Raw genomic sequence first — 49,692 nt, 5'->3', positions numbered from 1 at the left:
CCGAGGACCAGGCGGTGGGCGACGTGCCGCATCCCCATCCAGTCCTGCCCGCCCTTGAAGTCGGCGACGTAGTGCTTGACGTAGGCGTCCAGCAGGCCGGCCGCGGTGAGGAGCCGCTGGGTGAAGGTCTTGCCTCGCCTCGGCAGGCCGCCGAAGAACATGCTCTGCCAGACGACGGGCACCGAGACGCGGTTGCCGCGGGCGTCCTGCCCGAACGGGACGGCGTCCCAGATGGAGAACGCCTCCATGCCTTCGAGGGGCGAGGGGACGGGCGGGGCGAGGTAGGGGTCGTCGTCGGCGACCCACATGGAGACGCGTCCTGCGTGACCGCCGCCGTGGGCGCGGACGCGGGCCATGATGACCTGGATCTCGTCGACGCCGAGCTCGGCCGCGATGGCGGTGCGCTTTGCGAGGACGTCGGCCGCCGTCTTGCCGCCGCCTCGGGGCAGGTCGAAGACGACGGCCCAGCCGTTGCCCTCACGGAGCGGCCCCATGATGCAGGTGACCTTGGGCCCGTCCTCGTCGCCCTTGCCCTGCTTGAGCAGGCCGACGGCGCGCAGGGCGTCGTTGAGCTGCTGGCCGGACATGTCGATGCGCAGCGGCGCGCAGGCGTGGTCGAGGACCTTGGCCTCATCACCCCAGCCGAGGGTAGACAGGGTGGTGCACAGGCCGCAGGTCACGAGGGCTTTGAGGCCGAACGGGACGAGGTCGACCTTGTATGTGGCTGTGAGGGCCGTGAGGGCGAAGGCGGCGCTGCCCCAGCGCCAGCGGCGGGCTTCGGTGCGGGCGCGGTGCGCCATCTGGTAGCGGATGGCGAGGGCTTCGTCGTCGGGCTTGGCCTTCGACTGGGCGCGGAGGGCCTTGACGGTGCGGGTGTGGTCCTGGGCGGTGAGGACGGGCCAGAGGCGGCGTCCTGCTCGCCAGGCGCCGCGGCTGCTGTAGCCGACGATGCGGACCGCGTACTTGGGTGTGCGGATGGCGTGATAGCCGGCGTGCCAGCCCATGAGCTTGAACAGCGCACCGGAGTTGGCGCGGACGCTGGCCCAGTTGCGGGCCCACGCGGGGAGGATCGGGACGTCGGGGACGGTGAGCCAGTCGGCGAGGGGGTTGTCGTCGCGGTCGACCGCTTCGACGATCCCTTCGGCGTCGGCGAGGACGGCGGCCTCGGGGTCCGTCTTGGTGAGCGAGACGGCGTCCTCGGGTGCGTCCCCGAAGGTGTCCCAGGCGATGGGGGCGGTGTCCTGTGGTGTGGTGATGAGTTCCGTCATGATGGGGCTTCCTGTCCGGTGTGATGGGGCCCGGGACGGCCGGCTGCTTGGCGGTGGACAGCCGTCCCGGGGCGGGGCTACTTGCGGTACTTGGCTTCGCGGGCCTCGCGCTTGCGGGCGCCTTCGATGACCCGCTCGACCTTCTTCTGCAGGTCGCCCTGATAGACGTCGCCGGTGGGGCTGTTGCTCGCGGCGAGGCCGCGCTTGGCCATCCGTGCGACCAGCCAGGCGACCTTCGTTTTCTCGCCGGCGGTGAGCCGGGGCTCGTCGGCGTAGGGCATCAGCTGTCCTTCTTCTCTGCCGCCTCAGTGATGGCGGCGGCGATGGCGAGGCGGGACCACACCTCAGCGGCGCGTACAGCGGCTTCAGTCGGGACTCCGCCGACGTTCCACTGCGTGAGCAGCTGCTCGGCCTTCTTGCGGTACTCGGCTGCGGTCATGACGGGCTCCTGTCTAGGGCTGGGGCTGTCCCGGCCCCACCGCACCGACAGAGTGACGGCCGGTCACTCTGTCGGACGGAGGGACTGTCAGCGGCCTTTCTGGTAGTCGCGCCACATGGAGCGCAGGATGATCAGGCAGGCGGTCAGCGCCACCGCGGAGATGGCCACGGCGACGGCGGATACGGCCACGGAGATCATCAGGACGGATCCGCCCACGCCGATGCTGATCCACTTCCCGGCGCCGCCCGACTGCTGCTGCACGGGCGCCTGGTGGTGGCACACCGGCTGCTCGGCCTGCTTCGCAGCCGCCATGGCGGCGAGCAGCATCACGTACTGGTCGGACTGGCGCGCAGCCTCCACCGCCTCGGCGGCAGCCTTCTCGATGGCGTCGCTCATCGGGTCACCGCCTCGAGGAGGGCGGCCGGCTGGAACAGGTTGTGTCCTCGTGCGTCCTTGCTGTGGACGGGAAGGCGTCCGTTGGCGACCCAGCTACGGACGGTGGAGGGGTCGACGCCGCACTTCTCGGCGACGTCGCGGGACGTGAGCAGGGCGGGCCAGCTGGTGTCGTTGTCTTCGGTGTCCTGCGGCGGGACGGGCGGCAGCTCCGGCGTCCCGACCGCGTCCTGCTGCTCCGTGCGCTCGAGGATGACCGGCTCCTCGACGGGCCTTGGCGGGACGGCGACGACGGCGGGTACGGCTCGCGGTACGAGGTGCTCGTGCACCTGCCGCATGAGCGCCCCGAACGCGATCAGCGCGGCGCTCGGAGGTACGGCCGCAACGATGTACTCCATCAGCTGCGCGTCCGCTCCGACGCCCGCCACGTTGAGGGCGATCGAGCCGATCGAGCCGACCGCGGTCAGCAGGTAGGCGAACCAGTCGACGCGGCGGAGCAGCGCAGCCCGCAGGATGAGCAGCTCGCCCGCGATGATGAACATGTCGACCGTGCCGGGCCAGGCCCAAGCCCTTGCGCCCGTCAGCCCGTTCGCCGCGGCGACGTCGTGGAGGTGCTCGAAGGACAGCCAGAACGCCGTGCCGGTCAGGGCTACGGTCACCGCTGCGGCGCCGGCCGCGAGGCTGGCCAGTGAGCCGAGGCGCTTCACTTCCGCTCCCCGGCGTCGAGGGCGTCGAGGAGGTCGCGCAGTACGAGCTCGAGGCCGACGGCGGCGCGGAGCATGGCGTCGTCGTCGTGGATGTTCGCGCCCTCGTGCTTCGCCAGGGCCTTGCGGGCGAGCCTGCGGGCCATGTCCACCGGCGGCGTCCAGTGGTCGGCGTCGCTGGCCGGGTCGTGCAGAGGGGCGTATGCCGGCTCACGGGCCGGGGGCGCGGGGATGTTGCTCATCGCGACCCACCCGCCTTCGCGGAGTGGATGCCCGCGTGGCCCTGCTGACGCTGACAGACACCGCCCCGCTGGCTGACGTGGCCGCACGGCTCGATTGCGGAGCGTCGGCGAGCCCGCTGCTCGGCCTTGCGGATGCGGAGGCATGCGCGGCAGAACCGCTTGTTGGGAGCGCTCGGCGGGGAGTAGATGTTCTCCGGCGTGAACTCGTGTCCGCGCAGGCAGTGCGTCAGCTGTGCGGCCACTCCGCCGATCGTGAGGCCGGAGCGGAGCTGGTTCTCCTGTGCGGTTACCGGCTCCAGGTGGTGCGGGTTGATGCAGTGCCGCACCCGGCAGAGGTGATCAAGCTGGAGCCCGTCCGGGATGGGGCCGACCAGGACTTCATAGGCCACGCGGTGCGCGAGGAGCATGCGCCCGGAGTCGTAGATGTGCCCGTATCCGTCGCGATTGGTGTAGGCGGTCCAGATCAGGCAGCCACCGAAGCCAGCAACGGCCTTGTCGAGCAGGCGGTTGCGCAGGGTCGAGGAGTTCGCGCCACAGTGCGCGCAGGCGGGCGAGGAGTTCGCCAAGTTGATCGTGACGCGAGGGCGCACGATAGTGTTCAGCTGGGCCATGGGAGGTCAGTTCTCCTGTGGTCAAGGCCCTCGTTCGGTGTTCCACCACCGGGCGGGGGCCGTTCTGTTTTTGGTTGTAGGGCCTACTCTGACACAAGATCAGATGTTCTGTAAGCCTTTATCCCGGAATCAGCGCCTTCAACTTGCGGGCGTCCGCCGGGCGTTGGCACCGAGACGGCGCGCGTCCTCGATCAGCTCCATCGCCTCGGCGAGATGCCGGGTGCAGATCTTGAGCTTGGCGTCGGGGTTCACAGCCTCAGCCGTGCACTGGACGCCGCGTCCCGACTGGACGCGGCACGTGATGTAGCGGGACGCCATCAGGACGCCTCCTCAAGGTCGTGGCCAATGAGCGTCTTGAGGGCGAGCCACGTGTCCTGCGGCCAGTCCGTTCCGCACCAGCGGCACGTGATCGACGCCTCGCCGAGGCGGTGCCGCAGGACGGCCCCGCAGATGACGCCGTCCTCGAATGCGGCCGGGCAGTTGCCGATCCGCTCGGCACGGTCGCGCGGATCCTGCGGGTCGACGATCGACAGGGCGGCGCCCTCCATCTCCCGCACCTCGCGGGCGAGATCACCGGCCGCCGGATAGCTGGACGCGATCCACTCAAGATTCAGGGACAGGCTGCGGGCAGCGGCGAGGACGCGGCGCTCGACGCTGCCCTCGACGGCGGGCTCGCCCCAGCCGCGGACGGCCTGGACGTCGGACCGCCAGCCTTCGAGGACGAGGGCGATGCCGCCGTACCGGAGGTCGAGGACTGCCTCGTTCACCGGCAGTGGCGGGTCTGTCTGCCGACTGGTGACACGCTCGCCTGCCGCGCGGCCGCCGGGTGCGAGGAAGGCGCCGAGTGCCCTGTAGAGGGCGGGCATGCGATCGAGCCGCTGGGCCAGGGCGAGCAGATCTCCATTGCAGAGGTACCCGTCCTGCAGGTCCCGCTCACACAGGCCGCACTGGTTCACGCGGGCTCCCGCACGGTGAGGGCGTCGCGCCAGTCGCTGGTCGCCAGGGACTTGCGGGCCTGGTTGAGGGCGGCCTGGTCGGTGCGCCGGTCGCGCTTGGCGTCGCGGGCCTGGCCGATCAGGTGCACGGCGAGCATGAACAGCGCGCCGAGGTTGAAGCCGATGCACAGCAGCTGGATGTCGTGGTTGCTCATGGCGAACTCCTTGATCAAAACGGGGGGTTGTCCGAGGCGGGCGTCTGAGCGGCGGGTCCGGGCTGGGCGCCGGCCCACGGGTCGCTGGCGGCCGGGGCGTTGGACTGCTGCCCGCCGCCGGGCGCGTTCTTGGTGACCTTCGCCGAGGCGCGGAGCAGGGACGGGCCGACTTCCTCGACGTCGATCTCGTAGACCGTCCGCTTCACCTGCTCGCGGTCCTCATACGACCGCTGCTTCAGCCGGCCCTGGACAATCACGCGCATGCCGCGGGACAGGGTCTCGGCCGCGTTCTCGGCTGCCTGGCGCCACACGGAGCAGGTGAGGAACAGGCCTTCGCCGTCCTTCCACTCGTTCGTCGTCTTGTCGAAGACGCGCGGCGTGGAGGCGATACGGAACTTCGCGACCGCCGCGCCGCTCGGGGTGAACCTCAGCTCAACTTCGTCGACCAGATTTCCCACGATGGTGATGCTCGTTTCTCCAGCCATCAGGCTGCGCTCCTCTGCTTGTTGCGGCGGTAGGCGGACAGGCGGTGCGGCTGCCGGTCGCGCTCGCGAGCGCATGCCCGGCAGATCCGGCTGCCCTTGGGTGACACGTAGGTGTTCTCTGCCGAGTAGCCGTGGCCGCTCGGGCAGTGGGTCTTGATGCGGTTGAAGGTCGAGATGCCGAAGCCCCGCCGGGTGTTCTCCGCCAACGTGACCGGCTCCAGGTGGGCGGGGTTCACGCAGGCGCGGTTGCGGCACAGGTGGTCAATCACCAAGCCTGCGGGTATCGGACCGACGCCCGTCTCGTAGGCGTATCGGTGCGCGAGGACCATCCGCTCCTTGGTGGGGTGGAAGCCGCCGTACCCCTGCGCCGTCTTGCCGGCGGTCCACTCCCAGCAGGGCCCGACGGCCGTACTCTGCGCGGGCATTGCCCCGTCCTTGTTGACCTTGGCCCAGAACCTCGCGGTCTCTCCGGACACGTGGTGCTCCTTCTCGATGACTGAGCTCCTTGAAGGAGTTCAGTTGCGGGATGCTGGTCGGGTGGCCGGGCCCGATATCCGCGGGCCCGGCCGGTTGCGTGCGGGTCAGGCGTGGTCCTCGTACATCGCGCCGCTGAGGATGTCCTCCGCCATGGACGCGATGACGTCCCGGCGGGTGAGGGATCCCTCCGCGGTGGACGCGGGGTAGCCGGAGGGAAGGTCGCGTTCGACGGCGTCGACGATGTCGCCGACCTTGAAGGTGATGCCGGTGTGCGCTGCGAGACCGGCGACCTGTTCCACTGCCGTATGGGTGCGGGCGATCAGGTCTGCGGCGAGAGCCTCAAGATCCATGGGTCAGTTCTCCTCGGTGGTGTCGGACCCGTCATCAGTAGTGACGGGGTTGTCCTGGGGTTCCAGGAGTTCGGGGTTGACTGCGCCGCCCACCGACGTCCACAGGATCTGCGCCTGTGCGCTGGTGAAGTCGCGGCGGCGGGCTTGGGCTTCGAGCTGGGCGTAGGTGAGGCCGAGTCGGGCGAGGGAGGTACGCACGGCCGCGTGCAGCTCGGCCTCGGTCACCTCGAGCACCACGTCGTCGACGTCGCCCGACTGAGGTTCTTCGGGGACCTCTGTGTGGGCCTCCTCGGTGCGGCGGGCCGCGAGGTTGCGGAGCTTCTGTGCGTGGCGGAGGGCGAGGCCGCGCTTGCGTGCCGCGGCGAGGGCCAGGCGCCGGCGCTTGTTCGCCTCGACGCGGGCACGGGCGGCCTCGATCTTGGCCGCGACTATGTCGTCGACGTTCACGGCAACTCCGTCGGCGGGTGCAGGCGGACGAAGTTCGACGCGGTCGTGGGGTCGTCGGTCAATCCGTCGATGTCCGCGATGGTCGGCGTGAGCGAGCCGTCGGCGTGGACGAGCCAGGCCAGGACGGGCGTGGCTTCGGTGTCTCCGTTGTCGGTGCGGTGCTCTGCGGACCAGCCGCCGCCGGGTGCCGTGCCGATGACGGGGGCGTCGGCCGGTGCGAGGCCGGCGAAGTTGCTGTAGCTGCTGGCTTCCCTCAGCCGGCCGGTCTTCTCGTCGGGCACGAGGGCGCAGCCGTCGTCGTCCCAGGCGATCACGGGCTTGGTGCTGAAGTGTGGGCGCCCGTTGTTCTCGTGGCGGAAGCGGGCCTCGTAGGGGTCATGCGACGCGGCGATCATTCGGTCTCCTCTGTCGTCCCTCCGGCCTCTCGTTTCTCACTTCCCACCCCCTAAGAGAGGGGGGGTGGGTGAGAAAGTGGGCCGGGAAGTGGGAAGGGTTTGGGAATCTGAGAATCAGCAGGTCAGAGGTTTAGGGGCAGTGAGAATGCCGTGAGCGGGTGAGAATCAAGGGTGTTCTCGGAGGGGTGATTCTCACGGCGAGAATGAGAAAGATCGTTCACGCTGCGTCCCCCTCCGATTCGCGGACGGTGACGCCCGGCAATGCCCACCGCGGTTGCTTCTCGGTCCCCACCTGGCGGAGCAGGCCGAGGCGTTCGAGCTTCCCGATGGAGCGGTAGCCGCTGGACGTGGGCACCTCGGACGCGGCGATGATCTGCGACCGGGACGCGTGGCTGTTGGCGAAGGCCTCGCGCATGACGGTGAGGATCGCCTCGTCGTTCTTGGTCAGCTTGTCGTCGTCGCCGAGCTGGCCGAGGCGGTTGTCGAGGACGACGGACTCGAGGACGGGGCGCATCTTCAGGAAGACGGTCTCGAAGTCCTCGACGTCCTTCTGCTTGTCGCAGTGGACTTCGACGTAGTCGTCGTTCTTGATGACCTTCACGATCGAGGTGGCGGCGCCGTCGAAGGCTGAAGCGCCGCGCATGTTCTCGCCGTTGCGGCCGGAGTGGTGGATCATCAGGACGCAGGAGCCGGTGGCCTCGCGCAGCTGGTCGGCCGCCGCGACGACGTTGCCCATCTCGCCGTTGTCGTTCTCGTTGGAGCCGACGGTGCATCGGGCTTGTGTGTCGATGACGATCAGCGTGGGCTGCATCTCCTCGGCGAGGAGGGTGAGGGCGGCGATGTCGGTGCCGTGCAGCAGCTGTACGGCGATGGGCAGGAACGTCACGCCGGACATTGCGACGCCCGTGTTCCGCTCCCACGCCCGAACTCGGCGCCGGATGCCTGACGTTCCTTCGGCCACGAGGTACAGGACCGTTCCGCGGCTGACCTCGCGCAGCGCCCAGGGCAGGCCGTTGGCGACGCAGCCGGCCCAGTCGATGCCGACGAACGACTTACCCGAGCCGGGCTTGCCGTAGATCCAGGCGAGGGAGTCGCGGAAGAGGATGCCGTCGATCAGCGGCACGGGGTCGGGCAGGCCGTCGAGGCCGTCGGTGTCGACTAGGGCGGCCTTCAGCTTGGCGAGCCGCACCTGGGTCGGGTTCTCGCTCGGCTCGCCTGCGGTGTCGTCCGGCGGGGGTTCCTCCTCTTCGCCCCAGAACCGGGCCGCTGCCTCGTCGAAGTCGGTCGTGGTCACGCCGCCCTCCATGTCTTGTCGGAGGGGCGGCTGGCCGCGCTCTGGATGGTGGCGATGATCTCGCCGTCGCCGAGACCGACGGCGGATCCGGCTGCAGCGAGCGCGGTCTCGGCCTCGTACAGGTCGATGAATCCCTGGTCGGCGGTCTCCTGCGCTCGGCATGCAGCGAAGTAAAGGCTGGCGTTGCGGTTCCCTTCGGACGCGTCCATGACGTGCTGGACGAGCGTCTGGACGGTCCAGTGCTTGCCGGGCCTGCGGATCCCCGAGAGGGACTGCTGCGTGCGCGGTCGGCCCGGGACCCGCGGCCGCTCCTTGCGGGGCAGCAGCGTGGCGGGCCAGGCGACCTCCGGCTTGTAGAACCGGCCATCGCCGTACCACTTGTACCGGTTGCCCGAGGCGTGCAGCGACGGGGCGAGCACGATGTAGTTGTTGTGCTTGAACTCCACCCCGGGGAAGGGCTCTCCGGGGAGGTCGAAGCCTGGCGAGAGGTACAGGATGTGGAGGCCGTCGCCCCCCGTGATCTGCATGCAGGTGCCGGGCAGGAGACCGACGCGCTCCTCGATCCTGCGGAGCGAGACGTCGCCGCCGTGGCGGGGGTCGATGTCGAGGACGGCCCAGCCGTTGAGCTTGCACGGCGCGCCGATGTTGGCGTCCGGCTCTTCGGTCCACCACTTGCGGATGAGGCCCGTGTCGGTGGTGGCTGCCCAGAAGCCGTGACAGGTGGGTACGCCGCACCGGCAGTCTTCGGGCCGGTGCTTGATGTAGATGCTGCTCTTCATGTCGCAGCGCGGGCAGTTGGCGTAAGGCGCCTTGTCGCGGCGGACGCGGAAGACCTTGACGCCGAGGGCGGCGTAGGCCAGTGCGGCGTCCAGGGGGACCGCGGGAATCTTGATGCCGACGTTCACGAACGGGGCTCTCTTCTGCGAGCAGGGTCAGGGTGTTCGTGTGGTGGGCGGGCTCACCCCCAGTGACGCCCGCCTCACCGCTATGTCGTACTTCGCAGGTTGTTCACGACCTCGTCGGCGGCCGCGATGATGTCGTTGCACCAGCGGCGGGCGGCGCTTCGGACGCACGCCTCACTGGGCTGCTCGCGGAGGTCGGCGCGGACGGAACCGATGGCCATCTCGAAGCGGGCCTGAACGCGGGTGAGTTCGAGGTGCAGCACACCTTGGACGTCACTGGCCTCTGCGGCTTCGAGGTCGACCGGTTCGGTGACGGGCCACTCGCCCGTGCGGGCGGTCACAGGGTGTCCCCGAGCCGGTAGGTGTGGATGGGCTTGCCGCCGTGCGCGATCCAGGCGAGCTCCATCTGGTCGGTGCGCTCGGGCATGTCGAGCCAGGTGCGTGCCCAGTTGCCGGTGGGCATGAGCGCCGGCGGCGGGTAGCCCCAGGCGCGGGCGAGGGTGTCGATGGGTGTCATGACGGCGTTCCACTTGCCGCGGGTCTCGGTGCACACCCACAGGTCGTCGCCCTCGTCCATCTCTGCGGCGAGCTGCCGGTACCCCTCGAGGTGTCCGGCGTTGGTGACGAGACCGCTCAGGGACTCGACTACGAGATAGGCGTCGACCCAGTGGCGGCCGTCGGCGCCGGTGTAGAACGCCTTGGCGCGGACGTCGCCGAGGAGGTACGTCGGCCCGTCGAGCCCTAGCCATGTCAGGTTGTTCGTGGCGGTGAACTCGGCGCGCTCGGCCTCGTTGAAGGCGCGCATCGCGTTCTCGAGGTGCTTTGTGTGGTCGCTCATGCTCCCCGCCCCTCGAGCCCCAGGCAGCGGAGCAGGTGGTAGGTGGCGACGAGGCGGTCGACCGGTTCCTGCCCGAGCGGCAGGACGAGGACGTCGTCGCTGCCTTCGATCCGCAGCACGTGCCCCATGTGGTAGCCGGGCGGGACCGCAGAGAGGGTGCTGTCGTCGATCTCCTGGACGTTCAACTGGTGCTTGGCGACGAGGGTCTGGAAAGCGGAGCGCGCTTCGTCCGCGCTGATGGTGGTCGCCATGGGTCAGCCCTCCGTCGTAGTCATGCCGAGGGCGACGTGCAGGGCGCGGAGTGCGGCGGCCGGGTCGGGCGCGGCCTTGACCGCCTCGCCCATGTAGAAGACCGCGGTGCTCATGACGCGGTCGGCGTACTCGGCGTCGGAGGTGCGGCCGTGGCCGGTGCCCCAGAAGTCGGCGTGTGCCTTGTCGAGGGTGAGGTGTCGCGCGTCGGTCAGGCGGCTGGTCGCGTTCCCGCCGTTGCTTCCGTCGATGGCCTCGCCGAGGTCGTAGGCCTTGAGCAGGTCGGACGCGTGGAAAGCGCCGATCCAGTTGGGGCTGTCGCTCTGGGCGATCGGGGTCGACGGCGCCGTTGACGTCGTGGGAGGATTCATTTGGAACGTTCCTTTCCGGGCGCCGTGGGGGTGTGCAAGACCCCCCGGCGCCTTTTGCTGGTTCGCGCTAGTTGGAGCGGGCGTTTCGTCAGGCGGCGTCGGACGTGCAAGGTCCGGCGCCGTCGCTGTTTTCCGGGCTAATGCCGAGGGCGCGCAGCAGATCCGCGCGCATGACCCGATAGGTCCGGCCGACCCTCACCACGCGGCACGGATATTCACCCTGCTTCGCGAGCTCGAACCCCTTGGTTCGGCCGAGCAGCAGGGCCCGGTTCGCGTCATCGAGCCCGAAGGCGACGGGAAGGGCCAGCAGCTCGCGAAGCTGCATGCCCCTGGTGGGCGGTTCGACTGAGGCGTGTGCCATCGAGATCCATCTTTCGTGCGTGGGTGTGCCGATCTGTTCCGACGAGTTCCGATCTGTTCCGATCGGGGGTCAGTCTGTTCCGATCTGGAGAACGCCAGCACGTAACAGGTTGATGTGACGACAGTACACCCCGCCCCGGGGGTGTCAAGCGATTCTGTTCTTGGTATGTTCAGTCCATGCCGGACTATGACGAAGAAGGCCGCAGCGAGCTCTCCCGCGCGGTAGACGAGACGGACCTAGACATCAGGGCCTCGGCCGAGCTCGACGAAGAGACCGGCGGACATCGGCATCCGCTCGGGTACGTCGACAGCGAGTCCCTCGCGAGTCACAACCTCAAAATCATCAGGAGGCAGCTGGGCGTATCGCAGCAACAGATCGCCGACCGCCTGCCCGACGTGTTCGGCGGGATGGTCCGGCTGGCGCAGACGCAGATTGCGAAGATCGAGCGCGGCGAGAGGCCCTGGCGCGTCAACGAGATGTTCGCCATTGCTGAAGCACTCGGTGTTGAATGGCACGAATTCTTCCGAGGGGGCCCGAAAGGCGACGACGAAAACGACGACCACCTCGTAATGCTTGGTGCTCGCATCAAGTACAAGCAGGCCCAACGGAAGGTGGAACTGGCCAAAGAGGCATGGATCGAGGCGTCAAGGGAGGAGCTGAAGGCGGGCGTGGAGATGGCCCGCACGGCTGCCGACCTGGGCATCGAGGACCCGGTCGTTCTCCGCTTCCTCGAGTTCCGCAGCGCGACGGCCCTATGGACCGATCACGAGGAAGAGCGCATCCAGCAGCATTGGTCTGACGAGTCCTTCAACCTGGACGCGCGCATGGAGGAAATCCAGGAGAATGGACGTAAGGCCTGGGAGCGGCTACTCGAGGAGGCCAAGGAAAAGGCTGAGGCTGCGGCCGAGCAGAACGGGGAAGAGTAACTGAACACGCAAGCCAGAGGGGGGCTTCATGCCCGCATCTCGCCGCGCTGGCGGCATCAGTAAGCGCTGCGAATGTCGCGGTACGGACGGCAGGCGACTGGCCGGGCAGTGCCCGCAGTTGGCGAAGCGGTCTCATGGCGCCCACGAGTTGCACCAGGAGCTGCCGCCAGACGCCGAAGGCGGGCGCCGGCGCTTCCGCCGCACCGGCTACACCTCGGTCAAGGAAGCGACGGCCGACCTCGACCGCATCCGCGCCATCCTCGACCTGGCCGCCGATGACGAGGATGCGCAAAGCCGCGTCGGCGACCTCCTGCAGAACGTCATGCGGGACCGCAAGCCCATCCCCGAGGCGGCCGAGGTATCCCGGCGGCTCGGCGTCGGCGTCCCGCTCGACGGGGCGATGACGGTGGGCGAGTGGCTCGACACCTGGCTCGCCTCGAAGAAGACCAGGAAGAAGACGACCACCGGCTATGAGTCCCACATCCGCGTCCACCTGCGTCCGAGCGTCGGCCACTACCGGCTCGACCGATTCAACGTCGGCCAGGCGCAAGAGTTCTTCGACAACATCGACGACGCCAACGAGGTCATCGCGGCCGAGAACGCGGCCAGACGGGAGCAGGAGGCGCGCTGTACGCGCGGCAGGCCCGGCGTGCCGAAGGTGTCCGAGCGTGCCCAGCTCGAGGCGGAGCGGGCCAAGCTGGCTGAGATGAAGCCGTACCGGCGCGTCACGGGTGCGGCCACGAAGCAGCGGATCCGGTCGACGCTGCGGGCCGCACTGAACGGCGCGATCCGGCGGCAGCTCATCACGTTCAATCCCGCCTCGCACGTGGAACTCGCCTCCGGCCGCCGGCCCAAGGCTGTGCTCTGGTCCGAGCAGCACGTGGCCCGCTGGCAGGAGACGGGAGAGAAGCCGTCCGGCGTGATGGTGTGGACGCCCGCCCAGCTCGTTGCGTTCCTCGACGCGGCCGACTCGGATCGCCTCTATGCGTTCTTCCACCTGATCGCGTTCCGGGGCCTGCGCCGCGGCGAGGGTGTCGGGCAGGACTGGGTGAACGTCGACCTCGACGGGCAGTCCCTGACTGTGGCGAAGGAGATCGTCGTCGACGGCTGGACGCCGGTGGAGACCGAGCCGAAGACGGATGGCAGCGCGGGCACGATCGGCCTGGACATGGCCACGGTGCAGGCCCTGCGCGAGCACCGTGCGCGACAGCTGGCGGAGCGGGATGCCTGGAATGAGCGGGCGGCGCAGGAGAGAGCTGAGGGCAAGCGCACGGCTGACTGGGTGGACACGGGCAAGGTGTTCACGACGGAGACCGGTGAGTGGCTGCACCCCGATGTCGTGAGCAAGGCGTTCCGCCGGCTGTACGAGGCGGCCGGGCTGCCGCCCATCAATCTGCGCGACTTGAGGCACTGCGCGGCCACGCTCATCCACGCGGGCGGCGGGGACCTGCATGCGATCAAGGAGACGCTGCGGCATTCGACGATCAAGCTGGCGTCGGACACCTATACCTCGCTGCTGGCCGAGGTGGACCTCGAGATTGCGGAGAAGGCGGCGGCCGTGGTGCCGCGCGCCAGAAAGTCAGACGACGCATCAGTGCCCGTGGTGCCGTAAGCGGTAGACTGAAGTGGAACGCACGAGGCTCCGTCACCGCAGGTGGCGGGGCCTTTCTGCTCGGCCACTGCTCGGCCGAATGCTCCGGAACTATCCGGCACGGAACGACACGGGACGGCATGATGACAGTCTCGGGAGTGGCGAACTACCGGCTCTGACCAGGGAGTTCCGGTAGCGCGCGGCACGGGCCGTCATTGGCCGGAACCGAACGGTCCGGGTACTCCACCGACTTTTAATCCGTTGGTTGTGGGTTCGAGTCCCACACGGCCTACCGCTAAGCCCCAGGTCAGAGCACATCTGATCTGGGGCTGACTGCGTTTCAGGGGCGGTTCGGGGTCGAATGCTCCAGCAATGCTCAATCGAAGTGCTAACGATCAAGGCATGAAAGAGCCCCGGCCTGTCCGCGACGGGGGCGCGGGCGGACCGGGGCTCAGGCCCTGCCCGCACCCGCGGAACGGGTACAGGGCGCAGGCAGGGGGCTAGCGGTTGCGCTGCCATACGGGCTCAAGGGCCCGTAGTGCATCGCGTCGTTCCCTGACCCGGCTGAAGAACTTGTCCGGGTCGCTCTCGAACGCGGCGACCAGCTTGACGTGCAACTGGTGCGCATCCTCCGAGATCTCGTATCCGCAGGCGCCGCACCGGTACCAGTCAGAACCGACCGAGGCGAGGCGGGCAGGACACCGCGGACACTTCACGATTCCCCTATCCGGGCTGGCTGGTGCCGCACGCGTAGCAGATCCACCAGCCGTCTTGCGTCCTGGTCATCCCGCCTCCGCATTTGGAACACTGCATGATGCCTCCTGTTTTCGGATGGGTGGTAACCCGTCCCGGCCGGGATTCCTGGCGAGGTGCTCCGGTCGGGACGGGGGCTCAATGGGCGGCCGTAGCCGCGTAGTCGTAGCGCGGGAAGCCGAAGCTGTCCGCGGGGTGCTGGTCGAGCGGCAGGAGCCGATGCGTCTTCCGGCAGCCCGGGCAGGCGTACAGGGTCCGGCCTGGTCCGGAGTTCGCGTGGGCGATGCCCACGGCGATCGGCTTGTACGTCCCGTAGCCGCACCAGTCACACGCCTGCATCACTGCTCTGCCCTCCGGTCGATCTCGGCCCACACGGTGTCGCCGTCGCTGGTGCGGTTGTAGCCGTACCGGTCAGCAGCGCCAAGGGTGGTGAGGATGGTGCCGCGGATGGTGTTGCTCATCGCGGCGGGGAGGTCGGCCTCGATGCGGATGTGGTCCGCGGTCTCCTCGATGCGCGGCTCGCTCTCGGTGGCAGCGGCGAGCATGCCCGCGAGGGCGACGTCATGTGGAGGCACGGCGGACATAGCTCTCCCCTGGTGATCAGCCTGTCACTTTTCGTGAGGCTGAGTATTCAGCTTCGACCTGATGGGTTAACTTTGTCAACGTCGACGTACAACGCTCGGAGCTGCGCATATGCCACGCGAAACGCCCTTCCTGCAGGTGGCCGACGCACTGCGTGACCGCATCAAGGCGGGCGAGTGGAGCGTGGGTGACAAGCTGCCCAGCCGCGCGAAGTTCGCCGAGGAGTACGGCGTCGGGCAGAGCGTCGCCCAGCGCGCCATGGAGCGGCTCATCATCGAGGGACTCCTCGAAGGCCGGGCAGGATCTGGCACCTACGTCCGCCGGCCGCGCGAGCGACTGCGCATGGTCCGCTCCCGCCACCGTGAACGCCGCGGCGGCTCGCCCTTCCGCGCGGACATGAAGGAGCAGGGCCGCGCCGGTACATGGGAGTCCCGCACCGAGGCGCGCACCCCAGCCCCGGACCACATCGCCGAGCGGCTCGCCATCGAGCCCGGTGACCCGTGCGTCCACACCCGATACGAGTTCCTCGCCGACGGCATGCCGGTCCAGCTGTCCGAGTCGTGGGAGCCGATGGCCATCACGGGCGAGACTCCGATCGTTCTGCCTGAGATGGGCCCGCACGCAGGCGCCGGCGTCGTCGAGCGGATGCGCTCCATCGGCGTCCGCATCGAGACGGCCGTCGAGGTGCCGCGCCCGTCGAGGGCGACGCAGGAGCAGGCGAACTTGCTCGGCATCTCGGTGGGTGACCTGATCACGGAGATTGAGCGCACGTACTACGACACCGACGGGCGGCCGGTCGAGACAGCGGACATCACCGTCGCTGACGTGCGGTGGGAGATCGCCTACGAGATCGGCATCGAGCACCCCGACGACTGACCCCGGACGCACGAATGCGCCCCCTCCCGAAGGAGGGGGCGCATTGCGTTACGGGTACTGGCGGCGTTGCGGATCGAGGGCTCCGGAGGAGAGCAGGCCGGGCTTCTCACTCGGCGGTGGCGCCCCTTCCTTGCGGCACACCAGGGCGTCCGGGTCGTCGGCCGGCGCCTGCCAGGAGTAGCCGTCGGGGCAGGCCTGCCCGTCGCGGCCATCCTTACCGTCGGCGACAGGCGCCCCCTGCTCGCCCTGCGGACCAGCCGGGCCAGTCTCACCGTGCGGGCCCTGCGGACCGACAACCGACTGGCCGTCGGCGCCCGGACTGCCGGGGGCTCCGGTCTGGCTGATGGCGTTCGTGCCGTCGTCTCCCGGCAGGCCGGACGGACCAATGGGCCCGGTCGGACCGACCGGACCGGGCTCGCCCTGGTCGCCCTTCTCGCCGCGGCTGCCCGGCTTCCCCTCTCGCTGACATTTCTCGAAATTGCAGCATCGGCATCAGGGTTGGACAAGGGCGCGAACCGGACGCACGAATGCGCCCCCGAAGTTGAGAGGGGGCAAGGTGAGGGCGCACATCCTGTTTGTCGCGATCCGGTAACTGTGCCCTGCATGCCCCACATTCGCCGCTACCGTCGCGGCTTCAACCATCACCTTGGGGGCCATCATGCGTACCCGGCGCATCGCCGCACTCGTCACCGCCGCCGCCTGCCTGTCGCTCACCGCATGCAAGGACACGACCGCGTCAACGCCCACCGCAACGAAGACGGTGGCCCAGGCCCCGGCAGCGGGCAGCGCTGACGACTCCTCGGCCGACGCGCCGGCCGAGGAGACCATCGCCGTACCGGACTTCGTAGGCATGGGCCTGCAGGAAGCGCAGGACGCGGCGCAGGCAAAGGGGTTCTTCCTGCTCAAGTCCCACGACAACACGGGCGCCGGGCGGATGCAGGTCTTGGACCGCAACTGGAAGGTGTGCGACCAGAACTACCCGGCAGGCAAGACCATCCCGGCCGGCACAGAGCTGGACTTCGGCTCGGTCAAGCTGAGCGAGACCTGCCCGTAGCCGGGGACGAGAAGAGGCCCCCACTGCCGAAGCGGTGGGGGGCCTTCCCGCGTCACGGGTATTGGCGGCGCTTCGGGTCGAGGGCTCCCGAGGACAGCAGGTTGTGGTCGGATCGGTCGCCCTGCGTCAGGCCCTACTTGCCGGGTTTCACCACGCCGACCCACTTCAACGTCTTGCGGGGGTTCTCCCGCTCGATCACGACCGGCTGCGTTGGCGGCGCTCCCGCCTCCAGGGCCGCTTTGACGAAGGCCTCGAGCTCGCCGAGCGTTACGTCGCCATTGGATTTTTCGGACGTGAAGGATATCCAGAGTGGTGGCATGAACTCATGGTCCCGGTCGGTGAGTTGCGTGTCACCGGTGCCTCTGTCAGTGGCTGTGCTGCGGGTACCACCGCCCGCAGCCGGAGCAGCGCGCGAGGTCCGCGCCTTCCCAGGAGCGGACCTCGTGCGCTTTGCGGTACGCGACCGGTACGCGGCCTGACCATCGGCACCCCCCGCACGTGCCGCCGGACGAGCCGTCACCCGGTCATTTCGTCCGGCCGCACCACGCACAGCGCCCAGATGATGAACGCGTACAGCGCGATCGCGATGATCGACCAGAAGGGGTAGTACGGCAGGGACAGGAAGTTGGTGATGATGAGCAGTGCCGCGATGGCGATGCCGATGATCCGCGCCCAGAGCGGGGCCTTGAACAGGGCGACGCCCACGAGGATGGCCACGATTCCGAGGATCAGATGGAGCCAGCCCCACCCGGTCAGATCGAACCTGAAGACATAGCGCGGTGTTGAGACGAAGATGTCGTCGTTGGCGATGGCCATGATGCCTCGGAAGACGTCGAGGACACCGCCGATGATCAGCATTACTGCGGCGAACACCACGAGCCCGCCGGCAGCCGCCAGGGATGCCTCGGAGCGATCGTGGGTCGACCGTGGATGAGTTGTCTGCGACATGGTGTTTCCTCTACTCCCTGTTGTTCTCCGTTCCCGCACCTGCCGGTGCGGCGGCTTCGGATTTCGGCGGGTCGGCCGTTTCGCGTCCGACCCGGTTCTTCACCACCTCCGCTGCCGGCAGGCGGACCTGCCGGGAACCCCACGACACCGAGAGCGGTGCGCGGGTTCAGTGCAGGAGCTTTTCCTTGGCCCGCTCGAACTCCGCCTCGGAAATGTCGCCCTTGGCCTTGAGCTCGGACAGTTTGGCCAGCTGGTCCACCCCGGCGCCGGCACCGCCGGCTGTTTCACGGATGTAGGAGTCCATGGCAGATCGCTGCGCCTGTGCATGTTCGAGTTCGCGCTTGCCCATGTCCTTGCCGCGGGCGATCACGTACACCAGGACACCCAGGAAGGGGATGATGAGGACGAAGATCAGCCATCCCGTCTTCGCCCATCCACTCATCTCGTGGTCACGGAAGATGTCGATGATGATCCGGAAGAGCAGCATCAGCCACATGACCCAGAGGAAGATCCACATCACGGTCCAGAAGGCGCCCAGCACGGGATAGTCGTACGCCAGGACCAGATCTCCATCCATAGCTCTCCTCCTGCCACTCACAGTCGGACTCCAGGTCCGCTCCCCTCCAGCCTCCTCGTTTCCCGGCGCGAGCCCTCACCCGTCACGGGTGAATCGTGTGTGATCGGCCGCCACCCGGTCGCTCACCGGTCGCCATCCGGGTCCCATCCGGGTCCCATCCGGGTCCCATCCGGGTCCCATCCGGGTCAGGCAGTCTCAGCGGTGATCCGTCCAGTGCGCGCGGCGTCGGTGAGGGCCTGGTGGTCGCGCTCGTTCTGGTCGGCGTAGAGCTCGGCGAACTCCGCGAGCGCCCGGTCGAAGCTGTCGCTGCTGCCGAGGTAGGCGGCGATGGCGATCCGGTCGCCGGAGCGGGCGTGGGCGCGGGCCAGTGTGGTGCCGCACAGGCTGCCGAAGTATTCGAGCTGGTCCGGGGGCATGAGGTGCGGTACTGCGATGCCCTTCCAGTCGCGCAGCTGGCGGACGTAGAAGTCGCGCTGAAGGCCGTCGATGCCCCCCGTCACCCGCTCCCAGCCGAGGAAGATGTCACCGGCCGCCTGCATGAGTCGCTGCCCGGATACGACGCGCTGCCCCTGGTTCTCGTACTCGCCGGCACCGGCATACGGGGCGAGTACGGACTGGTCGGCTTCCTTGGCCTGCAGCAGCAGCGGGTCCTCGTCGTCCGTGCCGAGCAGGAGGAGCACCCAGCAGCGGGTGCCCACGCTGCCGACACCGACCACTTTGCGGGCGATGTCGACCAGCCGGAACTGTTCCAGCAGATGACGCCGGTCGGACGGGAGGCTGCGGCTGTATCCCTTGATGAGCAGACGGATCTGCTGCTCGAGCTCATGGCGCGCGACGTGGGGGAGCAGGTCGCTCAGCGGGACGATCAAGGGCGGGTCGGCCGCGATCCGCCGTTCGCCGTCGACGACCTTCGTGAGTTTCTTGTACGCCTGCTCGGTGTCGCGGGTGCGTGCGGTGGACAGCGCGTGGGACACCCTGTCGCGGGCGCCCTTGCCCAGCCGCTCCGGCAGGAGGTCACGGAGCTGGTCGGCGTCGGCCTGGGTGTACCAGACATCGAGGTTGGTCATCCCGGCGAAGCCGCGCATCGCGTCCCGGTACGCCCCGACGGCGCCCCGTACGACGGCTCTGCGCTGTTTCCGCGAGAAGCCGTTCTCGCGACCGGCGATCACAAGGCTCGCCGCAAGCCGTTTGACGTCCCACTCCCACGGGCCGGGCAGGGTTTCGTCGAAGTCGTTGATGTCGAAGACCAGATGCCGTTCGGCGGAGGCGAGCAGCCGGAAGTTCAGCAGATGGGCGTCTCCGCAGAGCTGCGCGACGATCCCGGTGTGGGGCGCGGCGCCCAGGTCGGAGGCCATGATCGCGGCCGCGCCGCGGTAGAACCGGAAGGGTGATTCCAGCATCCGGCCGTACCGGATGGGTACGAGCTCCGGCACGCGAGCGGCGGACTGGCGTTCGACGATCTCGACAGGGTCGGTCCGGTTCGCCGGCGGTTCGAACAGGGCATGGCCGGCGCGTGGCAGCCGGTCGCGGGCTGCCTTGCCGCGGGCAGCCCGCTCGTGCGGGGTCAGGTGTACGTCCGGGGTCGTCGCTCTCATCGCGAGGCCTCCTTGCCTCTTCGGACGGGGTCAGTCCGGCAGCCGACGCATCTCGACCACGTGCAGGCCCAAGTCCTGGAAGCGCATGAGGAGCCCGTACAGATGCGCCTCGTCGGTGACGGGGCCGAAGAGGAGTGTCTGCTGTGGGGCGGGCACTTCCGCCAATTCGGGGAAGGCCTCTGCAACCGGCGTGGACAGGAGGCCGGTGACGCGGAACTCGTAACGCATGGCCCGCACTTCCCAATGATCCTGGATGCTCCTGGGGAATCGTCTCCCTGCATGGTGTCCGACGTGCGGCCGGTGCGGCATCACCCGGTTGAGGTGAGCCCGCAAGCTGAGCAGGCACGCCGAGTGCACGCCGCCGTCAGAGCAGGTGGAGCTCCCTCGCACGGCGGACCGCGTCGCTGCGCCGGGAAACGGAAAGCTTGCGGTAGATGCTCCTCAGATGTGTCTTCACCGTATTGACGGACACATACAGCTCCGCGGCGATCTCCTCGGTCGACATCATCTCCGCGGCAAGCCGCAGCACGTCGCATTCGCGGTCGCTGAGCGACTCGACGACAATCGCCTGCGCCGCCCCGCCGTCCAGGGCCGCCCCGCCGTCCAGGGGCGGCGTGGCGTTCAGGATCGCCGTGCCGTCCAGGGCCGGTGTCCCGTCGGCGGATGCCGTGCGCTCGATGCGCCAAGGGTGGCCACTGGTGAGTTCGGGCCGCTGCTCGAGCAGGTGGCGCAGCCAGGGGGCGGCTCCCGGGAGGTCGGCGGGCATGGCGGCGAAGAGCCGCTCCAGCCGGTGGTTGTCCGGGCCGGTGAGCCCGCCGCCGAGGGCCAGGTGCTCGACGATCAGAGCGGCGGCGCACTCCCAGTCCTCTGCCGCGGCCGCGTGTTCCATGGCTTCGGAGACCAGCCCGGCGTCGGCGAACCAGCGGGCCGCGAGGCGATGCAGCTGCGGTTCGAGGCCGGGCTGGTGGCTGCGCAGATGTGCGTGGAGAACCTCCGTGAACAGCGGATGGAAGCGGCACCAGGGCGTGTCACCGATCGGTTCGACGAAGGTGTTGGCGCGGGTGAGCCCGGCCAGGATCCCCTCGGCGTCCTCCCGTCCGGTCAGCAGGTTCGCCAGCTGTGGGTGCACCCGGTTCAGGATGCTCGTACGCACCAGCAGGTCCTGGGTGGCGGCGGGCTGGGCCTCGACGACCTCGGCAAGCAGATAGTCGGCGACGGCACTCTGCGAAAGGGCGAACGACCGGGCGAAGCCGGTCGGATCGTCGCTCCGCTGCATGGCCAGGGCGCACAGCCGCAGTCCGGCGGCCCAGCCCTCGCTGCGCCGGGTGAGGGCGTCGACGGTCTCCGCCGACGAAACCAGGCCGTGCCGCCGCAGCAGCGTCGCGGTCTCGTGCCGGGTGAACGCCAGGTCGGCCCCGCGGATCTCGCAGATGCTGTCCTCCGCGCGGTAGCGGTGCAGAGGGAGCAGCGGGTCGACCCGGCTGATCAGCACCAGGCGCAGCTGCGGTCCCGCGTGATTCAGGATGAAGTCCAGGCCCGAAGCCACCTCGCGGTCGGGCACCTGGTCGAGGCCGTCGAGTACGAGAACCACCGGCTGATCCAGCCGTGCCAGCGCGGAAGCCAGCCGGACCAGCAGGGAACGGTCGACGTAGTCGGCGCGCGTGGGGGAGCCGACAGTGTCGGGCAGCGTCACGTGGTGGTGACGGAAGGCTTCGAGGACGTACGTCCAGAACACGCCGGGCGCGCCGTCGTCGTCCTCGAGGGTGAGCCACACGACCGCCGGGTGCGGTGGCGTCGAACCCACCGCCCACGAGGCGGCGAGCATGGTCTTACCGGCGCCGGCCGGGCCCGTGATCAGGGTCAGCGGTCCCGCCGTTCCGTCGGTGAGGCGGTCCAGCAGGCGCTTGCGGCGTACGAACGTCCCTGGAACGGACGGTACGGAGAACTTCGCGGCCAGCAGTGGGTCACCGGTCGGAGCCAGTTGCAGCTGCGACGCCGTGGTGCCGATTCCGGACATGTGGACTGACGGTGTCCGGGCGGTACGGGGGGCTCCGCCGCCGTCCAGCGCTGCGGAGGTTGTGCTCCGGGGCATGCGACCACCATCTGGCTGTCGGCTGCCTTGTCCTGCCAACCGTACGTATCGTGCGAACCGTGGGTAACGTGCCGACGGCACGTGGACCGACAGGTCAATCTTCACCGCGCGTGTTCATGATCGCCAGGCAGGCGGCGCCGGGTGCCGATGAGCGGCAGCGCGTCGGGCGGTCGGCCGGCGGTGGGTTTCGCGCACTGGTGCTTCCGACTGAAGCGGGTGAGTGGGCATCACCCGAAACGGGTGAAAAAGCCGCTTCCGGTGGTCCGGCGCTCACCCGTGGAAGGCGATGCTCCGGCCCGCGCCGCATCACCCGCCGTGGGTGCCGGTGTCCTTCGGCGCTTGCGTCCGGCGGCCCGTCGCGGCCAGCAGAGAGGTCACGGCGAGCGCCGCGAGGAGGATCAGGACCAGGAGCAGTACGGTCAGCGCCGTGGGGTGGTTCCACAGGGCGAAGATCAGGGCCAGTACGAGAAGCAGGCCGACGTTGATCCAGCGGCGGTGGCTCTCCGTCCAGGTGCCCACCTCGCCGGTGTGCACTCCGTGCGAATGACCCCAGCCCGCCACGGAGTCGGCGGTGCGGTCGGCCCTGTCCCGCGCCGCGCGGGGCAGTCTGCCGGGTCCGATCAGGTACGCGCCGACAGCGATGATCACGCCAAGCACGATCACGGTGCGGAGCGTGACGCGCAGGAAGTGCAGAAGCGTGTCGTAGACCGCTCCGGCGGCGGCGTGGGACAGCACCTGGGGCGGCAGGTGGCTGAGGTAGTAGCTACGGCCGACGACCAGGGCGATGACAACGATCAGGCAGGCCAGGGCGGCGCCGAGGGCGGTCTTGGCCAGGGCGCGCCTGCGGTGATGGGCGAGCAGCACTCCGGCCGCACCGAGGAGCACGGTGATGATCGGCATCCAGTTGCCGATCACATCGAGCGCATGCGCGGCGTTCTGGTACTTGGCGAGCTCGTCGGACTTGAAGAGGACCAGTTGCTTGTTGACGTTGGGAATCTTCGAGGCCGGTTTCAGCCCCGCGTCGACGAGGTCCTTCTTGATGGTCTCCACGGCAGTGCCGACATTGAGGGTGACGGTTCCTTCTTCGACGCCGACCGCTCCGCGCCCCTTGCCGGTGAGCGCGTGGTCGACGGCGTTGTGGCCGATCCGGTTGGCGGTGGTCCACACCTTCTTGAACCGGTCGCTCTCGACGAAGCGGCGGGCAACCTTCTCGACCGCTTCGTTGACGGCGGAAGACACCTGCGGAGCGAAACTCTTGACTGCTTCCGCGGCGAGGGGCGGCAGTCCCTGCGACTGAAGCCAGTCAGCCACATTGGTGGTGAATTGCTTGGCGTCGAAGCGGACGTCCACCGCCTGGACGGCGCGATTCACCGCGGCGTCCTGGACCGCCGGATTGCTCGCCAGGGGAGCGACTGTGGCGACGTACCGGTCGGTGTCGAGCACGATGTCGTGCACCCAGACCGTCACTACGGACAGCGGGACGAGAATGCACGTGAGGACGATGAGGACTGCCGATGACACCTTCCTCGCGATCCGCGCTGCCGCCGAACCACCCGCCGCCGAACCACCCGCCGGCGAACCACCCGCCGCCGAACCGCCCGTCGGCGACCCCTGCGGCCGACCGCCCGCCGGCGAGCCCTCCGGCGCAGGTTCCGGTGACGGTTCCTGCCGCGGTTCCGACGAGTCTGTCATCCGTGCTCCTGCGTCAGTTCGGTAGCCGCCGAGGGCTGCTGCCTCCTGATCCATTTCCGCTCATGGCGACGGAGAGGGCACGTCCGGCCGGGCCGAATGGACGAAAACGCGGGATGACACAGGCCGGTCCTGCGGGACGACTCCCCCAGGCCGGGCCGCCCGCACACCCCGGACGACGTTCCGGGCGAGTGGTCCTGACGAGTAGTTCCGGAAAATTTCTCCGCGAGGTGTCGAGAATCCGTCACCGGCCGCGACGTCCCCTGTGAGAGTTGCCCGCAAGGGGCGGCAACGCATCCGAGGGAGCGAAACCATGAAGTATCTGGTGATGGTCCAGGGCTCGCAGGCCGACTACGAGGCCATGCGCGGCCAGGCGTCCGCGCACAGCCCGGCCTGGAGCGAGAAGGATCTGCAGGCGATGTTCGCCTTCATGGGCGAGGTCAACAACGACCTCTCCGAGTCCGGTGAGCTCGTCGACGGGAACGGCCTGGCCGAGCCCGCGCAGACCCGCTACGTCAGTGCCGGCAAGGACGGGAAGCCCGTGATCACGGACGGTCCGTACGGAGAGACCAAGGAGCTGCTCGCCGGGTACTGGGTACTCGACTGCGAGAGCCTGGAGCGGGTCACCGAGATCGCCGCGCGCGTCGCGACGTGCCCGGCGCCCGAGGGGGCTCCTCCCTATCCGGTGGTCATCCGGCCGATCCAGGACGGCGGAGGCTGTGTGTGAGAGGTACGACCGGCATCGAGGACCTGCTGCGCCTGCACGCGCCGCAGGTCCTCGGCGCGCTGGTGCGCCGGTACGGGCACTTCGATCTGGCCGAGGACTCCGTACAGGAGGCGCTGCTCGCGGCCGCGCAGCAGTGGCCCGATGCGGGCCGGCCCGACAATCCGCGCGGTTGGCTGATCAAGGTCGCGTCCCGTCGGCTCACGGAAGCGCTGCGCAGTGACGAGGCCCGGCGCAGACGTGAGGAGACGGTCGCGGCGCTGACGCCTCGAGACGCCTTCACGGCGCCCGCGCCCGGAGAGAGCCGCGCACCGTCCGAGGACGACACCCTCACCCTGCTCTTCCTGTGCTGTCACCCCGAGCTGACCCCGGCCGCGCAGGTCGCGCTCACCCTGCGTGCCGTCGGGGGGCTGACCACGGCCGAGATCGCCCGTGCGCATCTTGTGCCGGAGGCGACCATGGCGCAGCGCATCAGCCGGGCCAAGCAGAAGGTCAAGGGAGTGCCGTTCCGGCAGCCGGGGCGCGAGGACCGCGATCAGCGGCTCGCGGTCGTGCTGCAGGTGCTCTACCTGATCTTCAACGAGGGCTATACGGCGACCTCCGGCAGCGATCTGCACCGCGCCGATCTCGCCGCCGAAGCGATCCGGCTGACCCGGGCCGTACGCCGGCTCCTGCCGCAGGAGGGGGCGGTGACCGGGCTGCTGGCGCTGATGCTGCTCACCGACGCGCGCAGCGCGGCCCGCACCGGACCGCACGGCGAACTGGTTCCGCTCGACGAGCAGGACCGCAGCCGTTGGGACGGGAAGGCGATCGCCGAGGGCAGCGCGCTGGTGGAGGAGGCCCTGTCCGAGGGGCCGGCCGGGGCCTACCAGCTGCAGGCGGCGATCGCGGCGCTGCACGACGAGGCGGCTCGTGCCGAGGACACCGACTGGCCGCAGATCCTCGCTCTGTACGACATCCTCGTACGCCGCGCCTCTGAGCCGATGGCCGAGCTCGGCCGTGCCGTGGCCGTCGCCATGGTGCACGGCCCCGAGGCCGGGCTCGCCGAAGTCGCCGAGCTGGAGGACCGGTTGGCGGGGCACCATCGGCTCGACGCCGTACGGGCACACCTGCTGGAGAAGGCCGGGGATGCCGAAGGCGCCCGAGCCGCCTACCGGTTGGCGGCACAGCGCACGCTCAGCGTCCCGGAGACGCGCTACCTGCAGATGCGGGCCGCGCGGTTGCTGCCCCCTGCGTAGCCGGACCCGACGACTGGAGCCAACTCCCAGGTCAGAGGCGGATTTTCGCCTTCCGGACGCTGTTGCGAAGCGGTGACAGTACGGGGATTGCCCGGCCGATCTTGAGCGGTGAAGATAACCACATCGCCGCAAGCCGGGACCGCACAGGGCCGGACGGAAGGCGAACTCTCATCCAGCGCGCTCTGCGAGCTCGCCGCTCATTTCTCTTGTCTCGCTCATCTCGCTCATCTTGCTTCACCGTCTGCAGCGGCGCTGTGCCGCGCCGCTCCTACGTACGGCCGACTGTCGCCCATCCACCGGCAGTCCGGCCCCTAGTCGATTCCTTGGGGGGAGTCCACCATGTCCGCTCGCTTTGCCTCCGCCGCCGCACTCACCGTCGCCGCCGCCGTCGGCACCACCCTTGTCCCGCTCAGCGCCCACGCCGCCCCGGTGGCCTCGAGCAAGCCCCTCACCATCGAGCTGGGCACCCCGGCGCCGTCCGGGCCGCTGACCCGCGGCGGGGCGAGCGAGACCTTCACGTTCACCGTGAAGAACTCCGCGGACAAGGCGGTGGACTTCCAGCCGTGGATGATCGGCGACACGGACGGCGCGAGCCCCATCGCGGCCTCGCACCTCGTCTTCGACGTGCAGCCGGTGAACGCCCCGGCCACGGACGAGTTCGTCGGGCAGCAGGACGCGGGCGCGCAGGGCATGTTCTACCCGGCCGAGAAGGGCAGGAACGCCCCGTTCTCGGTGCCTGCCAAGGGTGAGCTGAGCTGGAAGGTCTCCGTCGGCCTCGGCAAGAACTACCCCTCCAACAACGGCAACCTGAAGCTCCTGGCCGACGACCTGGCCGAGCACACCCAGCGCCAGAACGACGACACCCTGGTCTTCGAGGCAAGCCCGAAGATCAGCACCGGGCCCGCCTCCATGACGCTCGAGACCGACGAGAACGCTCCCATCAAGCCCGGCACGACGGGCAACGTCGACATCGTCCACCAGCTCAAGGGCGGGGTGACCTTCGACTCCGACCTGAGGACCACCCTGGAGGTCGTCGAGGAGCCCGGCTCCACGGGGAAGATCCCTGAGCTGGTGATCGATGAGCTCGGCGAGGACGGCAGGTACACCAGGGTCAAGAAGTTCGCGGGCGAGGAGAAGTGGCAGCTGGCGGACATCCGCAAGAGCTACGTGATGCACCGCACCCGCCTTCGGGTGAGCGTCATCGACTTCAAGGGCATCCAGAAGCCGGTCAAGCTCACGCTGCAGGCGACGACGTCGCTGACCGAGGGCAACGTCCATCCGTTCCTGGGGGCCCAGGGCAGGATCACGGTCGCCCCCGAGCGCGGCACCGCCCCGAGCGGCAAGCCGACCGCGACCCCCTCCTCGACCGCGTCCGCCTCGCCCTCCCCGACCGCGTCCGCGACGCCGTCCGGCACCCCGTCCGCCTCCGCCACGACCTCGGCGGCGGCCGTCGCGAACGATCCCGTCACCACCACCGGCGCCCTCGCCAGCACCGGATCGTCCAGCTCCACCTGGTACGCGGCGATCACCGCCGCGGTACTGATCGCGGCCGGCGGCGCGCTCACCGCACTCCGCCTGCGCCGCCGCTGAAACAGCGCGCATTGCCGCTGCGCAGCACCCTCAGCAGTTCCTCGTCCGTCGCGGGACGGCCGCCGGCGAGGGTGCTGCGCAGCGTGCGCCACAGCCGTACGGAGAGCCTTCGGAGAGGCTTCGGAGCAGACCGCCTCATAAAATGGATTTGATCTTGCTCCGGATGGCGTAAGGTTGTGTTCACCGACGCGGGGTGGAGCAGCTCGGTAGCTCGCTGGGCTCATAACCCAGAGGTCGCAGGTTCAAATCCTGTCCCCGCTACTGAAGCCAGTGGCCCGGCACTCGATCAGAGTGCCGGGCCACTGTCGTACCCGGCCCCAACCGTCCCCACCCGGCCCAACCGTCGGCGTCGCCCAGTTGGCCGACGGAGAGTCGCAGCCCGGCGCGGCTCCGGCCAACCTGGGATGAGCGCGGTACTTTCCGCAGCCGTGGCTGGACTGGTCAGGAGATCACTGGTGGGGCAGCGAGAGCAGGACGGCGGCGCCAGCGCTCACCGTCTTGTCCTCGCGCTGCCCTCGCTGATGATCATTGCCGGCGTGGTCTTCGATCTCCTCACCCCGTCCGAGTACACCGCATCTCCGCTCTTCGCCGCCGCTCCGCTGATCGCCGCGCCGTTCTTCTCCTTTCCCGCCACGTTGCTGACCGGGATAGCCGCCGTCGTCAGTGTGCTGGGTCTGCACGTCTACAACGGGACCCTGACCCTGACCCCGGCGAACACCGAGCTTTTCACCGTGGTCACCGTCGCCGGCCTGGCGCTCTTCATCAACCGGGTGGTACGGCTCAGCGGCAGGCGCCTGGCCTCCGCCCGGGACATCGCCGAGACCGCGCAGCGCGCCGTGCTGCCCACGCCCGCCGACCGGATCGGCGGGCTGCAGATCGCCGCGCGGTACGAGGCGGCGCAGGCGGACGCGTTCATCGGCGGCGACCTCTTCGCCGTGCAGGACACCCCGCACGGTGTGCGGCTGGTCGTGGGCGACGTCCGGGGCAAAGGTATGGGGGCGGTCGAGGCCGTGGCCGTGGTCATTGGGGCGTTCCGGGAGGCCGCCGAGCAGGAGAGATCGATCGAGGGCGTCGCCGGGCGCCTGGAGCGGGCGCTCACGCGCGAGGGGACGAGGCGGGGCACCCTGGACGTGTTCGAGGGGTTCACCACCGCCGTACTCGCCGAGATTCCGCGCGGCGAGGGCGTGGTGCGGGTGGTGAACCGTGGCCATCCGGAGCCGCTGGTGCTGCACGCCGACGGCGATCTGGACAGGCTGGAGCCGACCGAGCACGCGCTGCCGCTGGGCATGGGTGATCTGGGGGTCTTGCCGGACCTGGCGGACGAGTATCCGCTCCCGGCCGGGGCCACGCTGCTCCTCTACACCGACGGGGTGACCGAGGCGCGCGACGCGGACGGTACCTTCTACAACCCCGTCGAGCGGCTCGGCGGCCGGCTCTTCGCCGGCCCCGAGGAGCTGCTGGACGCGATCGTCGACGATGTACGCCTGCATACGGGCGGCGGTCCCAACGACGACATGGCGCTGCTGGCGGTCAGCCGCCCGCTCGACGGGCAGCCGGAGCGCCGCAGGACCGTAGACGTGATCGAAGGGGAGCAGGAAGACACGGGCCAGTACCGTGTGTAGTCGTAGGACACCCCTCCGCATAACACTTGACGCACCGTCAGAAGTGCGGTGCGGTCCGGGCACCGATCAAGTCGCCCGACTCCGGCCGCTTGTGTCCCGGTAAGTCCAGGCCAATGTCTTCAATGAATAGTCGGAACAGCTTGGATCCGGCCCTGGCGTCTATTAACGTTCGATAACGCAGCGCGGTTGTCCCAGCCGTCGCAAGAGACGGCACCGTGCGCACGCGCCGAATCCCGCAAGGGAACCGGGGAACCACCAATTGGGGTGAATCGGGCACCTTTTGCCGCATTGTTCGCGGTCGAAGCGCTCGTAGGAGACCTTCCTGCTCCGAACCCGTCAGCTAACCCGGTAGGCGAGAAGGAAGGAAAGGAGTACGCCTCCGTGGCGTCCAACAGCCCTGCCCCCGCACCCGAAACCCCCTTTCAATCCGACTTCTTCGGCGACGACGTAGCGGAGCGGGCATGGGAGGAATGGAACCCCACAGAGGACTCCGTTCGTCCGGTGCGCGGCCGGCACCGTGTCATGAAGCAGCGCGGCGGACTCGCCCGCAGCTCCACGGTGCTCGGCGTCGGTGTGATCGCAGCGGTCGGCGCGGGCGGCATGGCCAGCGCGCAGGACAAGCCGCCGGTCTCCATATCGCTGCCGGACCTTCCGGACTCGATCAAGGACAAGCTGCCCGACGCCGCGTCACTGCCGGGTGTGGGCGCCTTCATGTCCGACGGCGCCGACGCGCAGTCGGGGAACGCGAACGCCTCGCCGCTCACGGCGATGACTCTCGCCGCTGACGACGGCACCGAGGACGCGGAGACGGGTGCGGCCGGCGCCGGTGAGGCCCTGCGCGCCCGCATCCTTCAGCAGGCCGATCAGCAGCGGGCCGAGGCGGACGCCGGGGCCAAGTCGGCCGCGGAGAAGCTCGCCGCCGAGAAGGCAGCTGCGGAGGCGAAGCAGCAGCAGACGGCGGCGGAGGCGAAGGCCGAGGCCGCGAAGCAGAAGGCCGAGGCGGCCGCGGAGGCCAAGGCGGAGGCGGAGCGGCTCGCCAAGCTGGCCGCGAACTTCGCGCTGCCCACCTCCGCGTACACGATCACCTCCACCTTCGGCGAGGCCGGCTCCATGTGGTCCTCGGGCTACCACACCGGCCTGGACTTCGCCGCCCCGACGGGCACGCCGGTCAAGGCCGTGCACGGCGGCACCGTCAAGTCGGCGGGCTGGTCGGGCTCGTACGGCTACCGCACGGTCCTGGAGCTCGAGGACGGTACGGAGGTCTGGTACTGCCACCAGTCGTCGATGTCGGTCAGCGTGGGCCAGAAGGTGACGACGGGCGAGACGATCGGCCGCGTGGGCGCGACCGGCAATGTCACAGGCCCGCATCTGCACCTTGAGGTGCACACCCCGGGCGGTTCGGGCATCGACCCGATGGCCTGGCTCCAGGGCAAGGGCCTCACTGTCTGATCGAGCGCCGCAGTGCCCGGCAGTCCTGGCGTGAGCACCTCACGGCAGTCCTGGCGTAAACGGAATAGCGCGGCCCGGTCTGGCTGTTGATCAAGGTATGACTTCCCTCCGTACCCTTGGCTCCTCAGACCTGGCCGTCTTTCCGCTCTGCCTCGGCGGCAATGTCTTCGGCTGGACCGCCGACGAGACGCAGTCCTTCGCCGTGCTCGACGCGTACGTGGCCGCCGGCGGCAACTTCATCGACACCGCCGACGTCTACTCCGCATGGGGGCCGGGCAACGAGGGCGGCGAGTCCGAGACCGTCATCGGCAACTGGCTTGCCGCGCGTGGCAACCGTTCCGAGATCGTCGTCGCCACCAAGGTCGGCGCCCACCCCAAGTACAGGGGCCTCTCCGCTGCCAATATCGCGGCCGCGGCCGAGGAGTCGCTGCGCCGGCTGCGCACCGACTACATCGACCTGTACTACACGCACTTCGACGACCCGGCCGTCCCCGTCGAGGAGATCATCACCGCCCTCGACCAGCTGGTGAAGGACGGCAAGGTCCGCGCCATCGCCACCTCCAACCTCAGCGTCGAGCGGCTCCAGGCGTCCCTGGACTTCTCGGAGCGCGAAGGCCTGGCCCGCTACTCCGTGCTGCAGCCGCACTACAACCTCGTCTCGCGCGAGACGTACGAGGGCGAGCGCCAGGAGACGGCCGCCCGCGCCGGTCTCGCCGCCGTCCCGTACTACTCGCTCGCCTCCGGCTTCCTCACCGGCAAGTACCGGCCGGGTGCGACGGTGCGGAGCCCACGGGCCGAGGGCGCGGCCGGGCATCTGAAGACCGAACGGGGCGTGGCCGTGCTCGCCGCGCTGGACAAGGTCGCCGAGGCGCGCGGTGCCGAGATCGCGACTGTCGCGCTCGCCTGGCTGGCCGCGCAGCCGACCGTCGCCGCGCCGATCGCCTCGGCCCGTACGGTCGAGCAGCTGCCCGCCCTGCTGGCGGTCGCCGACCTGGAGCTGACGGCCGAGGAGCTGGCCGAGCTGACGGCGGCGTCCGCCTGAGAGTGCCCTACGAGCGGTACGGGTTGTAGCCGCCGTAGTCGCGGTACGGCGGTGGCACCCACACCCGGCCCGTCGCCCGTGCCGCGTAGGTCAGCGCGGGCGCGGCCACCTCCTTGCGCTGCCACAGGTGGTGCAACAGCTCCTGCTCGCGCTCCACGAAGTCCGGGCCCGCCGCGTCGCGGTGGGCCCGGTGGCGCAGAAAGGCCAGGGAGGTCGCGAACGTCTCGTACTCCGATACGGCGTGCGCCGCGGCCGGTCCGTACGTCCGCCGCGCGAAGTCGCGCGCCATCGTGCGTGCCCGCATCGAGGAGAGCGCGCGCGGTTCGTCCCCCGCGAGCCAGCCGGCCGCGGCGTACGCGGGCAGCTCGGCGGATATCGTGCGCAGCTCGCGCTGCCGCGTCCAGATCGCCAGCCAGGTCAGCAGGCCGAAGGCCGGCACCATGAACGCCCCGTACACGCCGTAGAAGCCCAGCGGGCCGAACAGCGACGACGCGCCGTTCCACAGGGCGTGCATGCCCATGGCGAGGACGAGACCGAGCAGCGGCAGTGCGACGCGGCGGATCTTCTGGCGCTGTGCGGCGAGCGCGGCGATCCCGAAGCCGATGCCCGTCAGCACCGTGAAGAGCGGATGTGCGAACGGCGACATCACGACGCGTACGAAGAAGGTCGCCGCGGTCATCGAGGCGAGGCCCGAGGTGCCTATCTCCTGGTCCTCGCCGAAGGCGTTGCCCAGATAGAGGATGTTCTCGGTGAAGGCGAAGCCGGTCGCGGTGAAGCCGGCCACGACGACGCCGTCGACGATTCCGGTGAAGTCCCGTCTGCGGAAGATGAAGATGAGCAGGACCGCGGCGGCCTTCGCGCTCTCCTCGACGATCGGGGCTATCACCGTCGCGCCGAGGGTGTCGGCGCTCGCCGGATCCGCGGTGGCGGTGGCTATCCAGCGGGTGGCGAAGGAGTTCGCGATGATCGCGACGAGGGCGGCGGCGAAGGCGCCCCACGCGAAGGCGAAGAGCAGATTCTTCCAGGGTCCCGGCTCGACGCGGTCCAGCCAGCGGAAGGCCGCCATCAGGAGCGGGACGGGCAGCGTGGCGAGGCCCAGGCCGACCAGGAAGCCCTGGGTGCCCGTCTGCTCACGTACGAGCGAGAGGATCACCAGGCCGGAGAGGGCGAGGAAGGTGATCAGCACTCCGGCCCGGACCGCCTTGCTGTGCCAGAGCCGGGAGACGCGGCGCGGCTTGTAGCGCCACCGGGAACGCTCCGGCACGGCGTCGAACAGCGGCTGCTGATCGAACGCCGGGACCGCCGGATGCGGTGGGAAGTGCTGCGGGGACGACTCGGACACCCATTGACCCTAACGAGAGCCACTGACACTGGCGATGGTGCCCGGGGTCCTACTGAGGGTTACGCGTCCGGAGCCGTGGTGCCCACCCGTCGGCGGAACAGCAGGTCGTGCACCTTGTGGCCCTTGTCCAGGCCCTGCCCCTCGAATCTGGTGAGCGGGCGGAACGAGGGGCGGGGGGCGAAGCCGCCGTCCTCCTGGGTGTTCTCGAAGTCCGGGTGCGCGGAGAGCACCTCGAGCATCTGCTCGGCGTACGGCTCCCAGTCGGTCGCGCAGTGGAGGACCGCGCCGGGCTTCAGGCACCGCGCGGCGAGGCCGAGGAATTCGGGCTGGATCAGCCGCCGCTTGTGGTGGCGCTTCTTGGGCCAGGGGTCGGGGAAGTAGACGCGCATCCCGTCGAGCGAGCGGGGCGCGAGCATCTCCCGGAGCAGGATGATCGCGTCACCGTTGGCGACCCGGATGTTGGACAGTCCGTTCCGCTCCGCGAGACCGAGCAGATTGCCCTGCCCGGGAGTGTGCACGTCGACGGCGAGAATCCCGGTGCCGGGGTCCTCGGCGGCCATCTGCGCGGTGGCCTCGCCCATCCCGAACCCGATCTCGAGGACGACGGGCAGTCCGCCGAACATCTCGTCGAGGTCGAGGACGCGGTGCCCGTCGATGTCCATGCCCCAGATCGGCCACAGCCGCTCCAGGGCATCGGCCTGCCCGACGGTGACGCGGCTGCGACGTGGCTGGAAACTGCGAATGCGCCGCTCATGATGCGACCCGGCGGGATCGGCAGCGGGCCCACCGGGAAAGCGGGGCTCGCCCTTGGCACGTATGGGGGGCCGGGGGGCGTCGTCAGAAGCGGGGTTTCGGAGCTCAGACACAATGGCCTGATTCTACGGCGGGGGCGGGGGTGACTTCACCGGGAGCCGAGCCTGGGGCCGAGCTGGGGGCCGGGCCTGGAGCCGAGCCTCGGGGCTGGGCCTTGGCGGGCCGAGCCTGGGGGCCGGGGCTTGGGGGGCGCGCCTGGGGCTGGGAAGCCGCGCCTGGGGGCTGGGGCTGGGCGCGGGTGCCCGTCCCCCGCGGGCGGGACCGGGGCCGTCGTTTACGTCCCCGCACGCACCAAGCGGCCGTCCGCCAGCGCCGTCAGGGCCCTGCGTGCGACCTCTCTTCCGATGGGCAGGGACGCCGTCGCCGCCGGGGACGGCGCGTTCAGCACATGCACCGTGCGTGGTGCCTCGCGGATCAGGAAGTCGTCGGCCAGTGTGCCGTCCCGCAGGACCGCCTGCGCCCGTACGCCCGACGCGGCCGGGCGCAGATCGTCCGCCGTCACCGCCGGCAGCAGCCGCCGTACCGCCGTCGCGAACGCGCGCTTCGACAGCGAGCGGTGCAGCTCACCCGCGCCGTACCGCCAGTGCCTGCGGGCTATCCGCCACGTCCCCGGCCAGCCGAGCGTCCCCGCCAGTTCCAGCGGTCGTACCGCCGACCAGCTGTAGCCCTCGCGGGCCAGCGCCGGGACCGCGTTCGGGCCGACATGGACGCCACCGTCGATGCCGCGCGTCAGATGCACCCCGAGGAAAGGGAACGCCGGATCCGGCACCGGGTAGATCAGTCCGCGTACGAGATCGGGGCGGGCCAGCTCGTAGTACTCACCCCGGAAGGGGACGATCCGCATGCCCGGCTCGTCGCCCGCCAACAGCGCGACCCGGTCGCACTGCAGCCCCGCGCAGTTCACCAGCACCCTCGCCCGGACCACCGTCCCCGATGCCGTGCGCACCGCGACGCCCCATGCGCGGCGGTCGATGGCGGTGACCTGCTCGTCGTACCGGATGTCCGCGTCGGACGCCGCCGCGAGCTGCGCCGCCACCGCCCCGAAGTCGCACACCCCCGTCGTCCCGACATGGATCGCCGCGAGCCCGCGCGCCTGCGGTTCGTACTCCGTGATCTGCGCCGCGCCCAGCTCTCGTACCGGAATGCCGTTCTCACGGCCGCGCTGGACCAGGGCGTGCAGCCGTGGCAGCTCGTCCCGCCCCGTCGCGACGATCAGCTTTCCGGTGACCTTGTGCTCGATGCCGTACTCCGCGCAGAACTTCACCATCTCCGCCGCGCCGCGCACCGCGAACCGCGCCTTCAGCGACCCCGGCCGGTAGTAGATCCCGCTGTGGATCACTCCGCTGTTCCGCCCGGTCTGGTGCCTGGCCGGGCCCGGTTCCTTCTCCAGGACCGTCACCCGGGTCCCGGGAGCCGCGCGCGTCAGCGCATACGCCGTCGACAGGCCGACGATCCCGCCGCCGATCACCAGCACGTCACAGTCGAAGCCATGCCCATGCACCTGCCCGTGATCATGCCCGTGGACCTGCCCGAAGCCCTGCCCGGACGCCGTCACCGCGTCACCTCCCACCCCGATAGTGCACTGGCCCACTGACAATGGCCTTAAACCAGCTGAACCAGGGGGTTCGTGCCCTACGCCGGCGCGACCAGCAGTGGCCTGGCCCTTTCCCGCAGCTCCACGACGCGCGGCTCGTCGCCGTACGGCTCGAGTCGGTGCAGCAGATCCCGTACGTACTCCGTGGTCCGCGCCGAGGAGATCCGCCCCGCGACCTCTACCGCGCGCGTGCCCGCCGCGCATGCCGCGTCCAGATTCCCGGACTCCAGCTCGGCCACCGCCGACACCACGAGCCGCAGCCCGTGCGACCGTACGAACTCCTCCGTCGGCCGCGACAGCGCCTGCTCCGTGAAGCGACGCACCTGGCGCGGCGCCTTCAGATCGCGGTAGCACTCCGCTGCGTCCGCGGCGAACCGGTCGTACGAGTAGAAGCCCAGCCACGTCGGGTCGGCATCGCCCGCCCGCGAGCGCTCCAGCCAGCCCTCCGCCGCCTTCAGCGCGCCTCCGGCCGCCACCGCGTCGCTCGCCTTCGCGTGCGCCCGCGCCTCCACCAGCCGGAAGAAGCTCATCGTGCGGGCGGTGGCGAGGCCGCGATTGCGCTCGAGCGCCGCCTGCGCGAGATCCACGCCCTCGTCCGCGAATCCGCGGTACGTCGCCTGCAGCGACATCGAAGCCAGCACATAGCCGCCTAACGGAACATCCGCGGCCGCGCGGGCCAGTCGCAGCGCCTGGATGTAGTACCGCTGCGCCGCCTCCTGCTGCCCGGTGTCGAAGGCCATCCACCCGGCCAGCCGGGTCAGCTCGGCGGCGGCACCGAACAGCGCCCGGCCCACTTCGTCCGAGTAGGAGCCGAGGAGCAGCGGGGCCGCGTCAACCCGCAGACACTCCGGCACCATCGACGAACGCCAGTCCCCGCCGCCGTACTTGGAGTCCCAGCGGCGCGCGTCCTCCGCCGCCTCCCGGAGTTTGGCCACATCGCTGTGACCCACGCGGGCGGGAGTGTCCTCCGCGGTGTCCACCGACACGGACCGCTCCACCGAGGAGTCGGCGGGCGTTATCAGCCAGCGGGACGCGGGCGTCGCGTAAGCGCTCACTGCGAAAGAACCGGCCAGCGACTGCCAGATGCCGCCGCTGCCGGCCCGCCGGCCCGCCAGATCGAGGCGGTAGAGCTCGGTGGCTGATTTCACCGCCTCGCCCACATCCCGCGGGAAGGCGAGCCCGACCTCGGGGGCCGGGTCGGCGTCCGCCAGACCGATCTCGTGCAGCGGCACCGGACGCCCGAGCTTGGCGCCGATGGCCGCCGCGATGAGATGGGGCGCGGCGCCCTGCGGCACCATGCCCTTCGACACCCACCTCGCCACGGATGTCTTGTCGTAGCGAAGGGTCAGACCGCGCTGCGCGCCGAGGTCGTTGACGCGCCGGGCCAGGCCGGCGTTGCTGATTCCCGCGAGGGCGAGAACGGTGCCGAGTTTGTCGTTCGGCCCGCGTTGCTCCCTGGACATGCGCCACCCCTCGACACACAGACGGCCGCCGCGTCGCTGCTGGGCGCACGGCATTCGTGCTGTGTCCTCCCCTGGTGAACAGCTCCGGACAGCTCCGGGATCCCGGCTGCAAAAGCTCCTGGCCGAACCCCTCGGAATATGCGCCCCTGGGGAGAACATCAGTAAACACAGCGTAGTTCGCCGCATCCCGACCGTTAAGGGGCGGTGTTCCGTATGGCGAGATTGTTGTGCGTTGGAGCAGACGATCTGCCGACGGCACCTCGTCGTCGTGCTCCGGGTGTGTGGCTGTGCGCCCGTCCGTGCGCTCTGGCCGCGCTGGTGGGGGAGCGCTTCCATGAGTGCTGCGTGGGTCGGCCCACTGAGTATCGGAACCAGTGGGCTGGGGGACACCGCCGCCTCAATCCCCGCGGGCGGCGGACGGGTCCGGGGGGCGAACAGCGCCTCCCGGACTGTCGTATGCACGGGCGAGGCACACATGTGCGGCACGGAGAATGGCTGAATGCCGACTGTCCTCCATGTCTGTTTTGCTCCCGTCTGAGCGCTGGTCGCTCGCCCTTTCCTCCTCCCGGTCGTCGTCAAATCGCCAATGCCAGGGGCGCGTTCCCTTTTTGCGCGCGCTACCCGGAGCCCCTCCTGTGCGCCGCCTTCGTGGCAGCATGTTCCCGAACGGCTGAGGCCCGAGCGGTTACGGCCCGGTGGTCCGAGGTCCGGTGGGTCTGAGTTTGTCCACAGCCTGTGGAGGCGGCATGCGGTGGTTGGTGGGCTGGAGCAGTATCGCCGCAAACTTCGGTACGGCCGGGGCCGTCGGCACGTCCGACGATGCCGGCACCGTCCACCCCGTCGGTGCCCAACTCCTGTGGGGAGACCCGGATCCCCTCTGGGCGGTCGGCGACTGGCGCCCCGACGAGGTGCGCGTCGTCACCGTCGACCCCTTCACCAAGCTCGCCGTCCTCGGCTGCTGCGCGGCCAGCGACGAGGAGCTGAAGGTGGGGCTCTTCGCGGCGCGCGGCGGGGCGCTGCGGCATCTGACCGCCTGGGCCGGCAGCTACACCGCCGTCGTACAGGTCGGCCGCCGGATCACGATCGCCGGCGACCTGGCCGGGGCGAGACCCGTCTTCTACACGCCGTGGGCGAACGGCACCGCGTACGCCACCGCCGCGCTCCCGCTCGCCGACCTCATCGAAGCGCAGCTGGACATCGGGCACTTGGCGGCACTGCTCGCCTGTCCGGAGACACCGGAGGCGCTGCGCGACTCGACTCCGTACGACGGTGTGAAGCGCATCCCGCCGGGGCACGCGCTGATTCTGCGCGAGGGCTCGCGCGAGATCACCGGGTACGAGCCGGTGGCGTCCCTCGCCGTCGCCGGGCCGCAGATCGAGGCGGAGCGCGCCATCGACGGCGTACGCGACGCACTGATCGAGGCAGTACGTGCCAGGCTCACCGCGCCGCGGCACGCGCCCGAGACGCTGCCGCCGGATCCCGGGCCGGTGCCGGGGATGGGTCCGGCGGAGCGGCGGGCCGCCCGGAGCGGCCGGGCCGGGCCGACGCCAGGGATCGGCGCGGACCTGTCGGGCGGCAGCGCGTCCGGCACGCTGGCGCTGCTGGCGGCGGGGCTGCCGGGCAGACCGGGCACGATCCTCGGCCATGGGACGGGCGCGGGCGAGCGGCTGCTGGCGGTCACTTTCAACGACCTGGCCACGGGCGGGCGCGAGGACGAACTGGAACGGGCGCGGGCGATCGCCTCCAACCCGCGGCTGCACCATGTGGTGGTAGCGGCGGCGGAGGAGGGGCTGCCGTACGCGAGCCTGGACGCCGGGCCTCTGACGGACGAGCCGGCTCCGTCGCTGATCACCGCGGAACGCCACCGCGGACGGCTGGCCGCGGGCAGCGCGGACCACTTCACGGGGGCGGGCGCGCGGCAGGTGCTTGACGCGCATCCGGCGCGCCTCGCGGACCTGCTGCTGGACCGGCGGCGGCGTCATCTGGTGCGTCCGGTCACGGCGTTGGCACGCGCCGAGGGGCCTTCGCCGCAGTCGCTGTTCATCCCGCTGACGGTGTACCGGGCGGCGCGGCGCCTGGCCCGTACGCCGTACCGCACCGGCCTGGAGACGGCGGCGGACCGGCTGCTGGAGGCGAACCGTCCCGGCCGCGCACTCTCCAACGGTCCGCTGGGCGCGTCGCTCGCCGCCCTGGCCTGGTCGAGGCCGGGTCCTGCGGCGCGCTGGCTGACGGGCGAGGCGCTTGCTGAAGTATCGGTTCGTCTGATGGAAGGGGCGACGCGGCCGACGTCCGTGCAGCGACCCGGGGAGGCCCGGGCGCGTGCAGCGCTGGCCCGCCACGCGACGGACCACCGGATCCTGGAGCAGGCGGCGGAGATCCGCAGCCAGCGCCTGCACGCCCCGTTCCTCGACAACCAGGTCGTACGGGCCTGCCGCGACCTCCCCGAATCGCTGCGGGTCCGGCCGGGCGCCCGCGCGGCGATTCTCCGCGCGGTGCTGGCGGGCGCGGGCATCCACGATCTGCCGCCGGGCTGGGGCGCGACGACGCACGCTTCGTCGACGGCGGCGGCACGGAAGGGTCTGCGGGTGTCGCTCCCGCACCTGATCGCCTTGTTCGACGCGCCGCTGCTGGCGGACGCGGGCCTGGTCGAGGCCCGGGTGGTCCGCAAGGCGCTGCGCGCGGCGTCGGAGGGCGAACCGGTGCCGCTGGACGGGCTGGCGGACCTGATCTCCACGGAGCTGTGGCTGCGGAGGTTGCTCTCGCGGAGGGGGACGTGCTGGACGGGCACGGCGGCGCCACGCCAGCGGGCGGTGGCGGGAGGGGTCCCGCCGAGGCCGACACTGCGGTCGTAGGGAGCGGGTCGCCTGGCGGCGGGCGGGGCGGGGGCGGGGTGCCCGGTCTTGCTGCGGTGGCCGTTTGGGGTCCGCTCCGGGGTTGCGCCGGGACTGCATGATTTACGGCGCGTTGGGGGTGGTCGGAGGGTGACTGTTCCTTGTGCGCCACACATCACGCTCTACGTCCCGGCTCCACCCGCTGCGCGTCCCCCGCCCCTGAACGCCACAGGTCCGCCCGCGCCGAGCGGGTGTGGCAGGTGCTGGGGAACTGCGCCGGGGAGACACCCCCACGCCCCCGAACCCCACCGGCTCCACCGCGCCCCCGGTCCACAATGGGCCCCGTGCGGTATCTCAATCCTCGGCGTCACCGAGGCACGTGACGAGCGCGGCGGCGTCCTGCCCCTCGGTGGGCCGAGGCTCCGGCGGCTGCTTGCCGCGCTCGCTCTGCGGGTCGGCCGCGCCGTGCCCGTCGGCGAGCTCGTCGACGACGTATGGGGCGGCGAGCCACCGCACGACGCCCCCGCCGCCCTCCAGGCCCTCGTCGGACGGCTCCGGCGTGCCCTCGGCAGGGACGCCGTCGAGAGCGCCCCCGGCGGCTACCGTCTCGCCGCTGCCAAGGACGACGTCGACCTGTACGTGTTCGAGCGCCTCACCCGCCGGGCGACCGCCGAACTCGCCGAGCCGGAAACCGCCGCCCGCACTCTCCGTACCGCCCTCGCCCTCTGGCGCGGCCCCGCGCTCGCCGATCTGCCCGACAGGGAGCATTCGCGGCGGTGCTCGACGGTGTGGACGCCGGGATCGCCGCGTACGAGCCGGCGACCGGGCCGGCAGCGGCGCTACAGGGCCTGGCGGCCGCACTCCGCAAGGCGCGCGACGCCCACTGCGCGGAGTTCATCACCGCCCTGCTGGCCGACAGCGCCGCGAGCGTACTCACGCTGAACGGCCAACTCCCGCTCGCCGTCCGGGTCCTGGCCGCCACCGACACCTGGCGCTCGGACAGCCCCCGCTCCGTGCCGGAACAGACGGACGCCGACCAAATCCGCTCACGCGCCCGTGCCGAGCTCGGAATCCGGCGCTACGAGAACGAGTGCGCAGCGGGCCACGCTCTCACCGTCACCCAGGTCATCGACCTCCTTCAGGACACGGGGGAGCCGGAGGCGGTCAGCGGCAGCTGATCTGCGACTGGGCCCAGTCCGCGAGCGCCACCGAGTCCAACGGCGTGTGCGGGTCCACGACCAGCCGGATCGTCTTCTGCCCGGCGATCGGCACATGCGCCGGTACGGCCGCGGCTCCGGCGCGCATCACCGGGGACCGCCACAGCCGCCCACCGCCCCCGTACACCGAGAAGCGCGCCGCCGCCGGGCCCAGGGTCAGATTGTCGATGCCGACCATCGCGTCAAAGGTGCTGCACCGGCGGTTGAGGTCGATGGTGACGGAGGACGCGGCGTGCACGGTCACCCCGTGCGCGTACCGCGTGCCGCCGATGGACATGCCCCAGCGCTGCCAGAGCCAACTGCTCCGGCCGATCCGCACCTCGGGCCTGGTGTGGTCGCCGAAGACGCCGTACTCCAGCTGGTTGACCTGGTACACCCGCGGGGCCGGCGAAGGAGGCGGGGTGGGCTTGGGCTGGGGTTCGGGCGTGGGGTCCGGCGTGGACGTCGGCGGGACCGGGGCATTGGGCTTGGAAGGCGTCGGCGTCGGCTTCGTCGTGGAGTTCGTCGTGGGGTTCGTCGTGGGATTCAGAGGCGTCGGCTTCAGGGACGGCCTGTCCGGAGGCCCGGGCTGCTCCGACCCGGGCTGCTCCGACCCGGGCGGGGCCGGAAACTTCGGCTTCGGTGACGGAGTGGGCTTCAGCGGTACGACGGGCTCCTCGGCCGGGAGCTTCGCCTCGTGCTTCGGAGCGGGCTCGGGATCATGGGCGAAGGCCCACATCAGTCCGGCGGCCGCCGCCACGGCCACCGTCGTCGCGATCCCCGCCTTCGCCAGGGCGCCAAGACCCTCCGACGCCGCGGCCCCACCGGCCTCACCGGCCCCACCGGCCGCGCCCCCGGAGGCGCCCGAAGCACCCGAGGCGCCCGAAGCACCCGCGCCCCCCAAGGCACCCGCGCCCCCCGAGGCGCCCGCGCCTCCGGAGGCAGCGGCGCCGGCTCCCGCCCCCGCAGCGCCGGCGGCCCCGGCCGCCACGATCCCGGCGGCCTTGAGCGAGTACCCGGCGGCGAACCAGCCGATGACCGCGACCGGAAGCAGCGCCGGAATCCCGGCGTTGACATGTGCCAGCTCGCGCGCTGCGAGCCGGCACCTCGCGCACTCCTCCAAGTGCTTGCGCAGTCCGCGCTCGGCCCGCATCCGCAGACCTCCGCGGGAGTACGCCCCCAGCCGGTCGGCGTACCGGGCGCAGTCGCCGCCCGAGGTGAGTGCGGAACTCACATGGGCCTGCAGATATGCCTGCTTGAGGCCCTCGCGCGCCCGGCCGGCCAGTACCGCCGTGGCATTGGCGGTCAGCCCGAAGAGCGGCGCGACCTCGCTCGGTGACTCCTCCTCGACGGTGGTGTGCCAGAGCACCGCCTGCCAGCGCTCGGGCAGCGAGCGGAAGGCCTGCAGGGCCAGCGACCGCTCGGCCTCGTGCATCGCCCGCACATCGGCGCCGAGGGCGAGGGTGCCGTCGCTCGCCGCGTCGGAGCTACGAGCGGCCTCCGCGGCGAACACCGCGAAGTCCTCGACCAATTGCTCCCGCCGCGCCGTCTTCATCCAGGCCGCGGCCACCCGCCGGACCGTCGTGAGCAGATACGCCCGTACCGCCTGCTCGGGTCCCGCACCTCCGCGCACCGCCTGCAGCGTCCGCGCGAACACCTCGGCCGTCAGATCGTCGGCGGTGTGCGCGTCCCTGCAGCAGGTGCGCGCGTACCCCCGGACGGCGCCGGAGTGGCGGCGGAACAGTTCCTCGTAGGCGCTGTCGTCGCCCTTCCGCGTGCGCCGGATCAACTCGGCGTCGGACGACGGCAGCTCACGGCGAGGCCGCGGTACGGACTCGAGCCCGGCACCCCCGCGCTGCGGCGGTACGGTGCACTCCTCCCGGCCACCCTCGGCAGGGCCTGGCGCTCCGGCCGGACCGGAAGGACCGCCGGGACCGGGCGTACCCGAAGACCTACCGGGCCCGGCCTGGCTCGGCACCTGTCGAGAGGGCAGACCGGCCGAATCCGAACCGCCCGTACCACCGAGTGACTCGTCCCGACCGTCACTGCTCATCGCGGAAGCCCCCGTAAGCACCCTCGGACCCGAACACCGGGCCAGAGTGCCACAGAGTGCCAGTTCATCTAACCCTTATGTCCGGCAATCACTCATCCGGGGAGACTTCCCGAACCCAGCACCACCCACCACTTGTTCGGTGAAGGCACATCGGTGAAGGCGCAAACCGACGCCACGCAGCGGTCAATTGGTGACGTCGGCCGACGCTGGTCGGCGCCGATCAGGCGGACCGTGACCGCAGCCCCTCCAGCAGAATGTCCAGCAGCCGGGCCGAGGCCGCCGCCTGCTGCGCCGCGTCCGGCAGCGCCGGCGCAGCCGTGGCTATCACCAGCAGAACGTCCGCCACGGTCACATCACCGCGCAGCTCACCCGCCGCCCGTGCCCGGTCGACCAGTTGCCCCACGACATCCAGCAGGTCCGTCGCGGCCGTGTCGTCCTGCTCCTCCGCGGGCACCGGAGACGGCTCGACCACCCGCAGCTCGGCCGGTGCGCCGACCCGCTGGTGCGGCACCCGCGCCTCGCCCGCCACGACGGCCGTCATCGGCTCCTCGGAGTCCACGCCCACCCGCAGCACCTGCGGCGGCAGCAGCCGGCCCGCACCCGATGCCACCGACGTACGCAGGAAGCGGGAGAGCGCCGACCACGGCTCCTCCTCCTGCCCCAGAGCCGTACGCGCCTGCTCGGTCAGCCGGGAGGTCTCCTCCTCGGCTATCCGGCGCACCAGAACGTCCTTGCTCGGGAAGCGCCGGTACACGGTCCCGACTCCGACCCTGGCCCGGCGCGCCACGTCCTCCATCGGCGCCCCGTAGCCCAGCTCGCCGAACACCTCGCGAGCCGCCCGCAGTACATGCTCGAGATTGCGCTGTGCGTCCACACGAAGTGGCGCCGAGCGGCTGGCCCCGCCCGATCCCACTCGTCCATTACCGCCGTTGCCACCGTTCCCGTCAGCGACCGAAGCCGGTGAAACAGCAGCCTGCCAATGCGAATCCTGAATGGTCATACACGTTCCCCCGGTCATGGTGTCTCCCCCCGGAGACTTCCCCGCCCTGTCTGTCGGGCGTGCCTCGACCGGACACCCCGACGAGGTACGAACATAGTTGAGCCAGGGTCAATTCAGAAGAGGGTAGTTCCGCACGGAGCGCCCCCCGATCGGAGCAAGGGCCGGAAGATTCCCGATTACACCCCCCTGCGCCACCCCCCTCGTAGCCCCTGACCTGCGCACCTTCCCCAACACCCGGGGTCCGGCCCCGGCCGGGTCGCTCAAAGCCTCCGGTCACACAATTTGCCGGGGCTGTGGACAAACGCCTGAGGCCGTTGCGTCATGGGATGGTGAAGGCTGCAAACTTCCGGGGGACGACCCCCGGCCCCCCGCCGGGCACGCGCATTCTCGTCGTCGGCGGCGGCTACGTCGGGATGTACACAGCGCTGCGCCTCCAGAAGCAACTGAAGCAGGAGCTGGCGCGCGGCGAGGCGGAGATCGTGATGGTCACGCCAGACCCCTATATGACGTATCAGCCGTTCCTCCCGGAAGCGGCTGCCGGCTCCATCTCCCCACGCCATGTGGTGGTCCCTCTGCGCCTCGTGCTCGACAGATGCAAGATCCTCATCGGCGAGGCCAAGGCTGTCGACCACGCCAAGCGCACCGCGACCGTCATCACTCTCGCCACCGCCGAGGAGGGCACGGGCGGCGTGCAGATCACGTACGACGAACTCGTCATCGCACCCGGCTCCATCTCCCGCACCCTCCCGATCCCCGGCCTCGCCGACTACGCCATCGGCTTCAAGACCGTCGAGGAAGCCATCGGCCTGCGCAACCACGTCATCGAGCAGATGGACATCGCCTCCTCCACCCGCGACCCGGCGATCCGCGACGCCGCCCTCACCTTCGTCTTCGTCGGCGGCGGCTACGCCGGCGTGGAAGCACTCGGCGAGCTGGAGGACATGGCCCGCTACGCCACGCGCTACTACCACAACGTCAAGCCCGAGGACCTGAAATGGATCCTCGTCGAGGCCACCAACCGCATCCTCCCCGAGGTCGGCGAGGCGATGGGCAAGTACGCGATCCGCGAGCTGCGCGCCCGCAATATCGACGTACGCCTCGAGACCCGGCTGGACTCCTGCGCGGACCGCGTGGCCGTCCTCAGCGACGGCAGCCGCTTCCCGACGCGCACCGTGGTGTGGACGGCGGGCGTCAGGCCGTCGCCGCTCCTCGCCGCCACCGATCTGCCGCTCAATGAGCGTGGCCGCCTCGCCTGCACCGCCCGGCTCTCCGTCGCCGGTGTCGAGCACGCCTGGTCGGCCGGCGACACCGCGGCCGTCCCCGACATCACTTCCGACGAGCCCGGCAAGGAGTGCGCGCCCAACGCCCAGCACGCGGTGCGCCAGACCAAGGTCCTCGCCGAGAACATCGTCGCGTCGCTGCGCGGTGAACCCCTCAAGGAATACGCACACAAGTACGTCGGATCCGTTGCCTCCCTCGGCCTCCACAGGGGCGTCGCCCATGTCTACGGCCGTAAGCTCAAGGGCTATCCCGCCTGGCTGATGCACCGCGTCTACCACCTCAGCCGGCTTCCCACCTTCAACCGCAAGGCCCGCGTCCTCGCCGAGTGGACCCTCTCCGGGCTCTTCAAACGCGAGATCGTCTCCCTCGGTTCGCTGGAACACCCGCGCGCCGAATTCGAACTCGCCGCAGGCGGCAAACGCCCGGGACACGGCCCCCATGGCGCACCGAAGGACGGGCCGCACAGCGGCCCCGGAGGGACCTAGACAAGGCTGGGACAGCGACGGCTGTCAGTCCGGTCGGTCACACTGGACGTGTGACCATAGGTGGGCTCACACCTGCACAGAGTGACCCTTGGCGACAAGCATTGAGGCTAGAAAGTCAGTGAACTTCACGCGTTGGAGCCCAAGGCTCCCCGGTACGCAGCGTCGCGCCGAAGCGCGGGGGACCGACCACGCGGTCTCCCCGGCACAGCGAGGGGAAGGCTCCGTTCCTGCGGCCCGCGGCGAGTACGAGCACCAGCCGGAACCCCTGCCCGACGTCCCCGCCCTCGAGGACTTCTCCGTCCAGGAGATCCTCGGCCGTCTCCCCGCCCTGGTCGTCCTCGTATACGGACCCGAGCACCGCATCGCGTACGTCAACGACGCCTACGCCGCAGCCTTCGGCCCCCGCCCGGTCGGCGCGACCGCCGCCGACACCTGCCCCGAGTTCACCGAGCTGGGCCTGCTCCCGCTCATGGACCAGGTGCTGCGCAGCGGCAAGCCCCGTACGGTCAAATCCCGCAAGGTCCGCGGCCAAGGCTCGTACACCGTCACCTGCCTGCCCGCCGAGAGCCTCAAGGACGGCGGGGGAGTCCTCGTCTTCGCCGCCGACGTCACCGACCACGCGGAGGCCGCCGAACGGCTGCGCGCCAGCGAGCGGCGCCACCGCGAGACCGCGGTCACGCTCCAGCGGTCTCTGCTCCCGCAGGAGCTGGAGCAGCCCGACGATCTGTGCATCGCCGCCACGTACCAGCCGGGCGGCACGGACGCCGCGGTCGGCGGCGACTGGTACGACGTGATCACCCTCGGCGCCGGCCGCACCGCGCTCGTCATCGGCGACGTCATGGGCCGCGGTGTGCGCGCGGCCGCCGTCATGGGCCAGCTACGCACCGCCGTACGGGCCTACGCCCGCCTCGACCTGCCTCCGCACGAGGTGCTCCAGCTGCTCGACGGCCTCGCCGCCGAGATCGACGCCAGCCAGATCGCCACCTGCGTCTACGCCGTCCACGACCCCAACGAAGGCCGGCTCGTCTATGCCTCGGCGGGCCACCTCCCGGTCCTGGTCCGCGACGAGGACGGCACGGTCCGCCGCGCTGAGGACCCGACAGGCCCCCCGCTCGGCACCGGCGGCTGGCTGCACACCTCGGGCACCATCGCCCTCCCGCCGGGCTCCAGCGCTGTCCTCTATACGGACGGCCTGATCGAGCGGCGCGGCGAGGACATCGACGAAGGGGTCGCCGCGCTCGAGCGCGCGCTCTCCGGGGCGACCGGCACTCCGCAGGTCGTCTGCGACCGGCTGATCCGCTCCCTGGGAGTCACCGCCGAACACGACGACGACGTGGCCGTACTGGTCGTCCAGCACCCCACGCGTACGGGCCCGGCGGCCGAGCTCTTCCACAACGCCGCCCTCGAACTGCTCGGCGGAGTCGAGGCGGCCCCGCGCGCCCGCGCCTTCGCCTCCGGAGTGCTGGCCTCCTGGCGCTTCTCGTCCGAGCTCCATGACCTGGGCGTACTGGCCGCCAGCGAACTGGTCGCCAACTCCCTCCAGCACGGCACCCCGCCCATGCGCCTCAGACTCCGCCGCACCGACCGCCGCCTGATCATCGAGGTGACGGACGGCGACGACCATCTGCCGCGCCGCCGCCGCGCGGAAACGGAGGACGAGGCGGGCCGCGGGATTTCCATCGTCGCGACGATCGCCTCGTCCTGGGGGAGCCGCCGCACGCCGGGCGGCGGCAAAGCGGTCTGGTGCGAGTTCGCCCTGCCCGCTTAGCCCGCGGAGCGCCCGACGGACAGGTGGGTCGGCGGACCGGTTGGCCGGCGGACGCGCAGGCCTAGGCAGCGGCCTCCAGCTGCTCGGACGGCTTGTGCTGAGCCACCACGCGCGACTTCGACGCGAGATGGGGCTGGTTCTGCACAGGCGTGAGCTGCTTGCCCAGCCGCAGCGCCAGCGCAGTGATGCCGAGTGAGAAAAGCACGAAGGTCACGATGTACGGCCCGTGCAGCGCGGCCCCCATCGGCCCGCCCACGGCCGGCCCGACCGCCAGCGCGAGCTGCTTGACCAGCGCGAAAGCGGCGTTGTACTGCCCGACCATCGACTCCGGCGCCAGATCGGCGACAAGCGGCGCGACGGTCGGCGACAGCATCGCCTCACCGAGACCGAACATGCCGTACGCGGATACGAACGCGGCCGTCGCCATCGCCTGGCTGCCGTGCCCGAGCCCCGCGTATCCCGCCGTGACCCAGGCAAGGGCCCAGATCAGCCCGACGGTGGCGATCACCCGGCTGCGCCTGCGGCGCTCGACGAACTTCAGCACCACGAACTGCGCGACCACGATCACCGCGGTGTTGGCGGCCAGCGCCGTCCCGAGAGTCGCGGGCTCGATCCCGGCGGCCTCGGTGCCGTATGCGGCCAGGCCCGACTCGAACTGTCCGTAGCAGGCGAAGAAGAGGACGAACCCGAGCACGCACAGCTGCACCATGGCCCGGTGGCCGAGCAGCGCGCGCATCCCGCCCTTGGCCTTGGCCTCGGTGTTCTCGGGCCGCGCCTCCTGGAGCGAGAACGAGCGCGGCAGTCGCACACTCAGCACGATCCCCGCGAGCACCAGGAACATCACGGCCTCGATGCCGAACAGCAGGGTGAAGCTGCCCGGCCGGCTTTCGTCGACGATGTGCCCGCCGATCAGACCGCCGATGCCGAGCCCCAGGTTCTGCAGGAAGAACTGCATGGCGAAGGCGCGCGTACGGGTCGAGGTGTTCGAGCACCAGACGATCATCGTCGCGAGCGCCGGCTGCATCACGGCCGTACCGGCGCCCAGCAGCGCGGCGGACAGCACGACGGTCGGCGCACTGTTCGCCAGCCCCATGCTCGCCGCGCCGGCGGAGGCCAGCAGCGCGGCCCCCGTCAGCACGGGCAGCGGCCCGCGGCGGTCGATGATCCGCCCGGTGAAGGGCAGGGCGACGAGCGCGGCCATCGCAAAGACCGCGAGAACGGCACCGGCCGTCGCCGCGCCAAGATCCCGCACCTGCGCCACATAGACGTACAGATACGGAACCGTGAAGCCGAGTCCGAACGCGCTCAGCGCGTTCCCCGCCTGAATCCGGCGCATCGCCGCGCCCGCCGCCCTGGTCACACTCACCCACTCATGGTCTTGAAGGACTGAAGCCTGAAGACTTCAACACTAAAGTTAGAACCTCAACAATACACAGCGAAGGACTTCAACGCCAACGAGCCTCATGCGATACTTCGGCCCATGCCTACCGCGACCCCTGAGGGCCCCGAGTCGCCCGGCCCCGGTCTCCAGGAGCCCAGCCTCGACGAGCAGATCGCCGCCTATCAGCGAGAGTTCGGCGACCTGGATCCCCAGGTCGAGAAGGTCGTCTCGGCACTCGGCCGGCTCAACCGCCGGATGAACGTGGCGTACGGCCGCCAGGTCGCCGCCCTCGGCATCAGCAATGCCGAGTGGGAGGTCCTGAAGACCCTCGTGCTCGCGGGCTCCCCGTACCGAATGGGCCCGGGTGAGCTCGCCAAGCGGCTCGGCCTCACTCCGGCCGCGATGACCCACCGCATCGACCGCATGGCGGGCGAGGGCCTGGTCACGCGCGACCGCGACGAGAACAACCGGGTGCGGGTGATCGTGGAGCTGACGGACGAGGGCCGTACGAAGTGGCTCGAGGCGATGCGCATGGCGACGCACTTCGAGGAGGACCTGCTCCAGGACCTCTCGGCGGAGGAGCGGGGCGTGCTCGGCGAGCTCCTGATCCGCGTCCTGCGCCGCGTGGAACACGCCCAGCCGGACGCCGGCGGCCGCCTCACCGACCTGGACTAGCGACTGGGTGAACGGCGGGTGGGGCGGAGTTGACACACCCTTCACCGGTACGTAAGGTTCTTCGAGTTGTCACGGAGCCGGAACGGTTCTGCGGCAGCCACTCCCGCCGCGAATGCGGCAACCAAACTCAGCACGATCTCCCAGCCGGGATGAATTTTGGCATGCCGAAATTCATTTCGAAGACTCGATTATGAGTCGCCTGAGAAATCCGCTAGAGTTTGAGCGTCGGAACGGCCCAACAGCCGGAAAGACAAATCCCGCTGACTGGGAGTCAGGCCCGAAAGGATCTGATAGAGTCGGAACCGCCGGAAAGCCGAAAGGCTGGAAAGCGAACCCCGCTCCGACGGGGAATCGGACACGAAAGAGTCTGATAGAGTCGGAAACGCAAGACCGAAGGGAAGCGCCCGGAGGAAAGCCTCAGACAATGTTCTGCGGGTGAGTACAAAGGAAGCGTCCGTTCCTTGAGAACTCAACAGCGTGCCAAAA

53 protein-coding genes, 1 tRNA gene, 2 pseudogenes and 1 riboswitch are annotated in these 49,692 nt (G+C 70.1%); of the genes and pseudogenes, 17 read left to right on the top strand and 39 right to left on the bottom strand.

Going from position 1 to position 49,692, the window contains the following annotated elements:
• The 22 genes and pseudogenes from ACFWDI_RS35835 to ACFWDI_RS35730 form a co-directional block, all read right to left on the bottom strand.
• Nucleotides 1-1,268, bottom strand: a pseudogene (locus tag ACFWDI_RS35835) (cell division protein FtsK); the annotation flags it as partial.
• Nucleotides 1,269-1,345: 77 nt separating this feature from the next.
• The gene (locus ACFWDI_RS35830) at nucleotides 1,346-1,549 is read right to left on the bottom strand and encodes a DUF6257 family protein (RefSeq protein ID WP_385310619.1); all 204 of its coding nucleotides are present in this window, start codon (nucleotides 1,547-1,549) and stop codon (nucleotides 1,346-1,348) included.
• Nucleotides 1,549-1,707 (bottom strand): hypothetical protein, encoded by a 159-nt coding sequence (locus tag ACFWDI_RS35825; protein WP_385310618.1) that lies wholly within the window; start codon nucleotides 1,705-1,707, stop codon nucleotides 1,549-1,551. The genes ACFWDI_RS35830 and ACFWDI_RS35825 overlap by 1 nt, the downstream gene beginning before the upstream one ends.
• 87 nt (nucleotides 1,708-1,794) lie before the next feature.
• Entirely contained in the window at nucleotides 1,795-2,103 is a 309-nt protein-coding gene (locus tag ACFWDI_RS35820) for a hypothetical protein (RefSeq protein ID WP_385310616.1), read from the bottom strand.
• Nucleotides 2,100-2,807 (bottom strand): DUF2637 domain-containing protein, encoded by a 708-nt coding sequence (locus tag ACFWDI_RS35815; RefSeq protein WP_385310615.1) that lies wholly within the window; start codon nucleotides 2,805-2,807, stop codon nucleotides 2,100-2,102. Before ACFWDI_RS35815 ends, ACFWDI_RS35820 begins: the two co-directional genes overlap by 4 nt.
• Nucleotides 2,804-3,046, bottom strand: a complete 243-nt coding sequence (locus ACFWDI_RS35810; RefSeq protein WP_385310613.1) for a hypothetical protein — start codon at nucleotides 3,044-3,046, stop codon at nucleotides 2,804-2,806. The genes ACFWDI_RS35815 and ACFWDI_RS35810 overlap by 4 nt, the downstream gene beginning before the upstream one ends.
• Nucleotides 3,043-3,657 carry an HNH endonuclease signature motif containing protein gene (locus ACFWDI_RS35805; protein ID WP_385310611.1) on the bottom strand — a complete coding sequence of 205 codons (615 nt, stop codon included), beginning with the start codon at nucleotides 3,655-3,657 and terminating at the stop codon, nucleotides 3,043-3,045. Before ACFWDI_RS35805 ends, ACFWDI_RS35810 begins: the two co-directional genes overlap by 4 nt.
• Before the next feature lie 138 nt (nucleotides 3,658-3,795).
• Nucleotides 3,796-3,975, bottom strand: a complete 180-nt coding sequence (locus tag ACFWDI_RS35800; protein WP_385310609.1) for a hypothetical protein — start codon at nucleotides 3,973-3,975, stop codon at nucleotides 3,796-3,798.
• Nucleotides 3,975-4,613 carry a hypothetical protein gene (locus ACFWDI_RS35795; RefSeq protein WP_385310607.1) on the bottom strand — a complete coding sequence of 213 codons (639 nt, stop codon included), beginning with the start codon at nucleotides 4,611-4,613 and terminating at the stop codon, nucleotides 3,975-3,977. Before ACFWDI_RS35795 ends, ACFWDI_RS35800 begins: the two co-directional genes overlap by 1 nt.
• A complete protein-coding gene (locus ACFWDI_RS35790; protein WP_385310605.1) occupies nucleotides 4,610-4,807 on the bottom strand; it encodes a hypothetical protein in 198 nt (65 codons plus the stop codon). Before ACFWDI_RS35790 ends, ACFWDI_RS35795 begins: the two co-directional genes overlap by 4 nt.
• Nucleotides 4,808-4,821: 14 nt before the next feature.
• On the bottom strand, nucleotides 4,822-5,292 hold the full coding sequence (locus ACFWDI_RS35785; protein WP_385310603.1) for a single-stranded DNA-binding protein: 471 nt from the start codon (nucleotides 5,290-5,292) through the stop codon (nucleotides 4,822-4,824).
• Nucleotides 5,292-5,768: an HNH endonuclease signature motif containing protein gene (locus tag ACFWDI_RS35780; RefSeq protein ID WP_385310602.1), complete on the bottom strand. Its 477-nt coding sequence runs from the start codon at nucleotides 5,766-5,768 to the stop codon at nucleotides 5,292-5,294. Before ACFWDI_RS35780 ends, ACFWDI_RS35785 begins: the two co-directional genes overlap by 1 nt.
• Before the next feature lie 105 nt (nucleotides 5,769-5,873).
• The gene (locus ACFWDI_RS35775; RefSeq protein ID WP_385310601.1) at nucleotides 5,874-6,119 is read right to left on the bottom strand and encodes a hypothetical protein; all 246 of its coding nucleotides are present in this window, start codon (nucleotides 6,117-6,119) and stop codon (nucleotides 5,874-5,876) included.
• 3 nt (nucleotides 6,120-6,122) lie between these two features.
• Complete coding sequence (locus tag ACFWDI_RS35770) at nucleotides 6,123-6,566, bottom strand: hypothetical protein (RefSeq protein ID WP_385310599.1); 444 nt, start codon at nucleotides 6,564-6,566, stop codon at nucleotides 6,123-6,125.
• A complete protein-coding gene (locus ACFWDI_RS35765; RefSeq protein WP_385310597.1) occupies nucleotides 6,563-6,961 on the bottom strand; it encodes a hypothetical protein in 399 nt (132 codons plus the stop codon). Before ACFWDI_RS35765 ends, ACFWDI_RS35770 begins: the two co-directional genes overlap by 4 nt.
• A 217-nt stretch (nucleotides 6,962-7,178) precedes the next feature.
• Complete coding sequence (locus tag ACFWDI_RS35760; RefSeq protein WP_385310595.1) at nucleotides 7,179-8,255, bottom strand: AAA family ATPase; 1,077 nt, start codon at nucleotides 8,253-8,255, stop codon at nucleotides 7,179-7,181.
• Nucleotides 8,252-9,160 carry a bifunctional DNA primase/polymerase gene (locus ACFWDI_RS35755; protein WP_385310594.1) on the bottom strand — a complete coding sequence of 303 codons (909 nt, stop codon included), beginning with the start codon at nucleotides 9,158-9,160 and terminating at the stop codon, nucleotides 8,252-8,254. Before ACFWDI_RS35755 ends, ACFWDI_RS35760 begins: the two co-directional genes overlap by 4 nt.
• An 80-nt stretch (nucleotides 9,161-9,240) precedes the next feature.
• Nucleotides 9,241-9,498, bottom strand: a complete 258-nt coding sequence (locus ACFWDI_RS35750) for a hypothetical protein (protein ID WP_385310592.1) — start codon at nucleotides 9,496-9,498, stop codon at nucleotides 9,241-9,243.
• On the bottom strand, nucleotides 9,495-9,995 hold the full coding sequence (locus ACFWDI_RS35745) for a hypothetical protein (RefSeq protein ID WP_385310590.1): 501 nt from the start codon (nucleotides 9,993-9,995) through the stop codon (nucleotides 9,495-9,497). Before ACFWDI_RS35745 ends, ACFWDI_RS35750 begins: the two co-directional genes overlap by 4 nt.
• The gene (locus tag ACFWDI_RS35740) at nucleotides 9,992-10,246 is read right to left on the bottom strand and encodes a hypothetical protein (RefSeq protein WP_385310589.1); all 255 of its coding nucleotides are present in this window, start codon (nucleotides 10,244-10,246) and stop codon (nucleotides 9,992-9,994) included. The genes ACFWDI_RS35745 and ACFWDI_RS35740 overlap by 4 nt, the downstream gene beginning before the upstream one ends.
• Nucleotides 10,247-10,249: 3 nt before the next feature.
• Nucleotides 10,250-10,615 (bottom strand): hypothetical protein, encoded by a 366-nt coding sequence (locus ACFWDI_RS35735; RefSeq protein WP_385310587.1) that lies wholly within the window; start codon nucleotides 10,613-10,615, stop codon nucleotides 10,250-10,252.
• 88 nt (nucleotides 10,616-10,703) lie between these two features.
• Nucleotides 10,704-10,976, bottom strand: a complete 273-nt coding sequence (locus ACFWDI_RS35730) for a hypothetical protein (protein WP_385310585.1) — start codon at nucleotides 10,974-10,976, stop codon at nucleotides 10,704-10,706.
• 176 nt (nucleotides 10,977-11,152) lie between these two features.
• On the opposite strand from ACFWDI_RS35730, the gene ACFWDI_RS35725 reads away from it, so the two are divergent.
• A complete protein-coding gene (locus ACFWDI_RS35725; protein WP_385310583.1) occupies nucleotides 11,153-11,902 on the top strand; it encodes a helix-turn-helix domain-containing protein in 750 nt (249 codons plus the stop codon).
• A 28-nt stretch (nucleotides 11,903-11,930) separates the two neighbouring features.
• A complete protein-coding gene (gene xerC / locus ACFWDI_RS35720; protein WP_385310581.1) occupies nucleotides 11,931-13,514 on the top strand; it encodes a tyrosine recombinase XerC in 1,584 nt (527 codons plus the stop codon).
• An 870-nt stretch (nucleotides 13,515-14,384) separates the two neighbouring features.
• Here the strand turns inward: xerC and ACFWDI_RS35715 are convergent.
• Both ACFWDI_RS35715 and ACFWDI_RS35710 read right to left on the bottom strand, forming a co-directional pair.
• Nucleotides 14,385-14,588 carry a hypothetical protein gene (locus ACFWDI_RS35715; protein ID WP_385310580.1) on the bottom strand — a complete coding sequence of 68 codons (204 nt, stop codon included), beginning with the start codon at nucleotides 14,586-14,588 and terminating at the stop codon, nucleotides 14,385-14,387.
• Complete coding sequence (locus tag ACFWDI_RS35710; protein WP_385310578.1) at nucleotides 14,585-14,830, bottom strand: hypothetical protein; 246 nt, start codon at nucleotides 14,828-14,830, stop codon at nucleotides 14,585-14,587. The genes ACFWDI_RS35715 and ACFWDI_RS35710 overlap by 4 nt, the downstream gene beginning before the upstream one ends.
• Before the next feature lie 109 nt (nucleotides 14,831-14,939).
• Here ACFWDI_RS35710 and ACFWDI_RS35705 point away from each other — a divergent pair, with 109 nt between their 5' ends.
• Nucleotides 14,940-15,704: a GntR family transcriptional regulator gene (locus ACFWDI_RS35705; RefSeq protein ID WP_385310576.1), complete on the top strand. Its 765-nt coding sequence runs from the start codon at nucleotides 14,940-14,942 to the stop codon at nucleotides 15,702-15,704.
• A 658-nt stretch (nucleotides 15,705-16,362) separates the two neighbouring features.
• Nucleotides 16,363-16,758 carry a PASTA domain-containing protein gene (locus tag ACFWDI_RS35700; protein WP_385310574.1) on the top strand — a complete coding sequence of 132 codons (396 nt, stop codon included), beginning with the start codon at nucleotides 16,363-16,365 and terminating at the stop codon, nucleotides 16,756-16,758.
• A 133-nt stretch (nucleotides 16,759-16,891) separates the two neighbouring features.
• Here the strand turns inward: ACFWDI_RS35700 and ACFWDI_RS35695 are convergent, their stop codons facing one another.
• The 7 genes from ACFWDI_RS35695 to ACFWDI_RS35665 all read right to left on the bottom strand — a co-directional run bounded on the left by ACFWDI_RS35695 (nucleotide 16,892) and on the right by ACFWDI_RS35665 (nucleotide 23,662).
• The gene (locus ACFWDI_RS35695) at nucleotides 16,892-17,077 is read right to left on the bottom strand and encodes a hypothetical protein (RefSeq protein WP_385310572.1); all 186 of its coding nucleotides are present in this window, start codon (nucleotides 17,075-17,077) and stop codon (nucleotides 16,892-16,894) included.
• A 197-nt stretch (nucleotides 17,078-17,274) separates the two neighbouring features.
• Nucleotides 17,275-17,706 carry a hypothetical protein gene (locus ACFWDI_RS35690; RefSeq protein ID WP_385310569.1) on the bottom strand — a complete coding sequence of 144 codons (432 nt, stop codon included), beginning with the start codon at nucleotides 17,704-17,706 and terminating at the stop codon, nucleotides 17,275-17,277.
• 166 nt (nucleotides 17,707-17,872) lie between these two features.
• Nucleotides 17,873-18,283 carry an SHOCT domain-containing protein gene (locus tag ACFWDI_RS35685; protein WP_385310567.1) on the bottom strand — a complete coding sequence of 137 codons (411 nt, stop codon included), beginning with the start codon at nucleotides 18,281-18,283 and terminating at the stop codon, nucleotides 17,873-17,875.
• A 185-nt stretch (nucleotides 18,284-18,468) separates the two neighbouring features.
• Nucleotides 18,469-19,878 carry a DUF2252 domain-containing protein gene (locus ACFWDI_RS35680; protein WP_385310565.1) on the bottom strand — a complete coding sequence of 470 codons (1,410 nt, stop codon included), beginning with the start codon at nucleotides 19,876-19,878 and terminating at the stop codon, nucleotides 18,469-18,471.
• A 30-nt stretch (nucleotides 19,879-19,908) separates the two neighbouring features.
• A complete protein-coding gene (locus ACFWDI_RS35675; RefSeq protein WP_327328388.1) occupies nucleotides 19,909-20,106 on the bottom strand; it encodes a hypothetical protein in 198 nt (65 codons plus the stop codon).
• 136 nt (nucleotides 20,107-20,242) lie between these two features.
• On the bottom strand, nucleotides 20,243-21,895 hold the full coding sequence (locus tag ACFWDI_RS35670; protein WP_385310563.1) for a LuxR C-terminal-related transcriptional regulator: 1,653 nt from the start codon (nucleotides 21,893-21,895) through the stop codon (nucleotides 20,243-20,245).
• A 381-nt stretch (nucleotides 21,896-22,276) separates the two neighbouring features.
• Nucleotides 22,277-23,662 (bottom strand): hypothetical protein, encoded by a 1,386-nt coding sequence (locus tag ACFWDI_RS35665; RefSeq protein ID WP_385310561.1) that lies wholly within the window; start codon nucleotides 23,660-23,662, stop codon nucleotides 22,277-22,279.
• A 310-nt stretch (nucleotides 23,663-23,972) separates the two neighbouring features.
• On the opposite strand from ACFWDI_RS35665, the gene ACFWDI_RS35660 reads away from it, so the two are divergent.
• From ACFWDI_RS35660 to ACFWDI_RS35650, 3 genes are all read left to right on the top strand, one after another.
• Entirely contained in the window at nucleotides 23,973-24,386 is a 414-nt protein-coding gene (locus tag ACFWDI_RS35660) for a YciI family protein (RefSeq protein WP_385310560.1), read from the top strand.
• Entirely contained in the window at nucleotides 24,383-25,621 is a 1,239-nt protein-coding gene (locus tag ACFWDI_RS35655) for an RNA polymerase sigma factor (RefSeq protein ID WP_385310557.1), read from the top strand. Before ACFWDI_RS35660 ends, ACFWDI_RS35655 begins: the two co-directional genes overlap by 4 nt.
• Nucleotides 25,622-25,960: 339 nt before the next feature.
• Nucleotides 25,961-27,211, top strand: a complete 1,251-nt coding sequence (locus ACFWDI_RS35650; protein WP_385310556.1) for a hypothetical protein — start codon at nucleotides 25,961-25,963, stop codon at nucleotides 27,209-27,211.
• Here ACFWDI_RS35650 and ACFWDI_RS35645 read toward each other — a convergent pair.
• Nucleotides 27,183-27,350 (bottom strand): hypothetical protein, encoded by a 168-nt coding sequence (locus ACFWDI_RS35645; RefSeq protein WP_385310555.1) that lies wholly within the window; start codon nucleotides 27,348-27,350, stop codon nucleotides 27,183-27,185. The genes ACFWDI_RS35650 and ACFWDI_RS35645 overlap by 29 nt on opposite strands.
• 48 nt (nucleotides 27,351-27,398) lie before the next feature.
• Here ACFWDI_RS35645 and ACFWDI_RS35640 point away from each other — a divergent pair.
• The 4 genes from ACFWDI_RS35640 (at nucleotide 27,399) to ACFWDI_RS35625 (ending at nucleotide 31,324) form a co-directional block, all read left to right on the top strand.
• Nucleotides 27,399-27,472, top strand: a tRNA-Met gene (locus ACFWDI_RS35640).
• A gap of 194 nt (nucleotides 27,473-27,666) precedes the next feature.
• Complete coding sequence (locus ACFWDI_RS35635) at nucleotides 27,667-28,833, top strand: PP2C family protein-serine/threonine phosphatase (protein WP_385310554.1); 1,167 nt, start codon at nucleotides 27,667-27,669, stop codon at nucleotides 28,831-28,833.
• A 214-nt stretch (nucleotides 28,834-29,047) separates the two neighbouring features.
• Nucleotides 29,048-29,203: riboswitch (cyclic di-AMP (ydaO/yuaA leader) on the top strand.
• A gap of 11 nt (nucleotides 29,204-29,214) precedes the next feature.
• Entirely contained in the window at nucleotides 29,215-30,282 is a 1,068-nt protein-coding gene (locus tag ACFWDI_RS35630; protein WP_385310552.1) for a M23 family metallopeptidase, read from the top strand.
• Nucleotides 30,283-30,379: 97 nt separating this feature from the next.
• Complete coding sequence (locus ACFWDI_RS35625; protein WP_385310550.1) at nucleotides 30,380-31,324, top strand: aldo/keto reductase; 945 nt, start codon at nucleotides 30,380-30,382, stop codon at nucleotides 31,322-31,324.
• A 7-nt stretch (nucleotides 31,325-31,331) separates the two neighbouring features.
• On the opposite strand, the gene ACFWDI_RS35620 is transcribed toward ACFWDI_RS35625, so the two are convergent.
• The 4 genes from ACFWDI_RS35620 to ACFWDI_RS35605 all read right to left on the bottom strand — a co-directional run bounded on the left by ACFWDI_RS35620 (nucleotide 31,332) and on the right by ACFWDI_RS35605 (nucleotide 36,536).
• Nucleotides 31,332-32,666, bottom strand: a complete 1,335-nt coding sequence (locus ACFWDI_RS35620; RefSeq protein WP_385310548.1) for a PrsW family intramembrane metalloprotease — start codon at nucleotides 32,664-32,666, stop codon at nucleotides 31,332-31,334.
• A 59-nt stretch (nucleotides 32,667-32,725) separates the two neighbouring features.
• On the bottom strand, nucleotides 32,726-33,532 hold the full coding sequence (trmB, locus tag ACFWDI_RS35615; protein WP_385310546.1) for a tRNA (guanosine(46)-N7)-methyltransferase TrmB: 807 nt from the start codon (nucleotides 33,530-33,532) through the stop codon (nucleotides 32,726-32,728).
• 221 nt (nucleotides 33,533-33,753) lie between these two features.
• Nucleotides 33,754-34,980, bottom strand: a complete 1,227-nt coding sequence (lhgO, locus tag ACFWDI_RS35610) for an L-2-hydroxyglutarate oxidase (protein WP_385310623.1) — start codon at nucleotides 34,978-34,980, stop codon at nucleotides 33,754-33,756.
• Between the two features lie 131 nt (nucleotides 34,981-35,111).
• On the bottom strand, nucleotides 35,112-36,536 hold the full coding sequence (locus ACFWDI_RS35605; RefSeq protein WP_326650915.1) for an MFS transporter: 1,425 nt from the start codon (nucleotides 36,534-36,536) through the stop codon (nucleotides 35,112-35,114).
• A 746-nt stretch (nucleotides 36,537-37,282) separates the two neighbouring features.
• Here ACFWDI_RS35605 and ACFWDI_RS35600 point away from each other — a divergent pair.
• The 3 genes and pseudogenes from ACFWDI_RS35600 to ACFWDI_RS35590 all read left to right on the top strand — a co-directional run bounded on the left by ACFWDI_RS35600 (nucleotide 37,283) and on the right by ACFWDI_RS35590 (nucleotide 40,545).
• Complete coding sequence (locus ACFWDI_RS35600) at nucleotides 37,283-39,388, top strand: asparagine synthase-related protein (protein WP_385310543.1); 2,106 nt, start codon at nucleotides 37,283-37,285, stop codon at nucleotides 39,386-39,388.
• Nucleotides 39,389-39,702: 314 nt separating this feature from the next.
• Nucleotides 39,703-40,144, top strand: a pseudogene (locus tag ACFWDI_RS35595) (BTAD domain-containing putative transcriptional regulator); the annotation flags it as partial.
• On the top strand, nucleotides 40,144-40,545 hold the full coding sequence (locus tag ACFWDI_RS35590) for a hypothetical protein (RefSeq protein WP_385310624.1): 402 nt from the start codon (nucleotides 40,144-40,146) through the stop codon (nucleotides 40,543-40,545). The pseudogene ACFWDI_RS35595 and the gene ACFWDI_RS35590, both read left to right, overlap by 1 nt.
• Here ACFWDI_RS35590 and ACFWDI_RS35585 read toward each other — a convergent pair.
• Nucleotides 40,532-42,616 carry a sigma-70 family RNA polymerase sigma factor gene (locus ACFWDI_RS35585; RefSeq protein ID WP_385310541.1) on the bottom strand — a complete coding sequence of 695 codons (2,085 nt, stop codon included), beginning with the start codon at nucleotides 42,614-42,616 and terminating at the stop codon, nucleotides 40,532-40,534. The two genes, ACFWDI_RS35590 and ACFWDI_RS35585, sit on opposite strands and share 14 nt — an antisense overlap.
• A 220-nt stretch (nucleotides 42,617-42,836) precedes the next feature.
• Nucleotides 42,837-43,616, bottom strand: a complete 780-nt coding sequence (locus ACFWDI_RS35580) for a TetR/AcrR family transcriptional regulator (RefSeq protein WP_385310539.1) — start codon at nucleotides 43,614-43,616, stop codon at nucleotides 42,837-42,839.
• A 326-nt stretch (nucleotides 43,617-43,942) separates the two neighbouring features.
• On the opposite strand from ACFWDI_RS35580, the gene ACFWDI_RS35575 reads away from it, so the two are divergent.
• Both ACFWDI_RS35575 and ACFWDI_RS35570 read left to right on the top strand, forming a co-directional pair.
• Entirely contained in the window at nucleotides 43,943-45,382 is a 1,440-nt protein-coding gene (locus ACFWDI_RS35575) for an NAD(P)/FAD-dependent oxidoreductase (protein WP_385310537.1), read from the top strand.
• Between the two features lie 118 nt (nucleotides 45,383-45,500).
• Nucleotides 45,501-47,150, top strand: a complete 1,650-nt coding sequence (locus tag ACFWDI_RS35570; protein ID WP_385310535.1) for a SpoIIE family protein phosphatase — start codon at nucleotides 45,501-45,503, stop codon at nucleotides 47,148-47,150.
• Nucleotides 47,151-47,211: 61 nt separating this feature from the next.
• Here the strand turns inward: ACFWDI_RS35570 and ACFWDI_RS35565 are convergent, their stop codons facing one another.
• Nucleotides 47,212-48,486, bottom strand: a complete 1,275-nt coding sequence (locus ACFWDI_RS35565) for an MFS transporter (RefSeq protein ID WP_385310621.1) — start codon at nucleotides 48,484-48,486, stop codon at nucleotides 47,212-47,214.
• Between the two features lie 144 nt (nucleotides 48,487-48,630).
• Between ACFWDI_RS35565 and ACFWDI_RS35560 the strand changes: the two genes are divergently transcribed.
• On the top strand, nucleotides 48,631-49,206 hold the full coding sequence (locus ACFWDI_RS35560; RefSeq protein ID WP_385310533.1) for a MarR family winged helix-turn-helix transcriptional regulator: 576 nt from the start codon (nucleotides 48,631-48,633) through the stop codon (nucleotides 49,204-49,206).
• Nucleotides 49,207-49,692: the final 486 nt, after the last annotated feature.

This window comes from Streptomyces sp. NPDC060064 (genome assembly GCF_042736455.1).
GTDB lineage: Bacteria > Actinomycetota > Actinomycetes > Streptomycetales > Streptomycetaceae > Streptomyces.
This window is presented reverse-complemented; position numbering and strand designations above follow the sequence as displayed.

What these genes read in the sequence shown, in the direction of transcription:
- ACFWDI_RS35690 (WP_385310569.1), bottom strand. Translation starts at nt 17,706, where the DNA reads ATGTCGCAGACAACTCATCCACGGTCGACCCACGATCGCTCCGAGGCA.
- ACFWDI_RS35675 (WP_327328388.1), bottom strand. Translation starts at nt 20,106, where the DNA reads ATGCGTTACGAGTTCCGCGTCACCGGCCTCCTGTCCACGCCGGTTGCA.
- ACFWDI_RS35730 (WP_385310585.1), bottom strand. Translation starts at nt 10,976, where the DNA reads ATGGCACACGCCTCAGTCGAACCGCCCACCAGGGGCATGCAGCTTCGC.
- ACFWDI_RS35600 (WP_385310543.1), top strand. Translation starts at nt 37,283, where the DNA reads ATGCGGTGGTTGGTGGGCTGGAGCAGTATCGCCGCAAACTTCGGTACG.
- ACFWDI_RS35700 (WP_385310574.1), top strand. Translation starts at nt 16,363, where the DNA reads ATGCGTACCCGGCGCATCGCCGCACTCGTCACCGCCGCCGCCTGCCTG.
- ACFWDI_RS35810 (WP_385310613.1), bottom strand. Translation starts at nt 3,046, where the DNA reads ATGAGCAACATCCCCGCGCCCCCGGCCCGTGAGCCGGCATACGCCCCT.
- ACFWDI_RS35670 (WP_385310563.1), bottom strand. Translation starts at nt 21,895, where the DNA reads ATGTCCGGAATCGGCACCACGGCGTCGCAGCTGCAACTGGCTCCGACC.
- ACFWDI_RS35605 (WP_326650915.1), bottom strand. Translation starts at nt 36,536, where the DNA reads ATGTCCAGGGAGCAACGCGGGCCGAACGACAAACTCGGCACCGTTCTC.
- ACFWDI_RS35775 (WP_385310601.1), bottom strand. Translation starts at nt 6,119, where the DNA reads ATGGATCTTGAGGCTCTCGCCGCAGACCTGATCGCCCGCACCCATACG.
- ACFWDI_RS35660 (WP_385310560.1), top strand. Translation starts at nt 23,973, where the DNA reads ATGAAGTATCTGGTGATGGTCCAGGGCTCGCAGGCCGACTACGAGGCC.
- ACFWDI_RS35710 (WP_385310578.1), bottom strand. Translation starts at nt 14,830, where the DNA reads ATGTCCGCCGTGCCTCCACATGACGTCGCCCTCGCGGGCATGCTCGCC.
- ACFWDI_RS35820 (WP_385310616.1), bottom strand. Translation starts at nt 2,103, where the DNA reads ATGAGCGACGCCATCGAGAAGGCTGCCGCCGAGGCGGTGGAGGCTGCG.
- ACFWDI_RS35685 (WP_385310567.1), bottom strand. Translation starts at nt 18,283, where the DNA reads ATGGATGGAGATCTGGTCCTGGCGTACGACTATCCCGTGCTGGGCGCC.
- ACFWDI_RS35560 (WP_385310533.1), top strand. Translation starts at nt 48,631, where the DNA reads ATGCCTACCGCGACCCCTGAGGGCCCCGAGTCGCCCGGCCCCGGTCTC.
- ACFWDI_RS35805 (WP_385310611.1), bottom strand. Translation starts at nt 3,657, where the DNA reads ATGGCCCAGCTGAACACTATCGTGCGCCCTCGCGTCACGATCAACTTG.
- ACFWDI_RS35800 (WP_385310609.1), bottom strand. Translation starts at nt 3,975, where the DNA reads ATGGCGTCCCGCTACATCACGTGCCGCGTCCAGTCGGGACGCGGCGTC.
- ACFWDI_RS35680 (WP_385310565.1), bottom strand. Translation starts at nt 19,878, where the DNA reads ATGAGAGCGACGACCCCGGACGTACACCTGACCCCGCACGAGCGGGCT.
- ACFWDI_RS35765 (WP_385310597.1), bottom strand. Translation starts at nt 6,961, where the DNA reads ATGATCGCCGCGTCGCATGACCCCTACGAGGCCCGCTTCCGCCACGAG.
- ACFWDI_RS35790 (WP_385310605.1), bottom strand. Translation starts at nt 4,807, where the DNA reads ATGAGCAACCACGACATCCAGCTGCTGTGCATCGGCTTCAACCTCGGC.
- ACFWDI_RS35565 (WP_385310621.1), bottom strand. Translation starts at nt 48,486, where the DNA reads ATGCGCCGGATTCAGGCGGGGAACGCGCTGAGCGCGTTCGGACTCGGC.
- ACFWDI_RS35725 (WP_385310583.1), top strand. Translation starts at nt 11,153, where the DNA reads ATGCCGGACTATGACGAAGAAGGCCGCAGCGAGCTCTCCCGCGCGGTA.
- ACFWDI_RS35585 (WP_385310541.1), bottom strand. Translation starts at nt 42,616, where the DNA reads ATGAGCAGTGACGGTCGGGACGAGTCACTCGGTGGTACGGGCGGTTCG.
- ACFWDI_RS35650 (WP_385310556.1), top strand. Translation starts at nt 25,961, where the DNA reads ATGTCCGCTCGCTTTGCCTCCGCCGCCGCACTCACCGTCGCCGCCGCC.
- ACFWDI_RS35645 (WP_385310555.1), bottom strand. Translation starts at nt 27,350, where the DNA reads ATGAGGCGGTCTGCTCCGAAGCCTCTCCGAAGGCTCTCCGTACGGCTG.
- ACFWDI_RS35665 (WP_385310561.1), bottom strand. Translation starts at nt 23,662, where the DNA reads ATGACAGACTCGTCGGAACCGCGGCAGGAACCGTCACCGGAACCTGCG.
- xerC (WP_385310581.1), top strand. Translation starts at nt 11,931, where the DNA reads ATGCCCGCATCTCGCCGCGCTGGCGGCATCAGTAAGCGCTGCGAATGT.
- ACFWDI_RS35825 (WP_385310618.1), bottom strand. Translation starts at nt 1,707, where the DNA reads ATGACCGCAGCCGAGTACCGCAAGAAGGCCGAGCAGCTGCTCACGCAG.
- ACFWDI_RS35740 (WP_385310589.1), bottom strand. Translation starts at nt 10,246, where the DNA reads ATGGCGACCACCATCAGCGCGGACGAAGCGCGCTCCGCTTTCCAGACC.
- ACFWDI_RS35785 (WP_385310603.1), bottom strand. Translation starts at nt 5,292, where the DNA reads ATGGCTGGAGAAACGAGCATCACCATCGTGGGAAATCTGGTCGACGAA.
- ACFWDI_RS35575 (WP_385310537.1), top strand. Translation starts at nt 43,943, where the DNA reads ATGGTGAAGGCTGCAAACTTCCGGGGGACGACCCCCGGCCCCCCGCCG.
- ACFWDI_RS35580 (WP_385310539.1), bottom strand. Translation starts at nt 43,616, where the DNA reads ATGACCATTCAGGATTCGCATTGGCAGGCTGCTGTTTCACCGGCTTCG.
- ACFWDI_RS35695 (WP_385310572.1), bottom strand. Translation starts at nt 17,077, where the DNA reads ATGCCACCACTCTGGATATCCTTCACGTCCGAAAAATCCAATGGCGAC.
- ACFWDI_RS35705 (WP_385310576.1), top strand. Translation starts at nt 14,940, where the DNA reads ATGCCACGCGAAACGCCCTTCCTGCAGGTGGCCGACGCACTGCGTGAC.
- ACFWDI_RS35830 (WP_385310619.1), bottom strand. Translation starts at nt 1,549, where the DNA reads ATGCCCTACGCCGACGAGCCCCGGCTCACCGCCGGCGAGAAAACGAAG.
- ACFWDI_RS35735 (WP_385310587.1), bottom strand. Translation starts at nt 10,615, where the DNA reads ATGAATCCTCCCACGACGTCAACGGCGCCGTCGACCCCGATCGCCCAG.
- ACFWDI_RS35625 (WP_385310550.1), top strand. Translation starts at nt 30,380, where the DNA reads ATGACTTCCCTCCGTACCCTTGGCTCCTCAGACCTGGCCGTCTTTCCG.
- ACFWDI_RS35745 (WP_385310590.1), bottom strand. Translation starts at nt 9,995, where the DNA reads ATGAGCGACCACACAAAGCACCTCGAGAACGCGATGCGCGCCTTCAAC.